Origin of the sequence: Micromonospora sp. NBC_01655 (assembly GCF_026339755.1) — a bacterium.
GTDB lineage: Bacteria > Actinomycetota > Actinomycetes > Mycobacteriales > Micromonosporaceae > Micromonospora.
The window spans coordinates 679,727-737,397 of the sequence record NZ_JAPEQF010000001.1 but is presented as its reverse complement, the minus strand read 5'-3'; the positions used below and the strand labels follow the sequence as shown (position 1 = coordinate 737,397).

43 protein-coding genes, 3 tRNA genes and 8 pseudogenes (2 of these 54 running past the window's edge) are annotated in these 57,671 nt (G+C 69.8%); 22 read left to right on the top strand and 32 right to left on the bottom strand.

Annotation, left to right across the window (positions count from 1 at the left end):
- The 4 genes and pseudogenes from OOK41_RS03575 to OOK41_RS03560 form a co-directional block, all read right to left on the bottom strand.
- Positions 1-144: the beginning of an RHS repeat-associated core domain-containing protein gene (locus OOK41_RS03575; RefSeq protein WP_266262950.1), read on the bottom strand. Its footprint begins 6,972 nt before the window's first position; the window shows 144 of its 7,116 coding nt (coding positions 1-144); the start codon lies at positions 142-144; the stop codon falls past the left edge of the window.
- Between the two features lie 311 nt (positions 145-455).
- Positions 456-3,899: a LamG domain-containing protein gene (locus tag OOK41_RS03570; protein WP_266262949.1), complete on the bottom strand. Its 3,444-nt coding sequence runs from the start codon at positions 3,897-3,899 to the stop codon at positions 456-458.
- A gap of 290 nt (positions 3,900-4,189) precedes the next feature.
- Positions 4,190-4,498 carry a hypothetical protein gene (locus tag OOK41_RS03565; protein ID WP_266268063.1) on the bottom strand — a complete coding sequence of 103 codons (309 nt, stop codon included), beginning with the start codon at positions 4,496-4,498 and terminating at the stop codon, positions 4,190-4,192.
- 518 nt (positions 4,499-5,016) lie between these two features.
- A pseudogene (locus OOK41_RS03560) lies at positions 5,017-5,178 on the bottom strand (ISL3 family transposase); the annotation flags it as partial.
- A gap of 542 nt (positions 5,179-5,720) precedes the next feature.
- Between OOK41_RS03560 and OOK41_RS03555 the strand changes: the two are divergent.
- Complete coding sequence (locus OOK41_RS03555) at positions 5,721-6,218, top strand: hypothetical protein (RefSeq protein WP_266262948.1); 498 nt, start codon at positions 5,721-5,723, stop codon at positions 6,216-6,218.
- Between the two features lie 146 nt (positions 6,219-6,364).
- Here the strand turns inward: OOK41_RS03555 and OOK41_RS03550 are convergent, their stop codons facing one another.
- A complete protein-coding gene (locus OOK41_RS03550) occupies positions 6,365-6,709 on the bottom strand; it encodes a hypothetical protein (RefSeq protein WP_266262947.1) in 345 nt (114 codons plus the stop codon).
- Between the two features lie 195 nt (positions 6,710-6,904).
- Positions 6,905-7,427, bottom strand: a pseudogene (locus tag OOK41_RS03545) (DUF6244 family protein).
- 975 nt (positions 7,428-8,402) lie between these two features.
- Between OOK41_RS03545 and OOK41_RS03540 the strand changes: the two are divergent.
- The 3 genes from OOK41_RS03540 to OOK41_RS03530 all read left to right on the top strand — a co-directional run bounded on the left by OOK41_RS03540 (position 8,403) and on the right by OOK41_RS03530 (position 10,193).
- Positions 8,403-8,774, top strand: coding sequence for a hypothetical protein (locus OOK41_RS03540; protein WP_266262946.1), 372 nt, complete (start codon positions 8,403-8,405; stop codon positions 8,772-8,774).
- 142 nt (positions 8,775-8,916) lie between these two features.
- Positions 8,917-9,090 (top strand): hypothetical protein, encoded by a 174-nt coding sequence (locus OOK41_RS03535; RefSeq protein ID WP_266262945.1) that lies wholly within the window; start codon positions 8,917-8,919, stop codon positions 9,088-9,090.
- Positions 9,087-10,193 carry a hypothetical protein gene (locus tag OOK41_RS03530; protein WP_266262944.1) on the top strand — a complete coding sequence of 369 codons (1,107 nt, stop codon included), beginning with the start codon at positions 9,087-9,089 and terminating at the stop codon, positions 10,191-10,193. Before OOK41_RS03535 ends, OOK41_RS03530 begins: the two co-directional genes overlap by 4 nt.
- On the opposite strand, the gene OOK41_RS03525 is transcribed toward OOK41_RS03530, so the two are convergent.
- The 7 genes and pseudogenes from OOK41_RS03525 to OOK41_RS03495 form a co-directional block, all read right to left on the bottom strand.
- Positions 10,115-10,327, bottom strand: coding sequence for a PfkB family carbohydrate kinase (locus tag OOK41_RS03525; protein WP_266262943.1), 213 nt, complete (start codon positions 10,325-10,327; stop codon positions 10,115-10,117). The genes OOK41_RS03530 and OOK41_RS03525 overlap by 79 nt on opposite strands.
- Positions 10,296-11,006, bottom strand: coding sequence for a PfkB family carbohydrate kinase (locus OOK41_RS03520; RefSeq protein ID WP_266262942.1), 711 nt, complete (start codon positions 11,004-11,006; stop codon positions 10,296-10,298). The genes OOK41_RS03525 and OOK41_RS03520 overlap by 32 nt, the downstream gene beginning before the upstream one ends.
- Positions 11,007-11,171: 165 nt before the next feature.
- Positions 11,172-11,639 carry a GNAT family N-acetyltransferase gene (locus OOK41_RS03515; RefSeq protein WP_266262941.1) on the bottom strand — a complete coding sequence of 156 codons (468 nt, stop codon included), beginning with the start codon at positions 11,637-11,639 and terminating at the stop codon, positions 11,172-11,174.
- Positions 11,640-11,696: 57 nt separating this feature from the next.
- Positions 11,697-12,533 (bottom strand): PfkB family carbohydrate kinase, encoded by an 837-nt coding sequence (locus OOK41_RS03510; RefSeq protein WP_266262940.1) that lies wholly within the window; start codon positions 12,531-12,533, stop codon positions 11,697-11,699.
- 343 nt (positions 12,534-12,876) lie between these two features.
- A complete protein-coding gene (locus OOK41_RS03505) occupies positions 12,877-13,632 on the bottom strand; it encodes a 2'-5' RNA ligase family protein (RefSeq protein WP_266262939.1) in 756 nt (251 codons plus the stop codon).
- Positions 13,616-13,849, bottom strand: a complete 234-nt coding sequence (locus OOK41_RS03500; protein WP_266268062.1) for a hypothetical protein — start codon at positions 13,847-13,849, stop codon at positions 13,616-13,618. Before OOK41_RS03500 ends, OOK41_RS03505 begins: the two co-directional genes overlap by 17 nt.
- A 376-nt stretch (positions 13,850-14,225) precedes the next feature.
- Positions 14,226-14,426 (bottom strand): annotated as a pseudogene (locus OOK41_RS03495) (helix-turn-helix domain-containing protein); the annotation flags it as partial.
- Positions 14,427-15,570: 1,144 nt separating this feature from the next.
- Between OOK41_RS03495 and OOK41_RS03490 the strand changes: the two are divergent.
- Complete coding sequence (locus OOK41_RS03490; protein ID WP_266262938.1) at positions 15,571-18,276, top strand: tetratricopeptide repeat protein; 2,706 nt, start codon at positions 15,571-15,573, stop codon at positions 18,274-18,276.
- A gap of 14 nt (positions 18,277-18,290) precedes the next feature.
- Here the strand turns inward: OOK41_RS03490 and OOK41_RS03485 are convergent, their stop codons facing one another.
- Entirely contained in the window at positions 18,291-19,178 is an 888-nt protein-coding gene (locus OOK41_RS03485; protein ID WP_266262937.1) for a serine/threonine-protein kinase, read from the bottom strand.
- Between OOK41_RS03485 and OOK41_RS03480 the strand changes: the two genes are divergently transcribed.
- The 4 genes from OOK41_RS03480 to OOK41_RS03465 are packed head-to-tail and all read left to right on the top strand — an operon-like array spanning position 19,156 to position 27,944.
- Entirely contained in the window at positions 19,156-20,823 is a 1,668-nt protein-coding gene (locus tag OOK41_RS03480) for a PD-(D/E)XK nuclease family protein (RefSeq protein ID WP_266262936.1), read from the top strand. The genes OOK41_RS03485 and OOK41_RS03480 overlap by 23 nt on opposite strands.
- Positions 20,820-21,860, top strand: coding sequence for a hypothetical protein (locus tag OOK41_RS03475; protein ID WP_266262935.1), 1,041 nt, complete (start codon positions 20,820-20,822; stop codon positions 21,858-21,860). The genes OOK41_RS03480 and OOK41_RS03475 overlap by 4 nt, the downstream gene beginning before the upstream one ends.
- Positions 21,853-25,251 (top strand): signal recognition particle, encoded by a 3,399-nt coding sequence (locus OOK41_RS03470; protein ID WP_266262934.1) that lies wholly within the window; start codon positions 21,853-21,855, stop codon positions 25,249-25,251. Before OOK41_RS03475 ends, OOK41_RS03470 begins: the two co-directional genes overlap by 8 nt.
- On the top strand, positions 25,239-27,944 hold the full coding sequence (locus OOK41_RS03465; protein WP_266262933.1) for a DUF3962 domain-containing protein: 2,706 nt from the start codon (positions 25,239-25,241) through the stop codon (positions 27,942-27,944). Before OOK41_RS03470 ends, OOK41_RS03465 begins: the two co-directional genes overlap by 13 nt.
- A 51-nt stretch (positions 27,945-27,995) precedes the next feature.
- Here OOK41_RS03465 and OOK41_RS03460 read toward each other — a convergent pair.
- Together OOK41_RS03460 and OOK41_RS03455 are read right to left on the bottom strand one after the other, a co-directional pair.
- Positions 27,996-28,118, bottom strand: a pseudogene (locus tag OOK41_RS03460) (kinase); the annotation flags it as partial.
- An 11-nt stretch (positions 28,119-28,129) separates the two neighbouring features.
- A pseudogene (locus tag OOK41_RS03455) lies at positions 28,130-29,305 on the bottom strand (ATP-binding cassette domain-containing protein); the annotation flags it as partial.
- Between the two features lie 110 nt (positions 29,306-29,415).
- Here OOK41_RS03455 and OOK41_RS03450 point away from each other — a divergent pair.
- Positions 29,416-29,643: a transposase family protein gene (locus OOK41_RS03450; RefSeq protein ID WP_266262932.1), complete on the top strand. Its 228-nt coding sequence runs from the start codon at positions 29,416-29,418 to the stop codon at positions 29,641-29,643.
- Positions 29,644-29,922: 279 nt separating this feature from the next.
- Positions 29,923-31,380 carry a tyrosine-type recombinase/integrase gene (locus OOK41_RS03445; protein ID WP_266262931.1) on the top strand — a complete coding sequence of 486 codons (1,458 nt, stop codon included), beginning with the start codon at positions 29,923-29,925 and terminating at the stop codon, positions 31,378-31,380.
- Between the two features lie 527 nt (positions 31,381-31,907).
- On the opposite strand, the gene OOK41_RS03440 is transcribed toward OOK41_RS03445, so the two are convergent.
- Positions 31,908-32,762 (bottom strand): hypothetical protein, encoded by an 855-nt coding sequence (locus OOK41_RS03440; protein ID WP_266262930.1) that lies wholly within the window; start codon positions 32,760-32,762, stop codon positions 31,908-31,910.
- Positions 32,763-33,110: 348 nt separating this feature from the next.
- Between OOK41_RS03440 and OOK41_RS03435 the strand changes: the two genes are divergently transcribed.
- Positions 33,111-34,892 carry a hypothetical protein gene (locus tag OOK41_RS03435; RefSeq protein WP_266262929.1) on the top strand — a complete coding sequence of 594 codons (1,782 nt, stop codon included), beginning with the start codon at positions 33,111-33,113 and terminating at the stop codon, positions 34,890-34,892.
- An 88-nt stretch (positions 34,893-34,980) separates the two neighbouring features.
- Here OOK41_RS03435 and OOK41_RS03430 read toward each other — a convergent pair.
- The 4 genes and pseudogenes from OOK41_RS03430 to OOK41_RS03415 form a co-directional block, all read right to left on the bottom strand.
- Positions 34,981-36,392, bottom strand: a pseudogene (locus OOK41_RS03430) (IS3 family transposase).
- Between the two features lie 838 nt (positions 36,393-37,230).
- Positions 37,231-37,306: transfer RNA gene (locus tag OOK41_RS03425), tRNA-Arg, on the bottom strand.
- A gap of 36 nt (positions 37,307-37,342) precedes the next feature.
- Positions 37,343-37,433 (bottom strand) — tRNA-Ser (locus OOK41_RS03420).
- A 505-nt stretch (positions 37,434-37,938) separates the two neighbouring features.
- Positions 37,939-38,493, bottom strand: a complete 555-nt coding sequence (locus OOK41_RS03415) for a hypothetical protein (protein ID WP_266262928.1) — start codon at positions 38,491-38,493, stop codon at positions 37,939-37,941.
- A 56-nt stretch (positions 38,494-38,549) separates the two neighbouring features.
- Here OOK41_RS03415 and OOK41_RS03410 point away from each other — a divergent pair, with 56 nt between their 5' ends.
- The gene (locus tag OOK41_RS03410) at positions 38,550-39,155 is read left to right on the top strand and encodes a hypothetical protein (protein ID WP_266262927.1); all 606 of its coding nucleotides are present in this window, start codon (positions 38,550-38,552) and stop codon (positions 39,153-39,155) included.
- Positions 39,156-39,317: 162 nt separating this feature from the next.
- Here the strand turns inward: OOK41_RS03410 and OOK41_RS03405 are convergent, their stop codons facing one another.
- Entirely contained in the window at positions 39,318-40,088 is a 771-nt protein-coding gene (locus tag OOK41_RS03405) for a CPBP family intramembrane glutamic endopeptidase (RefSeq protein WP_266262926.1), read from the bottom strand.
- A gap of 142 nt (positions 40,089-40,230) precedes the next feature.
- On the opposite strand from OOK41_RS03405, the gene OOK41_RS03400 reads away from it, so the two are divergent.
- On the top strand, positions 40,231-41,349 hold the full coding sequence (locus OOK41_RS03400; RefSeq protein ID WP_266262925.1) for a globin domain-containing protein: 1,119 nt from the start codon (positions 40,231-40,233) through the stop codon (positions 41,347-41,349).
- 134 nt (positions 41,350-41,483) lie between these two features.
- Here the strand turns inward: OOK41_RS03400 and OOK41_RS03395 are convergent.
- Positions 41,484-43,012 (bottom strand): annotated as a pseudogene (locus OOK41_RS03395) (peptide deformylase).
- Between the two features lie 327 nt (positions 43,013-43,339).
- On the opposite strand from OOK41_RS03395, the gene OOK41_RS03390 reads away from it, so the two are divergent.
- Positions 43,340-44,122: a ferric iron reductase gene (locus OOK41_RS03390; protein ID WP_266267723.1), complete on the top strand. Its 783-nt coding sequence runs from the start codon at positions 43,340-43,342 to the stop codon at positions 44,120-44,122.
- 38 nt (positions 44,123-44,160) lie between these two features.
- On the opposite strand, the gene OOK41_RS03385 is transcribed toward OOK41_RS03390, so the two are convergent.
- Entirely contained in the window at positions 44,161-46,011 is a 1,851-nt protein-coding gene (locus OOK41_RS03385; RefSeq protein WP_266262924.1) for a hypothetical protein, read from the bottom strand.
- 211 nt (positions 46,012-46,222) lie between these two features.
- Here OOK41_RS03385 and OOK41_RS03380 point away from each other — a divergent pair, with 211 nt between their 5' ends.
- Positions 46,223-46,933 (top strand): bifunctional 2-polyprenyl-6-hydroxyphenol methylase/3-demethylubiquinol 3-O-methyltransferase UbiG, encoded by a 711-nt coding sequence (locus tag OOK41_RS03380; RefSeq protein WP_117668267.1) that lies wholly within the window; start codon positions 46,223-46,225, stop codon positions 46,931-46,933.
- A 97-nt stretch (positions 46,934-47,030) separates the two neighbouring features.
- Here OOK41_RS03380 and OOK41_RS03375 read toward each other — a convergent pair whose 3' ends face one another.
- Positions 47,031-47,564 (bottom strand): YbhB/YbcL family Raf kinase inhibitor-like protein, encoded by a 534-nt coding sequence (locus OOK41_RS03375; protein ID WP_117668266.1) that lies wholly within the window; start codon positions 47,562-47,564, stop codon positions 47,031-47,033.
- 474 nt (positions 47,565-48,038) lie between these two features.
- Between OOK41_RS03375 and OOK41_RS31850 the strand changes: the two are divergent.
- Positions 48,039-48,284 (top strand): annotated as a pseudogene (locus OOK41_RS31850) (helix-turn-helix domain-containing protein); the annotation flags it as partial.
- A 125-nt stretch (positions 48,285-48,409) separates the two neighbouring features.
- On the opposite strand, the gene OOK41_RS03370 reads toward OOK41_RS31850, so the two are convergent.
- Positions 48,410-48,787 (bottom strand): nuclear transport factor 2 family protein, encoded by a 378-nt coding sequence (locus tag OOK41_RS03370; RefSeq protein ID WP_117668265.1) that lies wholly within the window; start codon positions 48,785-48,787, stop codon positions 48,410-48,412.
- A gap of 127 nt (positions 48,788-48,914) precedes the next feature.
- The gene (locus OOK41_RS03365; RefSeq protein WP_117668264.1) at positions 48,915-49,151 is read right to left on the bottom strand and encodes a GntR family transcriptional regulator; all 237 of its coding nucleotides are present in this window, start codon (positions 49,149-49,151) and stop codon (positions 48,915-48,917) included.
- A gap of 482 nt (positions 49,152-49,633) precedes the next feature.
- On the opposite strand from OOK41_RS03365, the gene OOK41_RS03360 reads away from it, so the two are divergent.
- Positions 49,634-49,879 (top strand): hypothetical protein, encoded by a 246-nt coding sequence (locus tag OOK41_RS03360; protein WP_117668263.1) that lies wholly within the window; start codon positions 49,634-49,636, stop codon positions 49,877-49,879.
- 369 nt (positions 49,880-50,248) lie between these two features.
- Here OOK41_RS03360 and OOK41_RS03355 read toward each other — a convergent pair.
- Positions 50,249-50,335, bottom strand: a tRNA-Ser gene (locus tag OOK41_RS03355).
- 251 nt (positions 50,336-50,586) lie between these two features.
- Between OOK41_RS03355 and OOK41_RS03350 the strand changes: the two genes are divergently transcribed.
- Entirely contained in the window at positions 50,587-51,564 is a 978-nt protein-coding gene (locus tag OOK41_RS03350) for an NAD(P)H-quinone oxidoreductase (protein WP_266262923.1), read from the top strand.
- On the opposite strand, the gene soxR is transcribed toward OOK41_RS03350, so the two are convergent.
- A complete protein-coding gene (gene soxR / locus OOK41_RS03345) occupies positions 51,551-52,036 on the bottom strand; it encodes a redox-sensitive transcriptional activator SoxR (protein WP_266262922.1) in 486 nt (161 codons plus the stop codon). The genes OOK41_RS03350 and soxR overlap by 14 nt on opposite strands.
- A 46-nt stretch (positions 52,037-52,082) precedes the next feature.
- On the opposite strand from soxR, the gene OOK41_RS03340 reads away from it, so the two are divergent.
- Together OOK41_RS03340 and OOK41_RS03335 are read left to right on the top strand one after the other, a co-directional pair.
- Positions 52,083-52,796, top strand: a complete 714-nt coding sequence (locus OOK41_RS03340; protein WP_117668260.1) for a transketolase — start codon at positions 52,083-52,085, stop codon at positions 52,794-52,796.
- 11 nt (positions 52,797-52,807) lie between these two features.
- Complete coding sequence (locus OOK41_RS03335) at positions 52,808-53,695, top strand: transketolase family protein (RefSeq protein ID WP_266267722.1); 888 nt, start codon at positions 52,808-52,810, stop codon at positions 53,693-53,695.
- Between the two features lie 6 nt (positions 53,696-53,701).
- Here the strand turns inward: OOK41_RS03335 and OOK41_RS03330 are convergent, their stop codons facing one another.
- On the bottom strand, positions 53,702-54,409 hold the full coding sequence (locus tag OOK41_RS03330) for a glycosyltransferase family 2 protein (protein WP_117668259.1): 708 nt from the start codon (positions 54,407-54,409) through the stop codon (positions 53,702-53,704).
- A gap of 123 nt (positions 54,410-54,532) precedes the next feature.
- Here OOK41_RS03330 and OOK41_RS03325 point away from each other — a divergent pair, with 123 nt between their 5' ends.
- Positions 54,533-56,716 (top strand): hypothetical protein, encoded by a 2,184-nt coding sequence (locus OOK41_RS03325; RefSeq protein WP_266262921.1) that lies wholly within the window; start codon positions 54,533-54,535, stop codon positions 56,714-56,716.
- Between the two features lie 59 nt (positions 56,717-56,775).
- On the opposite strand, the gene OOK41_RS03320 is transcribed toward OOK41_RS03325, so the two are convergent.
- Both OOK41_RS03320 and OOK41_RS03315 read right to left on the bottom strand, forming a co-directional pair.
- On the bottom strand, positions 56,776-57,366 hold the full coding sequence (locus tag OOK41_RS03320) for a hypothetical protein (protein ID WP_266262920.1): 591 nt from the start codon (positions 57,364-57,366) through the stop codon (positions 56,776-56,778).
- A gap of 61 nt (positions 57,367-57,427) precedes the next feature.
- On the bottom strand, positions 57,428-57,671 hold the 3' end of the coding sequence (locus tag OOK41_RS03315) for a sensor histidine kinase KdpD (RefSeq protein WP_266262919.1). The gene runs 1,334 nt beyond the window's last position; only the last 244 of its 1,578 coding nucleotides appear in the window; its start codon lies beyond the right edge, outside the window; its stop codon occupies positions 57,428-57,430.

Here is a 57,671-nt window from a genome sequence, read left to right as displayed (position 1 = left end):
TGCCGGGACCTGCCCGCCGAGGGTGGTGGCGAGGATGGCGAGCACACTCAACGCGGCGGTCAGCGGGCGACGGGGCAGCAGTGGAGGGATGTGTGGTCGGTGCCGGGCCGCGCGCTTGGGCCGGCTAGGTTTGACGGTGCCCATCGTGTCCTCTCGCCTAACGGGATCTGAACGCCGAGCTGGTGTGCACGGCATGTGGGAATGGGATGCCACGAGCAGAAACCACCTGTCTGCTCGTACGGCGCAAGGGCCACCTGCAGTAGTCGATGGTTGCCGGCGGCTTTCGCCCAAGGGCGGGACTGATCTGGAGGCGGTTGCTCTGGATAAAGGCAGGCTGTCGAGGCCGCCGGTGCGGACTGCGGTGTTAGCAGAGGGGTCACCCCGCCCGACCGCCGTCGTGCTCATGGCACCGTTGCAGTCGGGCGGTTCGTGGTGATCTGTCGAGGCTGGGCGGGTCAGCCCTCGCTCATGTCGGTCAAAATGTCGCCTTCTGAGAGCAGCCCTTGCCAGGCACGCACTCGGTCGACAGTTCCACCCGTGACGAAGAAGGAACTCTTCGCCCTACCGACGTGGAAGACCGACGCGCTGTTCCAGGTGACGGTGTCGGCCCGCGTGCCCTGCAGGACGCCGTTGACGTACAACTTCAGTTCCCGCGCCGAGGCGTCGTACCTGGCCGCCAGGTGCGTCCACGTATCCAGTTGCGCTGGGTTGACGGACATAACGTACTGCCAGGTGGCGGTACCGGTGTCGACCGACGGGACGGTGATGCACCACTTGTCGGTGGGTTCGTCGTACATCAGGTAGAACCCGGACCGGGTGGTGCCGTCCTGTGACAGGACCGTCTGGTGATCGGCCGTGGTTACCTTGACCCACGCGGCCACGGTGAACGACTGGTCGGTGCGCAGGACAGATCCGGCGGTGTCCGCGGAGCCGGGGCTGCCGTTGACCAACAGGCCCGTCGAGCCGTTGTAGCCGCCCTCGTAAGCCCAGTCAGCGGCAGGGGCGTCAGCGAGGGTGAGCGGTCGCTGGTATCCCGACGCGTCGCCCTCCTGGCGGGGCGCCTCGGTGTCGATGTCCTCCATGTCCCACGCCCCGACCTTGACAGGAGCGACCACAGGCACCAAGTCGAGGTCCGGGTCGATGACACGGTCCCATACCGAGACCTCGCTGATCGCGCCGTTCCAGTGCGCCACGTCGGTGCCGTTCCAGCGTTCCCGGCCAATGGTGATCGTGCCGCCAGCGTTGAAGGTCCGGGGAACAGTTCCGCTACTGACCTTCGTGCCGTTGACGTAGAGCAGTAGTTGGCCGCCAGCCGCGTCGTACACGCCCGCCACGTGGGTCCACACCCCCGTGACCGCCACCGGCCCGAAGATGTTCGTGAAGGCGGTGGCCCCGAGGTTTTCCTCCATGACGCCGAACGTCCAACGGTTGTCGCCCCACTTGCGGAGCATGAACGAGTCCGTCGCGCTCGCGGGGGAACCCGCGATCTCCATCAGCCCGTCAGCATCGGGTCTCACCCACGCCGCGATGGAGTAACTCCTGGACGTGTCCAGTCCGACGTTGGCGCTGGCATAGTCGTTCACACCGTCGAACTTGACCGCCCAGTCCTTGCCGCCGGTCTTGTGGGTGCCGGAGATCCGGGAGTCGGTCCAAGTGGGGCCGTTGTTCAGAGTTGCGGCGACGCCGCCGCCGACCGGTGCCGAGACCAGCGAGGTTCCTGTGCCCTCGTCCATCATCCACTGGGCCTTCGGGTAGGACGCGATGTTGACGAGAAAGTTGTAGTCGAGCGCACCACTCGGGTTACCGGCCTGGTCACGACTCATCACGGTCAACACGTTGTTACCGACGAACTCCGGAGTGATCCAGACCGTCGCCGAACCACCCAGGACAGGGGCCCTCACCGTGGACTCGGCCCCACCGTTGAGCCGGTATACGTAGTCGTAGACGCCGGTGGACCCGTTCGGCGAGAACGTGAAGCGCCCCGAGTATCCGATTCCCCCCTGAGCATCCACGTTCGTTCCCAAGGGCGGGGAAGCCGGATACAGGCCATCGGCGGTCGTCACGGCCGGGACTGTCTCCGGTGACGAGGTGTCGATGTCGAACTCACACCAGGGCGACGGACCCGACGCCCCACCAAGCGTGTCCTTGGTCTGCACCTGCCACCGGTAGCGATCCCCGTCCGCCGTGCTGACGGTGAACTGCACCTCCGCCTTACCCCCGGGCGCGACACCTGAATCGGTCTTCGGCCAACCCGTCGCCGCCGCCCACGTACTGGTCGCGGCGTTCCACTTCTGTACGGTGAAGACCCCCGAGAGACTCTTGCCGTTGCTGCCATCCGGATCGGTCACCGTGGCCTTCAGCCAGGGAGACGCAGCGTTGATCACAGGACGGGAGGTTCCCGTGACGCACGCCCGCGCCGGAGCGGTGTACCCGGCGTGAGTGCTCATCTGCGCGGCTGTCGGCGTGTTCGGATTGGTGTTGTACTCCACCGTCAACTTCGTCATCGCCGGGTCGAACTTCTTCCACCAGTTACTGGTGCTCTCCGAGGTGCCGTCGGACTGGCGGGTGGACAACGCCAGGGTGTAGTTGTCCTGGCCGCTGGCCGCGGCGACGTCGTCCTTCAGGTTGCTGCTGGCGAACTCCATGGGCAGGTCCGGCTGCGGATCGTTGGGGCAGCTCGGCGCAGCCGGGGGTTTGTGGGCGTGTCCCGACCGCTGCTCCAACCACAGCGCCAGGTTCGGCCCGTCCCACGTCTGCTTGCCCGAGGTCGACAGGTCAGCCGACCGCCACAGGTTGACCGGCGTGTTGGCGCAATCCCATGAATGGGTCATCTCGGTCAGAAACTTCGCCGAGCGGATCACCTTGCCGTACAGACTCGTCAGGTTGAACCGGAAGAAGGAGCGGAAGGTCCCCGCACCGGTTGGCTCCTTGCCCACCCTGGCGACACCATCGTCCCGGGTCAGGTTCTCCGACCCCGTGTAGCCCCACTTCGCTTTGTTGATCGTCGTCCACGGATCGATGACGACCGGGTAGACGGTCTCCGGCCCGCGCAGGAGGTCCAGATCCGGCCGGATCACCAGATCCGTGCCTTCGATGCCGGTGGGCAACTCCGCCTGCTCCGCCAGGTCCGGCGCAACGCGAACCACGTTGCGTTGCTGCTGCGCCGCCGCAGCCTTCGCGGCCCGCGTCGTCGACCCGCCATTCGTGGACGAGTCCCACATAAGAGCATTGCCACCCGACAGGACCGGCAGCCCAGCGCCGTCGACCACCTCGAACCCGCCGCCGGTCCGATCGCGCGCAGTCAAACCCGGCGTGCTCAACGGCATACGAAGCTCCTGGAGCTGCGGATTGGCCGCCGCCATCGCCGACTTGACCACTACAGCCCACGTGAATCCGTCCGCCAGCGCCCTCACACGAAGGTCGACCTCCGGCCACACCGACTCGTACACGGCGGTGTCCCCCTCCAACCGGGGAGCGGGCAGCTGGCCCGGCCAGCCGAGATTCACCTCGCTGCCACCGACGAAGGGCAGTCGTACCGCCGGGACGCTGCCCCCAGTCGAGAAGGCGACGTTCGCCAGCGTCGCCACGGGGGCCACGCCCCGGTCGGCCGTCATCCGGAGAGTCGTGTCGATCTGCCGCCACGCGCCGTCGCTCCCGCGAGTCCAGCGCGGAGTCGCGTGAGACTCCAACAGCAGTGAACCCTCCGGCGTCGCCAACACCCGCGACAGCTCCGACCTCGAGTCCGCCACCTCCACAGGCGAGCCCGAACGTTTTGCCGCCGCCAGCGCCACCGTCTCCGCGGAGGCGATCGCCGTAGCCGCATCCGGTGCCACCGCCAAGGCCGACGCCGGGACCTGAACACCCACCGCTGCGCTGCCGGTGACAGCGACGGCTGTCAACCCCCACACCGCTCTGCGGACACGCGTCATCGACCAACGACGTCGCACGTCGCCCTCCCCCGTGGTTGAAGTTGACTGAAGTTAAGGCCCCGCACGCTGAGCGTCAATACCCCTACAGGGCGTGACGCCGCGTAGCGCGAGCGAGATTCATGAGTGCGTAGAAGCCTAAACAGAATTACTCACAGTGATGGCCGATCAGGCACCCCCTGCCCGACGGATCGAGACCCCAGCAACTGGTCGCCGTCCGCCAGACCTCCCCCGCAAGAGCCCCCACAGGTGTCAACGCCGCTTCAAACCCAGGCTCTGGCACACATTCTGTGGATGATCTTGGTGGTGGTGTCATGGCGTGGCGAGGACTCGTTTTCGTAGGTCGAGGTTCGCGCGGCCGTACATCTGTCGCTTGATTGTCTTGATGCGGGGTGTCCGGCGTGTCTGGCGCGGTCGATCCAGGTGTCGAGGTGTTGTCCGGCGCCCTGGTGGCGGACCAGTGCGGTGAACCCGCGGGCGAGGTCGGTGAGGGTGTCGAGGTCCGGGCAGCGGCTGCGGGCGTCGGCGAGGTTGGCGCGGTCGTCGGCGGTGAGTTTGTGCCCGGGACGCATGATCCAGGCGGTGATCCGTCGGGGCCGATGGCACTCGGGTTGCTACGGGGGTTGGTCGGGTGCGGGCGGTGGTGAGCCAGTCCCGCAGGACCCGCAGGCTGCCCTGGTAGCCGCAGGTCAGGATCTCGGCGTGCAGGTCGGCGGTCCGGTAGACGCCGGCGGTGAGGCGTTGCCGCAGGTGGGGGTGGAACGGGGGCGAGGACGCTGGGTAGGCTCCTGGCGTTCGGTCCGATCAGTTCCTCGGCGGTGCGGCTCGGGCGTACTTGCGGGCTGTTCTGACGTTCATGTCGAGCCGGCGGGCGGTCGCTGCGATCGACAGTCCCTGGGCGCGCAGGGGCGTGGACAGCCGCGTGGCGTTGGCGGGTGTTCGCCGCGCTTCGTCCTGTTGTTGCCGGCTCGGTCGTGACCGCCGGCGACAGGGCCGACGGCGGATCGGTGTGGTCTCGCAGACAACAGCGGTGCCGGCCCACGACCTTCTCGATGGCGTCGCTGAGGTTCTTCAGCAGGTGCCACCGGTCGGCGACCTGAATCGCGTGGGGCGTGCCTCGGCGGGTGCTGTCGGCGTAGCTGCCGCCACAGTCCCCGCACACGATCCGGACGCCGGGATGCCGGCGCAACCAGGCGGCGAGGGTGTCGGCGGTGCGGTCGGGCAGGATGTCGATCGGCCGGCGGGCGTGCATGTCGAGCAGCACGGTGGCGTATCGGTGCCCGCGGCGTCGGGCGAAGTCGTCCACGCCCAGCACCGCCGGCCTCGCCCGGGGCGGGTCGGGTATCCGGCGGATCATCCGGATCAACGTCATCCGGGACGGCGCAACCGCCAACCGATGTGCCAGCCGTGAGCCCGGTCGACCGCCCAACGCCAGCGCGACCGCTTCCAGGTCCCTGGCCGCCAGGACCGTGTGACGGCCGTATCGCCGGGTCAGACCCGGTATCTGCTCGACGAAGGTCTGCCGGGCGCGACCGGTGTTGGCGCAGGCAAAGCGGCGAACCAGTCGACTAACCTGGGTGCGGGACACCGTGGGCCAGCGGCTCGGGATAGTCTGCGCCGACAACCGCAAGGAAAGTGACGCGCATGACGAGGAGAACGCCGATCGACGGCGCAGGCCACGCTACGAGACTCGGCACACTCGTCCTGGCGGCCCTGTTGGCAGCCGGATGCTCGCACCCTACGGACACCGTCGAATCGCGGGCCACCACCCAGCCTTCGCCCAGCCTCAGTACCGTGGCGATGCGACTCGACAAGCCAGAGAAGCTGCTCGGGAGTTGGAACGAATCGGTCGACCGGCGACTGACCGGGCTGGCCGAGACGAACATGGGTTACTTCAAGGGTTTCGTCCAAGGGGAGCCGACCAGCGCGGTAGGCACCGCCTATGTGGCGGTGAAGGAGCAGTACTCGCCCGAACACGGGGTCTACCGCGACGACGATCGCTTCATCCTCCTCAGCGGGGTGTCCGGCACCGTCACCGCCCCGGACGCGGTGTTGGACGCGGTGTTCGCCGGACTGACGGCTGTCAGCGATGTGAAGCCGGTCCCGTCAGGACCGCTCGGCGGGACAGCCCGCTGCGGCACCGGGCAAGGCAAGGGCCTGCGCGTCGGCGTCTGCGCCTGGGCCTCCCCGCACACTCTCGGCATGATCCACCTCGGTGGCCTCACTGAAGCTGACGACCCAGGTCAGATGTTCAGGCAGATCCGCTCACAGACCGAACACCCGGCAAGATAGAGCCCGCCGGTCAGGCGGCGGTCCGGCCGGCTGACAGTTCTTGTGCATCAAGGACACGGCTCTGCCGGGTAGGCGGGTCCTCGCGGTTCCGGAGCCGCCGATGAGTAGCTGGCCTATGGTGCCGTCGGGTGGGTCACCGCCGCGAGCTATCTTAGCTGGTGGATCGGCCAGTCGTCGAACTGCCTCTGGAGAGCGGCCAGGTCACCGCGCCATTCCCGCAGGTTCAGCACCACACGCTGGGTCTGCTGGCTGGCCACCTTTCCCGACACCTCCGTCCAGATGCCGCGCACGGCCTTGGCCGGAGTCGGTGAGTAGCAGTCGAAGACGTGGCCTTCAATCAGATAGTCGGGGTCCTTGTCCGGTCTTCCGACGTCGCCGGTGATCAGCCGCGCTTCGGCGATCTGCCGCTTCGTCGGGTTCTGGTGGACCCGGTAGCCCTTGACGGCGACCGTGTCGGCGCACGCGTTGTCCAACTCCAGTGAACGCTGCACCCTGTCGTCCTCCAGCAGTGGGATTCTCGTTCGCGGTTCGGTCGGTGATCCATCGAGGACGCCGGTGGGTTGCCTCGTCCACGGGGGTGAGGCAGCGCTCATCGGAGGCGCCACCACCGAGGACGGGAGCATGGGAGGTCGGGGCACCGGTGGCGGACGGGATCGGGCTGGTCGGTACCTGACCGCCAGCCCCGGTCAGTTTCCCGAGGACCCGAGCTGTCGCGCCTCGGCGATCGCCGCGTCGACGTGCTGCCGGGCTGTGCCGGTGCGCTGGACCACCAGTAACCTACTTGATGCTCTCCAGGGCCTGCAGCAGCGGGCCGGGCCGCCCACCCTGCCGGATCATGGCGACGAGTTGCTGCGCCTCACCGACCTGCGTGATGGTGCCGGCCGTTGCGTCGCGGGCGCTGTCCACTGCGGCCTGAACGGGCGTCAGCCCGGAAATCGTCTCCTGCGGGGTGGCTTCGTGAGGGACGGCCGCGGTGGCCTTCGCCGCCTCACCGATCGAACCGAAAAGGATGCCCAGGCCGCCCTGGATTCCCTTGATCGCGCTGCCCACCCGGGTCATTCCCGCTGCCACAGCGGCGAAGCCGGCCCCCGCAGCACGCAGCGCCACCTCGTCCGCCTGGCCGCTGGCAGCAACCAGCAGGCCCTGTACGCGCTCGACGCCCGTCATCAGCGCACGCAGTTCACCGGTGATCTTCTCGATGTGCGACACGTAGCCGGCTTTTCGATCGAAGACAGTGTGTTCGACCGCTGAAAATACCGGGGCATCCTTGCGGCCACCAGCCGTCATCGATGACAGGGCGCAAGCCCCCGCAGGCTAATCTGAGCCGTGACTTCGAGAGCCAACTCGGACCAGGCCAAGACCTCGCCGTAGCGAACGGCAGGCGACATGCTGGCACGGCAGAACTCCCGACTGGCGGACTGGCGGGTGCTCCACGGGTGCTCGCATGTTCCCAGCGTGGACGGATTCACGGCGCGGATCCTGGATTTTCGACCTCGACCATCCGCTCGGTCACCACGGCTTGCTACTTAGGCACGGCGCGGAACAGCGCAAACGCGGCGGACAGCACGGCAGGAAGCTGGACTACAGGACTCGACTCGACTACTTGGCGAGGCCGGAGGAGTTTCGTCCACTTCTGGTAACTTTTAATCCGCCGGATTGCAGCAATCCCACCCACGGACACCCAATCTAGCTGGGAAGACTCTCGCCTCTACGTCCACTTTGGACCCAAGCAGCTCGGTGAGTGCTCGCCCGTTCGTGAGCAAAATCTTTCGGGGGCATCTTGGCCCGGGACCTTCTGATCCGCAGGAAGCTGGCATTGTCTCCCCGACAAATAGCACTTTGCAGCAAGCAGAGTCGGTCCGCAACCTCCCTAGTCCAACCCCGTCCAGCTACGTCCTTGCTGGTCCAGGCGCTGCAGGCGAGGGCCATCGCTAGCCGTCGATTAGTGCGAGGGCTCGCGGTAGCTGATGAAATCCGGCTGCGTCCCGGTAAATCCACGCCCGTCCCCCGTCGCCCGAGCAGCCACCGAGCAGCCACGGATCAACCGCTGCCCCGGCCGACGTCAGCCAGCCGGCGCTGGGTGTCCGATCGATCGGCGCGTAGATCGACCGCCTCGGCCAGAAGTCGCCTTACACCGCGCGACGGGTCTAGACACGCAGTGTGGTGGTCCGGTTGGCTCTACACGTGACTCAGGTGATGGTCCGGCACGCCAGCCTCTGGCAAGACGCGGTTCGACTGCTGTTGTTGATCGACGCAGCCGCGAAACCCGTGGGCGAGGACAGCGAGGCACCACCGAGTGCCGTAGGCATCGTTCGGACACAGGTGCGGTTGCAGAAGCTGGACTTCTGGGTCCGTTACCCGGACTACCTCGCGAACGAGCTTCTGAACGAGTACGAGTCCCACCCGGACTCACCAGGACTTGTCGACGAGGCGGAGCGCATCCTGTCGTCGCAAGAGCCCGACCTTCGCCGTTTTCCCATGTTGCGGCACCGCTTCGGCGCCTTCGAGCAGCTGGACAATGCCCTGTCGGTCCTCGTCGAGGGGTCTGGCTCGTAAGCACGACCGGCTCGGCGAACGCAGAGTCCTTCAGCACAACTATTACCTGCTCGAAAAGGGGCAGACGACCGCGGTTGACCTTCTGAGGGAAGCACCCGCGCTCGGCTGGTACGGCGATCGGACCCGAACCGTGGTGGCCCTCGTGGACAGCTTGGGTGGCAGCCACATCAAGGCTCGCCAGTACCTGCAGCGCGAATACGCCGACACCCCCATCGGCTCCTACATCCCGGCGATCACGGAACAGGCCCGCCGCCGGTTGGCCGAAGTCCGGGTGACCGTCCCGGCTCCCTCTGCCGCAGAGGAGCTGGTTCGGTGACGGCCACTGTGAGCCCGGCGGCGGTGCAGACCTGGACGCCACCCAGCCCCGGCGAGCTGCTAGCGACCGCTGCGACGAAATCATCGGCGACGGTGGCCGATATAGAGACCGTGCTGCGGGAAGTCGGTATCACCCTGCCCAGCCCGATCCCGCCGCATCGGCGCGTTAAGGTGCTGCGGCTGCGCGTCGATGGCGTGAAGAAGACCGGCGAGCAAATCAACATCGATCAGCGCTTGGATGCCGGCGTCTGGGCGATCATGCACCCGAGCAACTCCGCCGGGAAGACAAGCCTGCTTGAGTTCTTGGTATGGGCGCTGCGGGGTCGACCACGCGATCTGCCTAACCACGTCAAGGCCTGGGTCCGGCGCATCGCCGTCGACGTCACCGTTAGCGGCCAGCACGTCCGTGTGGTGATCAACCAGGATGTGTCGAGCGGGCGTCCGCATGTGACCGCTGTGCTGTTGTCGGCCGGTACCGAGGGCCAGCTGCTCAGCGCGGCCGACGGTGAGCTGCGGATGCTGGTCAGCGCCGACGGCGAGGAGCCGGTGGAGCAGCTCATCGGGGCCTTCATGCGGGAGTCGCTTGGCTTGGATTCCACGGAGCTCTGGAACAGGAGCGGGGGGCTAGACGGCGAGGGTGCCGCTCAGGTGCACGGTTGGCCGGCGTACTTTGGCGCCTTCTACCTGAACCCGGGCGGGGACAAGCTCCTGCTCGGGGACGTGCCAGGACCGCTGCCGGCGAAGTTGCTGGAGCTGTTCATCGACCTTACGAAACGCCGGGCCTCCGGTATAGGGCGACACGGCCACGCGAGACCAACCCGCGCCACACTGCCGAGCGCGCCCACGCTGCCGATCTCGTCACCACTCCGACCAGCCAGCGCCATCCCCAGCAGGTCAGCCTGCGAAGGCCCCGAAGAAGACTCCCAACCCATCCGTCCGACTCCGGCCGGGCCGCTGCGGCGCATCCGCGTAAGCCAAGCAGTGGGTCGTTGCGATCGGTCAGCTGTCCCTCCTCATACGCGGCGCTACTGCCCCCCCGATTCGCACCAGGCGTGTTGCGGCGGCAACCCCTCGGCGATTGCGTGGGGTAACGGGACCTTGTGAGCGAGTCCAGCGGCGAGGGTACAGAGGAGGGCGTCACCCGCCCCATTGGTGTTGATGGCGGTGACGTGCTGTGCGGGTACGAGTGCAGTGTGGTCGGTATCGCTAGAGGCGGCACCGCGAGCGCCAGCGGTCACCACCGCTGCCCTTGGGCCTAGCTTCCGGAGTTCCTGGGCAGCGACCAACGGATCGGTGTGGTGGCGGGCCCAGTATCGCCGCCGCCTCGGGCTCATTCGAGACAAGCAGGTCGAGCGCGGCGAGCGGAGTCGACCCGAGCGTGGGATGTGGCACGAGGTTACCGATGAGCGTCTCGGCGCGGTGGTGCCGAAAGACGGCGTCAAGGGCTTCCGGCTGGAGATCGAGCTGGGTCACCACGATCGGGGTCCGCGCCTGCTGAAGCCCGCTGCACACCTGCTCTCCGGTGAGCTCGGTCTCCGAAGTGCGCGCGAGGACGATGTAATTCTCGCCGTCAGGGGTGACTTCGATGATCGCGATTCCTGTCGCGGGAGACGGCATGAGCCGAAAGAAGGGCACATCGACGGCCGCGTCGGTGAGGGCTCGGCTGAGGAAGGTGCCCCACTCGTCGGCGCCCGCGTTGCTGATCAGGCTGGTGCGGGCACCCGTTTGGCGGGCGGCCAAGGCCTGGTTGAGGCTCTTGCCACCGGGCGTGGTCGTCGCGGGCGACGAGGCGAACGTCGTCCGGCCAAGGACGGGCCGCTGGGGGATCCGAACAGTAAGGTCGATGTTGGCGCGCCCGACGAAGGCGACATGCGGCGGCTGCAGCGGACGGGACTGATCGAGCGGCTGGTGGTTCATCCGGTCGTGGCCAGCTGATCGAGGAGATGCCGCACTTCCGGCTAGCCGCAGAAGGGTTCGAGTTGCCGGGCCAGGGCAGTGAGGTCGCGGCGGACCCGCGCCCCCCGCGTCCCCCGCAACCATCATGGTCAGCGACGCTACCGCCACCAGGTCACCTGGCATCTGTCACCGGAAGAGCTGGCCCTCAAGCCGGTAGAAGATCTTGTCGCCGCGCTGCGCGACACCGAGCTTCTCGTAGAAACGCTGCGCCTGCACGTTGTCCCGATCGGTGGTCCACTCGATCCGGCTGCAGAAGTTCGTGGCCGCCACCTCGACGAGGCGGTCCATGAGGAGCTTCCCGACGCCGCGCCCCCTAGCCGTCTCCGCCACGTACAGCTCCTTCAAGTAGAGCGAGCGGGTCAGGCCGACGGCCGGCCACAGGAAGGAATACGTCGCGAGCCCGACGAGTGCCTGCGCGTCCCAGGCGAGCACGGCATGGGCCAGGGGCGGGTCACCGAAGAGCGCCTCGTTGATCTGACGGATCCGCACGTCACGGGGCTCAACCTGGGTCTCACCGTAGAACGTGTCCAACTCTTCAAGAAGCGCGGCGATCACGTCGACATGGACGGGTTCGGCGGCTACGACTGGAGTCACGACGTGCGTCCTTCCTGTCGGTCTCGACCTTGAGCGATCGGGACGCTTCGTGTGTTGCTACTCCTGTACGCCGCTGCGCACGAGGGTTGTCGCGGCGGCAACGCCGTCGGCGACTGCGTGGAAGAGCGGGAGGTTGTGAGCGAGCTGCGCGGTGAGAGTGCCGAGGAAGGCGTCGCCCGCTCCGCTGGTGTTGATCACGTTGACGTGTTGTGCGGGCACGAGCGCGGTGTCGTCGGCGTCGCTGTAGGCGGCACCGCGCGGGCCAGCGGTCACCACGGCTGTTCTGGGGCCCAGCTCGCGCAGTTCCCGTGCGGCGACCGTCGGGTCGTCGTGGTGGCGGCCGAGTATCGCCGCTGCTTCGGCTTCGTTCGAGACGAACAGGTCCAGTGGGGCCAGCGCGGCCGATCCAAGCGTGGAATGCGGTACCAGGTTGCCGATGAGCGTCTCGGCGCGATGGTGCCGGAAGACGGCGTCGACAGCGTCGGGTTGGAGATCAAGTTGGGCCACCACGACCGAGGCGCGTAGCCCTGCAAGCCTGGTGCGTACCTGTTCGCCGGTGAGTTCGGTTTCCAGGGCATGCGCGAGGATGATGCGGTTCTCCCCGTCAGGGTCGACTTCGATGACCGCGATTCCGGTCGACGCCGACGGCACGAGGTGGAAGCAGGACACGTCAACAGCCGCGTCGGTGAGGGCCCGGTACAGGAAGGCGCCCCAGTGGTCGTCGCCGGCGTTGCCGATCAGGCTGGTGTGCACGCCCGCCCGGCTGGCGGCCAGGGCCTGGTTGAGACTCTTGCCGCCGGCAGTGGTCGTCGCCGGCGACGAGGCGAACGTCGTGCGGCCGGGAACCGGCGGTCCGGGAATCCGCACAGTGATGTCGATGTTGGCGCGGCCCACGACGGCGACACGAGGTGGCCCCGGCATCTGCGCCGGACCGGGCGAGTGGTTCATCCGGCCGTGGCCAGTTGGTCAAGCAGATGCCGCACATCCCGCTGGCCACGGAAAGGTTCGAGTTGCCGGGTCAGGGCGGCAACGTCTCGGCAAACCCGCGCCGAGTCGGTGGTGGTCCCCACCGTCAACGCTTCAGCGGCTACGGCGGCGGCATCGCCGGGCTCCGAGGCCGAGGTACGCGTGCGCCGTGCGGGAGAGGTACACGCCCCGCTCGCGCCGGCAGCGCTCCGAACACTCGTTGACGGCCGCCGTGAAACTGCCGATGGCCTTGTCGGGCTGCTGGAGGCGGTCACCGCAGTTGGGCGGGCATGGGAGGTTCGGGGAGTCGTGATCCGGCGGGCTGCTCGTCGCCCCCGAGCGTGCCCGTGGCCAGTACATCCCACGCGTAGCTGCGGGGTTCTCGGCGTAACTCGACAAGCTCGACGCTGTGAATGGCTGTCGTCACGGATGCGGCGGAGCGGAGGCTGGCCACCGCGTCGATGACCGGTGCCGCGTCGGTCGGCGTGTTGTTGTAGGCGATGCTGACGTGGGGGACGAACTCGGTGGCACGCGCGGGAACCGCACGCTCGCCCCTGACCTCCGCGAGCACCTGCCGCAAGGCCTGGCGAACGCTCCGCACTGGAGGATGGGGGCCCGCACTGAATCGAACAGCTCCCGCTGATCCGGCCAGGGGCCCCACCCGCAGTGAGATCGGGGGGATGACCGCGAGCCGCCGCTGCGCGGCTGCCACGATCTGGTCGAGCTGCGCGGCAGGCACTTCATCTGTGAAGCCAACCTTCTGAACGGTAAGATGCAGCCCTTTCAGGGGGACCATGTCCAGGGTAGGGATATGGCCAAGTGCGGCCTGGCATCCCGTTGCGATCCTGCGTAATGCTTCGCTTTCGCCGAGACACATCATCCAATGGTAGGAACGTCTGCCCGGCGTCCAACCTGTCCGTTCCCAATGATTGACCAGATAATCGAGCGCGCGGTAGCGCGCCCAGTCCTCGTCGACGTAGTCGTACCGTCCATGCCCTTCCCAGGATTCGCTAGAAGGGGTTGTCATTGTCCGACTTCCGCTCACACAACCACTGACGCACCTCATCGGCGAAGGCAGCTACGGGCGCATAGTCCGAGTATCCCTGGAGCCCTGCGACGAAGGATCGCAGTCGCTGCTCGATCGACTCGATGCGGTTGCCTTCCCCAGCGGCCATTGCCGCGCGTGCCAGCGCTAGGGCCTGGTCCAGGTCTTTTGTCGGCGTGTCGATCAGGGCGGATGCCATGTCCAGGCGGCTGCTGCTGCCTCGGACGCGCACGGCCCATCAGCATCGGCTGAACACGCCGCCGCTCTTGGACCAAGATCGGCGCGAGGACCCGCGGCCCTCGCAGCTCATACGAATCGACCGCCTCCGCGACGAACGCCTCCATGGCACCGAGGAACGACTCGTCGAGCACGTACGTATGCTGGTCGCGGACCCGCGCCTGCGCCTCCGCGACAGGCTCGACCACCTCTTCGCGGTGCCCCACCACCACAGGCCCCGAGGCCGGGCCAAGCGATGCCAATGCTCCCCAGCGGGCGTGCCGAGCCGCTTCCGCCTTCTCCTTCTGATGCCGGGCCTCAAGGGACCGGTACTCGTCGTAACCGGTGAGCAGTTCGCCGCCGGTCTGAAGAAGCGACTCGCACTGCGCCCAGAAGACTCGGTCCACCACCTGCTGGCCACTCTCGACGTTGGCCACCGTGCTCCGCGTACTGTGCACCAGCCGCGCGTCATCGTCCTGAGTCAGTCCACGCTTCCTGCGCCAGATCCCGAGCCTCCGCCCGAGTGCCCGCTTCACGTCACTGAGTCCCTGCGGATCCATGAGGACGTCCCCCCACGTCATCGGAGGGGCTGATCACCATTCGCTACTGACCCCTCACGGCACGCTGACAGTAGACGATTGCGGCACCAAGGGGCCATCCCCACCCGAGGGCGCCACCGCACACGGCCCACAAAGTCGGGCGACAACCAGAACCCGCCAGGTTCGACGTCGAACTCAAAGGGATTCTGCGTGCCGGAATGTGGGACACCAGCAGCGGTAGACCCAACCATGATCAAAACCCACTCGGACAGACCAGCCGCCCGCCGGACAGGGCCGGACGTGAGGGATGCTCGTCGCACGAGCACCCACCGAGCACCCAACCGACCACAAGGGACAGAAAAGCAAAGGGGCCTGACTGCCATTCAGGCAGGTCAGACCCCTTTTGATCTTGTGCGCCCGAAGGGACTCGAACCCCTAACCTTCTGATCCGTAGCCCGAAGGGAACGCGCCCACTTCTTCACTGTTGACTTCGTTCAAGAGCTATCCGACGGCAATCACTTCAGTCCGGCCGCATCCCGCCGCGTCCATGCAGGTCCGGGGCCTGCGAGCGATACGCTTTGAAACTGGACCGATAGTTTGACCACCCCGGGAGCAGCCCGAAATCCGGCCGCGTCCCGGAGCGTTCGCGTCAGTTCCTCGACGTCCGAGCACCCACGGAGCACCCTGTCAAGCCCCGGGTTTGACACCCGGTGCTCCTGTGGCGGGGCCACCCTCCCCCGCTCGCTATCCCTGCCGTCAGGACCGCCGGCTGAGGTGGCGCCGTCGCCTCGCGAGACTGCGCGGCGTCTCGGGCTTCGGCGCCTTGGGAGCGATAGGCGGCTTGCTCGCTCCGCGTCGCTTGCGCGGCGGATAGGTACGCCCCGGCCCGCCACCCGACATCGGGCGGACAGGATCGCCGGACCGAACGGCACCGCACACAGACTTTTCCAAGATTCACTCCTCCGACATGAGCAACTGCGCCAAGGATCCCCTCAGACGGGGTTCCCTGCTTGTGGTGATCTTTGCCGACAAAAGTCTGCCACAGCGACCGCCCCGGACGAATCGGAGCGTGAGCGCAGCGTGAGCAGTAGGCCAGAGGGGATGAGAAGCTTCCCTGGCGCAGTGACGTGAGTGCCTGCTCGCAATGAACCGGTGGGAGGGAAACATGCAGTTCGAGCTCTTGGGCGACTTTCACGCCTTCGAGGGCGACCGACGCATTCAGATCAGGTCCATGCAGGTCCGTGCCCTCCTGGCAACCCTTCTGCTCGCGCCCGGGCAACGCGCATCGCACGAGTACATCGCGGACCGCCTCTGGCCAAAGGGCGACTACAACCCGACCAGGGTGCGGTCGTGCTGCCGAAAGCTGCGCAGTTACTTCCCGGACGTCATGCCTGACAGCAATGAGCGGCGCTATTGCAGCATCCGTGTCGACCGGACTGTTGTTGACTACTTCCGATTCGAGGACAAGCTCGAGCTGGCCCGACTTCGGCAAGGCGCGGACCGGATCGGCACCTTGCGCGACGCCCTCGCCGAATGGCGAGGCGAGCCCCTGGGCGAGATCACTGGCGCGGACCTGAGCGACGAGAGGCAGCGCCTCGATCAGAGCCGCCTGCGAGCCACCTTCCTCCTCCTTGATGAGCTGTTGAAGGTCGATCCGTCGGGCTTCAGCCGTGAGCTGCGGCCAGCACTGCGTCGGTGGCCGGCGGATCAACCGCTTCTCAGTCTCGAACTGCGGTTCCTTGCCAGCACAGACGGCCCGTCGCGGGTCCGCCAGCGATACCAGGAGTGGACGAGACTGCACGGTGCCCCGGACGCCAAGCTGGAGAGGTACGTCGACCAGCTGACCCGCCGTTCCGTCACCAAGCCGGCGCAACCTGGCGTACCGCGTCAGCTTCCGGCCCACCGGGCACCCCTTGCGGGACGGCAGGCGGAACTCAGCGCCTTGTCGGAGGCGTTGCTGGCGGACGCTCCGGCAAACACCCGACTGGCTGTGGTCACCGGGATGGCCGGCGTTGGGAAGACGCAGCTCGCGCAACACTGGGCGGCTTCGGTGGAAGCCGACTTCCCAGACGGCACGCTCTACGTGGATCTCAACGGCTACACGGCCAACGGGTCTCCGGAGCAGCCGGCCCAGATCCTGGCCCGGATCCTCAACGACCTCGACGTCGGGCCCCGCACGCCGACCATCGACGGGATGAGCACGGCATACCGCACGGAACTCGCGCGCCGCAGGACCATCGTGCTGCTCGACAACGCCCGTGACGTCCATCAGGTGCGGCCGCTGCTGCCCGGCACCGGCTCGTCCGTAGCCATCGTGACGAGCCGGGACCGTCTCATGCAGATGATCGTCCGCGAGCATGCCCATGAGGTCAGGCTCCGCCCGCTCGGCCACGAGGACGCGGTCGCCCTGCTGACCGGCATCCTCGGTGCGGCGCGGATGCGGGCCGGTGCCGAACACGTCAGCGAGATCGTCGAGCTGTGCAGCGGGCTACCGCTCGCGCTCTCGGTCGTCGCGGCCAAGGCCCGCTCGAGACCGCCGGAGGCCCTCGGGGAGATCACCACAGCCCTGCGGGAAGAGCGGACGCGCCTGGACTCGCTCGGCCACCGTTCCGCCGAGCTGAACGTGCGGGCGGCCCTGAGCAGCTCCTACGGCACGCTCAGCTCACCGGCGGCCCAGCTCTTCGCACGGCTCGCGATCCACCCCGGTCCCACCATCAGCCGTCGGGCGGTCGACTGCCTCGCCGAAGACACGCCGGCCGGTGCGGTCGACGAGTTGATCGAGGCCAGCCTGCTCGATGAACCGGCGGTCGACCGGTTTGCCTTCCATGATCTCGTACGGATCTTCGCCGCCGACCGAGCCGCCGCCATGCGACCAGAGGACCAGGACCGCGTCAACCGCCGAGTCTCGGATTTCCTCCTACGCAACACCTGGGCCTGCGACGGGGTGCTCGCCCCGGATCGCGGGCTGCCCATCGCCGGTCCGGACGACATCGACGTCGTCGCGCCGGCCTCCCCACAGGAGGCGATGGCTTGGCTGCACGCGGAGTACGCCACCGTCACGGCAGCGATCAGGCGGGCCCACGCCCGGCAGGATGACCGGTACACGTGGCTGCTGAGCATGTCCCTGGTGACCTACCAGTGGCGCACCCACCGGTACGCCGATGCTGAGCGCTACCTGTCGTACGCGGCGGTCGCCGCCGGCCGCGTCGCCGGCCCTGCCGACCAGGCCATGGTGTACCGGATGCTGGCCGGCTCCCGCCGTGGGCTCGGCGACCTGGAACACGCGAAGGCTGACCTGCGGCGAGCGATCTCGCTGAGTGAGGCAGCGGGCCACCCGCTCAGCGTCGCTCACAGCCGGCACTCGCTCGGACTGCTGCATCGGGAGAGCGGCGAACCGCAGACGGCCACCGAGTTGTTCGAGTCGGCGCTGTCCGCGTATCGCCGGCTCGGCGACGTCCTCGGCGAAGCCGGCGCCCTCCGGGGACTCGGCACGGTGCGGTTCGACCTCGGCGACCACGAGGGCGCGCTGCGGCGCGGCCAAGAGGCGCTCCGGCTCTTCCTGGCGACCGCCGACATCAACAGCCAGGCGAGCACCTTCATGGATCTCGGACGCGCGCACACCGCCCGCCGGGACGGGCACAGCGCGCTGGAAAGCTTTGCGTCGGCCGCCGGCCGGTACGCCCAGTTGACGTATCCCCGCCGGGAAGCAACGGCGCTTCTGGAGATGTCCGAGGTGCTGAACACGTTGAACCGTGTCCCGGAGGCCCGCAGCGCCCTTCGGGAAGCGGCCGACCTCCTTCGAGATCTGGATCCGGCGGCCGCCGACGAGGCGGAGTCCCGGCTCACCGCGCTCTCGGAGTCGCCGCGGTGACGCGGGGACGGCGCTCAGCGCGTATCCGGCGGCACGCGGTACCAGGCGGCGGGGTCGGGCCGGGGCGCTTTCGGGTGCAGCGGGGTGCCGGAGGTGGGAAGCAACGGCCGCAGCGTGGCCAGGATGTCGGACACCGACTTGGGACGGTCTGCCGGATCGAAGGCGACCATGGCCGTGCCCAGCGTCCGAAGCACGGCCGGCATCCCGGTCAACGAGCCCGGCGGGAACTGTTCGGTCTGCTTCTCCGGCCGCCCGCTGTGCTCCTGATAGGGCAACCGCAACGCGCTCATTTCGAACAGCATCGCGCCGAGGCTGTAGACGTCGACCTGGGGCTGGTGGTGCTGCCGGTGATACTGCTCCGGCGCGGTGTAGCCCAGCGTACCGCAACCGGTGTACTCGTCGTCCTCACAGGTCGAGACGATGCCGAAGTCGAACAGCCAGATCCGCCCGTCGCGGGCGACCATGATGTTGTCGGGCTTTATGTCGTGGTGCACGATCCCCCGGCCGTGAACCTCGGAAAGGATCTCGCAGAGCTGCGCGAGCACCGAGACCGCGGTTTCCGTGTAGAGCGGTCGACTCCGCTCGATCAGCTCGCGCAGCAGGATTCCGTCGACGAAATCCATCGCCAGGTATGCCCTGCCCTCATGCGACCCGCGTCGGATGTGGGCCGGCACCCCTGGAATGCCACGCAACGTATCGCCGAGGCTGCCCTCGTCGACGATCCGCTCGCCATCCAGCGCGAAGGTGGCGGTTGACTCGAACCTGCGGGGCGGCTGGAGCTTAATTGCCACCTCTCGCTCGCGTTCCATGTCCCAAGCCCGGTAGACCTCGGCCGAACCACCCTCGCCCGCCAGACGGACGACGCGGAATCGATTGTCGATGACAACGCCACCCCGAAGCACTGACACCCCTGTGAGGAATGAGAACGACATGAGTCACGTGCAGATGTCGGGAATTCCGACCGCCGCGACCGCCGGCATCAAGGTATCGCTGGGCATGTTGGCCTCCAGTGCCCACCGATGTCCCGCCCATGATGCCATGGCGGCACGCCGAGGCCGGTCAGCCGCCGGATCGGCGAGGCGCAAGGTCGAGGCGCTGGAGAGCTTCACCCAGGGACCGTTCATGGCGATCCTCGACCTGGTCGAGGGCGAGGGAGTCGACGTCGACGAGGCGTTCCGGGAGCTGGACCGGCGAATTGCCGCAGGGCGGACCCGCCCCGTCCACGAGGGCGTCCGCGCGTGGACGACCCACGCGGTCTGCGCCTACCTGCGGGCCTTCGGCCGAACGGACGACGCCACCGTCCCGGTGCTGCAGAAGTGGGAGTACCGACGGCACCTGTCACGGCCCGACGATCGCGGTGCCACCGACTACGCGATCACGGCATGGGGGCGCTGCTACACCTCAGCCGATGGGCGGACGCGGGAGCTGCGCCTCATCAAGAATCGCCTGGGGGCCGGAAAGCGGACGATTGCCGAGATATCCGTGGCGGCGCTGGTCGTCGCCGCCGGTGCACCCGGCCCACCTCCGGAGCGCGTCCGCATTCTGCAGATCGCACTTGTCGACGGCACGGTGGAGACGCTTTTCGACGACAACGTCGAGTCGGCTCTCAGCCTCTACCGGGCCCATGGAAAGGCCACGTTGGGTGAGCTGGTAGACAACGTCGAGTACCGACCCGGAGGCACCTGTGCCGGCTGCGCGCTCGCGCCCCGCTGCCCGGCACTGCCCCGGGCGCCGGGCCTGCTGGGGATCACGGATCGAAGCCGGCCGCGCCGCACGTGGTCGGCCACCAACGCCCGCCAGTACCGGGACTGCCCGGCCCGGGAGTACCTGCGGCGGCAGTGGCTGCCGATCAACACCGACATCGAGTACGGCCCGGCGGCCGAACGCGGCCGCGCGGTGCACGCGTACCTCGAACGCCGGCACGCCGCTCTGCCCACCGTGCCTTGCACCGCCGACGTCCCGCCCGCCTGGGAGAACGACGGCCGTCGGCTGCCGGAAGAGGATCTGGTACTGGGCCGCAAGCTCATCCGGCACCACGCGGAAGTCTGCCCACTTCAGCATGTGCACGACTCCTCAGACGTACGCGTCGAACCCGACCTGGTGTTCGACGACGCCGACGCCGACCTCGTCGTCCTCGTGAAGCCCGACCTGCTCTACAGGGAGCACGGCGCCTGGGTGTGGCGTGAGACGAAGACCGTCGGCAGCGACCGCCGACGGATCCGCGACCCGCTGGTGGAATACCCGCAGCTGGCCCTGGCCGTAACGCTCATCGGCGCCGGACGGCTGGGTGGTGGCCATGGCCGGGTCGAGTTGGAGACGCTGCGTCCCGGCGGACCGGACCTGGTCATCATCGACCCGTTCACCGCCGAGGTCCGCGCGGCCGCGGGCCGCGCCCTCACGGATCACGTCCGCGCCTGGCACGCCGACGACCGGTTCCTGCCCTCGCCCGGCCCACAGTGCGCGCGATGCGAGGTCGGCCGCTGGTGCCCGTCCGGCCCAGGCACGCCAGCCGGGGCGAGGCCGATCACGCCGGGAGGGGCCCGGTGATCCCTTCGGACCTGCACGGGCGCGCTGATCTCACGAGTCTGCCGCAGCTCGCGCGCGGCCTCATCGACCTGGGCGACGCCGCCCGGCAGGGCTCGCTGAACCTTCCCTATCCACCGTCGATACAGCGCGTGCTGGACCGGAACGTGCTCGCCTGCCTGCGTGAGGGGCGCATGCCACCGTCCAGCGTCCCCGAACTCGTCGCCTGGTGCACTGCTCCCCTGAGTGCCCGCTGGCCGTCGTCCGCCCTGCCGGGGTTCCTCAGTGCCGAGGTGACCCTGCTCGATCCGCGGCGACGCCTTCCGACCCGCTCGTGCGCCGAACTCGCCGCGTACGGGTCGGACGACTCCGCCGAGCAGAGTGTCGTGCTCAAGCTGGAGGAACTCGCGCAGGCCGCCTCCATGCCGGCGCTGTTCGCGCAGTGCCGGGACTTCCTGATCGACCGGGTCGCCGTCACCAATGACGACGCGCGGGGCGCGTCCTGGAAGCCCCGGATCTGGAAGCTCGTGCAGCATCTCTACCGACCTCCGGCACCAGCCCACGCCCATAACGGCCTGACCACCTGCCCGGCGTGCGGTCTTCTCGCCACGGTGGAGCACGGACGCATCGCCTGGTGCGAGGGTGAGGTCTGCGAACGGGGGCCGGCACCGGGCCCGGGCTACAGGGCGGGCAAGGTGCGGGTGCTCGATTCCTCGCTGCGCCTGTTCCTGTCGCTGCCGGGACGGACGGAGCGGGTGGTCATGCGGCGGCTCGCGGAGCGCGGCGTGACCGGAACGCTCCTTTCCGGCGGGCTCGGCGCGTACCAGCTCAGCAAGCCAGTCCTCGGCCGGAGCACCGTGCAGGTGTTCGACAGGGTGGAGCCACTGCTGCTGGCCGCCCGGCTGAGCGGAAGCTCCGATCTGCTGGCTGTCATCCCCGATCACCTGGCGCGGGCGCGCCCCGCGCTCCTGAAGTCGGTGCGTCACGCGCTGCCCCCGGAGCTCGACGTCGTGGTGACCACACAAACTGCCGCAACGGAAGGAGCACCGCAGCATGCGTAGCACGGCGCAAGGCTTCGCCCCGGTCATCCAGGCACTGCGCCAGGCAGGCGAGCTGCGGTCGAGAGAGTTGCTCAGGCTCTGCGAGGTGGAGCTGGGGCTTCGTCTTCAGCGGCACCTGGCCCCGGAATCCCCCGCCACGGACGCCTGGGTGCTGTTCAGCGGATACCCCTTCGCCCACGCCCGGGGCCTGGTCGCGGATCAACAAGGTGAGCAGATGCTCCGCGTTGCCCGCTACAGCCTCTGGACACTTCGCCGCAAGACCGCCTGGGAGGAGGCACTGCGCTCGTACCACCGAACCGATCCCTCCCTACGCGGCTACGACGTGCCGGACATGTCGCGCCCGGCGACCGAGCGACTGCCCGCCTTCGCGCCGGACCGCTGGGACACCTACGACCTCCTGCTGAGGTGTGCGCCACCGTTCACCCGCACGGAGGTGCCTGTGGCGGGGGACGGCCCGCACCAGTTCCCCGTCGGCCGCCACATGGTGACCGTCCAGCTGTCCGGAGCGGGGGACATGCCGGCGCCGACAGCGCACGACCTCGGCCTCCTTCCGGCAGGTGGTGGTGCGCCGGTCCGCCTGCGCTGGCGGGACCTGCTGGAGACCGCAGCGGAGATGGACGGAGTCCTGTTTCAGAACTGGGTGGACAGGCTGTCGCGTACGCACCTGTTCACGAGTTCCGGTGGAGCGTTCGCGCCGGACGAGGAGTTCTCCGTCGCCGGGGTCCAGCACCTGCTCGGCATCGTCGGTGCCGGAAAGAGCACGCTGCGCGATGTGATCACCGTGTACCTCGTGAACCGGCACGGCTTCTGCGTCACGGTGCTGGTGGGTGACGTGGCCGAGTCACTCAAGCTGGTGAGCCTCTACAACACCTATCTGACGGCGGGTCGCACCGCCGCCCCGATCATCGGCGCGTCTGGTCGGGAGCGGCACGCGCAGCGGCTGCACCGCCGGCTGGCCAGCCGGGGAGAGCACAGCATCCTGAGTCACACCGACCCGAGCTTCAACTATCTGAGCACGTCCTGTGCGATCAACGCACTGCTCCCCGAGGATGACGACGTGCTCCCCTACGGTGCCGCGCCGTGCGCCAGGCTCCAGGGGCGGTCCCGACGGGGGCGACGCGAAGAGGAGAGCGGCCGGTCCGGAAAGAGGCATGCCTGCCCGTACTGGTCGGGCTGCCCCCGCCACCATGGCGCCCGGGAACTCGTGGACGCCCACGTCTGGGTCGCCACGCCGCCGAGCCTGATCGACGCTGCGGTGCCCCGCGTGCAGAACGCCGAGCACCTGCACTACCTCGAGTTAGCCTGCCGACGCAGTGACCTCGTCATCGTGGACGAGGCGGACCGGGTCCAGATGCAGCTGGACCGGATGTTCGCGCCGGCCACGAAACTGGTCGCCGGACTCGGTAACCGTTCCCTGCTCGACGAGCTCAACGCTCACAAGATCCGTGAGCTGGCCGACGGGGAGCGTCTGCAACTTTCGAACCGCGACGTCGAGGTCTGGAACGCCGCCGTCAACACGATCACGGCAGCGACGGATCGCCTGTACGCGATGCTGGTTGGTGACCACGCACTGCGCACCTGGGTACGGATCGGATACTTCAACGCCTGGACACTCCAGCTCCAACTCCTCGACGAACGCTATCCGGACGCTGACGAGCCGGACCGCATGGAGCTTGAGCAGCAGCTCGACGAGTTTCGGGACAACCCGCTCGGGGACCGGCGCCCGGAGTTGCGCAGAGGCTTGGTCGACCTGGTCACCGAGCTGCTGCACACGAGCTACCAGGAACACACCCGCCTGCGGCTCGTCGCGTTCGTGGTCGACCTGTTCAACCTGCCGCCATTCCTCGCCGACAAGCAGTGCGTCCTTGAGAAGGCGTCTGAAGCGCCGCGCCGGAAGGGGGCGAAGCCGCCGCAGAGCCCGGACGACTGGTTGTCCGAATGGGCACGCCGCTTCGAATTCACGCTGCTGCTCGCCGCGCTGGAATCGAAGCTGTCACTGATGAACGCCATGTGGCCTCGCGTCGAGGCGACCCTGAAGCTCGGCTTCAACGAGATGTATCGCAGCCCCTTGTCCTACGGGCCGGTCATCCCGGAAGCGCCCATGGGCAACGTCCTCGGCTTCCAGTTCCTGGTCCACGGCCCAGACTCGGGCGGTGTCCGCAGCGGCGAGCTCCGGTACTTCCGGTGCAACGGCATTGGCCGGGAACTGCTGCACGCGATGCCCGACATCCCAGTGGCCGACGGCAGGCCGCCGACGAACGTACTGCTCATGTCCGGCAGTAGCTGGGCCGGGAAGTCCAGTCGTTACCACCTCCGGTTTCCGGTCGGCGTGCTCCTCAAGCCGGACCCCGACGAGTTCGAGGCCGTGGTGGCCGGCACGGAGATGCGGCTTGAGCTGCTCGGGGAGGACGCTCCGCAGCTCCGCGTGTCCGGCGCGAGGCCGGAGGCGCGAACACAGATCCTCACTCAGATGGCGCTCCGGCTCGGTGAGACGCAAGACGGGGAAGCCAGCCTGCTGCAGAAGGAGTTGCTGAGGCTACCGGAGGCTCGCCGTCACCTGCTGCTCCTGGTGGGCAGTTACGACGAGGCCGGGGCCGTCGCCGACACGCTGCACACGCTCGGAAACCGGTGGCGCGGCCGGGTGCTGCGCTTGGTGGCCGACGACTTCGATGAAGAGTTCGCCACGGACCCCTCCGGCGACGACGACCAACACGCCGGGATTCTGCGCCGTGGCGACGTGGACACCCTCAGAAACACGTCCGCGGAGGTCCTCGTCGCACCGTTGCTCGCCGTCGAGCGGGGACACAACATCCTGAACAGCGACGGCCAGGCCGCGATCGGCACCGTCTACTTCCTCGCGCGGCCGAATCCGCGTCCGGACGACATCGGCCTCGCGGTCCACGCCGTCAACGACTGGATGATCAGGTCGATCGAATCCGGCGAGTTCGACGACTGGGTACGCAGCGCCGCCACGCTTAGCGCCGGGGCGCGGGAGGTACGCCGGCAGGCAAGGCAGACGTGGTACCAGGTGCTACGTCGTTCCCTGGCGTGGAGCCGGCTCAAGGAGGACCGGCCGGCGGTCACCTGGGACATGCTCGTACTGATCTGGCAGGTCATCGGCCGCCTCGTCCGCGGCGGTGTGCACGCCCGAGTGGTCTTCGTCGACGCCGCGTTCATGCCGAACCTGGGGGATGGGACAAAGCTGCCGGACACCGCCGAAACCAGCCTCTTGTACAGCATCGCCGAGGTGTTGGCGCCGTACTTCCTCCCGGACAGCGAGGTGTCGCCGCGCGACCGGGACATCGTCCAGTCGCTGTACCGGCCTCTCTGGGACGCCCTTGACCGGTTCCTCCCGCCAACTCAGGAGAAGGACGAAACGTGTACACGCTGATTCGCCCCACCGCCTACGAGCCCGATCCCGCTGCCGGCCCCTGGATGGAGCAGTACCACGTCATCCGGTTCGACGAGCGCTGGCGCACCGGCCTCGAAGAGGTGTACCGCCTCGGCTGGAAGAGCAGGCAGAACCCTGTCGGACTGCCGTTGCGCCAGCTCAACGGGCTGTTCCGCGCGGTGGCCCCGGGCGTGACGGCGACCGGGCGGGGTGCTGGAAGCGACGCCACGGTACCGTGGATCTACGCGCGCGAGCCGGTGCCCGCCGACGTGATCCGGCCCGTGATCTCCTCCTGGGTCACAGGCTTTCCGATCCCCGATGAGCACCAGCAGCACCTGGCCTGCGTCGTGGAGACGGCCCACGAGAGCACCCCCGATTGGGGCGTGGCGCAGGTCGACCTGACCACCGTCCAGCCCTCACCGGAAGGCACGGCGGAGCCCTCACGTCAGTTGTACGCCCTGGTGCCGGAGATCCTGGCCGCCCGGCTCGCGGCACGCCCGCTGCGCCTGCCCGGCGTCGGGTGTGACCTGTGGTTCCGGGTGGTCGACCGGGAGCAGGGGGCCGAGTTGGTGTCGTGGCCACCGCAGGAATTCGTTACGAACCGTCGCACCTGGTTCTACTCGGCGGTCCTGACCATCACGGTGCAGACCGTGCCGTTCGTGCCGACGTACCGGGTGCACGTGTCGTCCGGGATTCGCCGTTGGACGACCTCCGGCACGGATCTGTCGCGCAACCAGACGGCTCGCGTCCTCCTCGATGTTCCGCTTCCCTGGTCCGACCTCACCGAGGAACGGACGTCTCGGCTGATCGCCAACCGCGTGGGGTGGAGCCGGGACCGGCGGCGCATCGACTGGCGGGACCACAGCGTGGCAGGTCTTCTGCCCGACCTTGACATCGTCCGGACCTATCCGAGGGCGGACGAGGTCATCGCGCACGCCCCGACCTGGATAAAGGGCTGCGGCGGGATCTCGGCGGGGATCGTGCACCAGAACCGGTACGGGACCCACGGGGTTGAGACCGGGCTACTCTCCGGCGAGCGGTCACTCATCGACGGGTGGGTCGAGGAAGGGCTTCGGCCGCTGTTCCGCCGGGCACCCGAACTGCACAGGGTCCGCGAGGCCAACAAGCCGGCCCTGATCTCCAAGCCTGCCGCGAAGACCAATCCGGCCGGTCACGCCGAGGCGGTGCGGAAAGCCGTCGCTGCCCGCCGCGAGGCGCTGAAGACAAGCCTCGCCGGTGAGCCCCTAGGTGTGGATCTCCTCTGGCAGTTCCCGGAGACCCGGGACGCGCTCCTGTCCGCACTCGCCGAGCTGCTCGGATTTCCGACCGACGTTGCCGGCACCGAGCCGGACCAGGAGTGGCGGTATGAGGGCCTACGGGTGCGCGTGCGTACCGCTGAGCTGGGGGCGCTCGGGGCGCCGCTCGACGTCTCCCGGCGGGCGGGTGTGACGCGGTCCGGTGCCTTGGACGAGGCGCTTCGCGCGCGCCGGGTCGCTGTCGCGGCGCGGCTGCGCCAACGGTCCGGGCCACCGGGGCTCGCCGTCGTCGAGATCGGTGGGGAGCAGCGGTTCACCGCTCAGGACAACGACCCCAAGTTCGCGGTCCGCCTGGGCCTTGCCGACACCGGCCGACTCAGCCAGTTCATCACCGTGCCGACCGACGCCACGGCTGACGTCAGCATGCGGGCGCGTGCCGCATGGCTGGACGGCCTGCGGCAGCTCGGCGCGACGACCATCCCCAGCCCTCGGGTCAGCGACGGGGTGCCGCAGGACCTCCAGTACCTGGCGCTGTGGGTGGTGCGCCGACGCGCCAACGGGCCGACCAGGCGGGCGGGGCAGAAGCTGGTAGCGCTGCTAATCCGGCCGCACGACGACCACCACCGTGTCTGCGGGTGGGACGACGTAAGCCGGGAATGGGTACCCTACCCCGTGCTGCTGCTACGACTCGCTCAGCGGGTGGAGTCAGTCGAAGTTCGGGACACGGAGAGCGACGAACGCGCCAAGCCGCAGGCACCCTCCCCGGACGAGCAACGCGAGGACATCGAGCGGCAGATCCGTTCAGTCCTCTACCAGGCTCGCCACCGACCGACGCTACTGCTGGCGAACGCGGGCAACCTCCGCAGCGCCTGGCGGTGGCTCCGCAACCCCTCGCTCACCGTCGACAGGATCGGCTTCGCCGCCGACGGACCACAACGGCTGGCCGCCTATGGTCCCGATCTCCGCTTCGTCCTTACCCGCGACGGCGCGGGACGGGAGGAGACGCCCCAGTGGTACGCGCCGGCGGCGGACGACGCGGTGGCCGGCCTGGCCAGCGGACTCTGGGCTGCGGAGGACGCGGCGGCCGGGAACCGGGTCTTCGTCAGCATCACCGACAAGCCGGCGAGCGCGGGGAAGGTTCATAAGGGACTGATGAAGCTCGGCCCGCACCCGTCATGGCCAAAGGGTCCATCTGTGGTCGGGCGGAACCCTCAGTACCTCGAACTCGTCGTCCTCGGCTGCCTCTCAGAGAAGGTGCTGGCCGACGCCGGCGTCGTGGACGGCAAGCCGGACTCGCCCGCGACCTGGGCGGCCCTCACCCACCAGCTCCGCTTCCACGACGACTACCCGCCGCTGGCGCGGCCCCTTCCACTGCACCTGGCGAAGCTTGCCGAGGAGTACGTCCTACCGGTCATGCCCGAGGCGCCAAAGGACTGAGACTCACCGATCGCGGCGCGCCGCGGCACCTCACTGTGCGGGGAGGTGCCGCGCCGCACCGCGTCCGAAGCGGCGGCGTACCTCGCGGGCGGTCGTGGTCTTCCCGCTGCCGGAGTTTCCCCGAATGATCACCAACGTTGGGGGCACGAGCTTCGTGGGGTTCGACGTCGTCATGGCGTGCTCTTTCAGGCGGTCGCGGTCTGTCGGGGCACCGTCGCGCCGGGTGCGGTGGTGTCGTAGCCGGCGGCTTGGAGGGTGAACAGCTCGGCGTACCGTCCGTGGGCGGTCATGAGCTGGTCGTGGGTGCCGGCTTCGACGAGGCGGCCGTGGTGCAGGACGTAGATGCGGTCGGCGTGGCGGACGTTGGCCAGCCGGTGGGTGATCAGGATGGTGATGCTCCGCCCTTGCCGGTCGCGGATGGCCTGGAAGAGGGCGTCCTCGGCGCGGGGGTCGAGGGCGGATGACGGTTCGTCCATGATGAGCACGTCGGCGTCGCGCAGGAACCCGCGGGCGGCGGTGATGCGTTGCCACTGCCCGCCGGAGAGGTCCTGGCCGCCGGCGAAGGTGCGGTCGAGCAGCGTCTCATACCCGTGGGGCAGCTCGGTGATCATGTCGTAGGCGACGGCCCGGGCGGTAGCGGCGGCCTCGGTGCGGGTTTGCTCGGCGTCGGTGGTGATGTCGCCGATGGCGATGTTCGTGGCGGCGGTGAACGGCCACCTGTGGTACTCCTGGGTCACCACCCCGATCCGGGCTCGTAGCGCATCGGTGCCCCAGTCGTCGGCCGTGCGGCCGTTGTAGCGGATGGTGCCGCCGGTGGGGGCGCGCAGGCTGGCGATCATGGTGGAGAGGGTGGACTTGCCGGAGCCGTTCTCCCCGACGAACGCCACCGTCTGCCCCGCCTCGATGGTCAGGGTGACCTGGTCGACGGCCGCCGTGTCACGGTCGGGGTAGCGCAGGCTCACCGCGTCGACTGTGATCTCCTCCAGCCGGTCCGGTGCCGGCGTGCCGACGGCGGGGCCGGTCCGGGTCGGCAGGTAGTCGGCCGCGCGGGTCATGAAGCCGGTGTAGTCGCGGAAGTGCTGCCCCTCGGTGTAGACCCGGTCGACCTGTAAGGTGACCACCGCAAGGGACCGTTGCGCGGGCTGCACGGCAATGACGCAGGTCGCGGCGGCGGCGAGGGGGATCTGCCCATCGACGAGCAGCAGACCGAGCAGGACGTAGACCGCAGCGGTCGCCACGCCGCCGATCATCGCACCGACGGTGGTGGTCGTGGTGACCCGCCGCGCCAGGGCGAGTTGGATGCCGGTCTCGACGGCCATGACCCGGTCGTACTGGTCGAGCAGGAAATTCCGTAGGCCATGACCGGTTCAGATGATCATCAGGGTGTCGAAGCCTTGATCGTCCGAAGTGAGTCATGCCCGCCCTGCCATCATCGCTGATCTCGTCCTTGTCCTGCGCACCGGCTGCCACGGTGCCCGAAACCGCTGCTGGGCGGGCCGCAGCGCTGGCCGACCTGCCGGATCCCCGCGCACGCCGCGGCGTGCGGCACCGGTTGGTGGTCGTGGTGACTGCGGCGGTGTGCGCCGTGGTGGCCGGTTACCGCTCCTACACCGCGATCGCCGAGTGGGTCGCCGACGTTCCGGCCGCGACCGCGCTGGCGTTGGGTATCGCCCCGGACCGCGTCCGTCGGAGACGATGATCCGCCGGCTGTTGCAGGCCATGTGCCACCCACTGCCGCGTACAGGCGCCTATAGCTGGGTCGCACCGGGTCGCCGTCCGTCCTTACGAGATGCCCTCGCGACCAGAAGAGCGCTCGCGCGCTCCTGCCTCGACCGCGTTTGAGTCCCCGGACCCGATCTCCGCCGAGGCAGAACTGTGTCCAATATCAAAACTATCGGCACGGATCCTCAATGTTAGCGGCAATCAGATGCTCACGGGGGTGCTCATTCGTCAGTAGGTGTGACACACGATCGAAGGGATGAATGTCATGAAGAGCCACGGTGTGACTGTGAAGCGGTGCGGTTGCCTTCACCCAGAGACCAACCGCCCTCTGGGCAAGGCGTGCCTGAAACTGTCGCAGCCCGGTCACGGGAGCTGGTACTTTCACTGCTCCACGCGCAACCTACTGGGCCAGGTCGAACGCGTCCGACGGGGTGGTTACGCGTCCGAGGAGGCGGCCCGCCGGGCACGCGACGAACTGCTGGCCTTGTCGCGAGAGGAACAGGCCGGCCAGTCGTGGACCGTCACCCGGTGGCTGCGGTACTGGCTCTCGACCCGCAAGCGAATCCGCCCCACGACGAAGATGCACTACACGCGCGACATCGAGAACTTCCTGATCCCCCACATCGGACATCTGATCCTCGGTGAGCTGAACCCGCGGCAACTCAACGCCGCGTTCGCGCAAATCGCCCTCACCCATAACCGGGCCGGACAGCCGCAGACAGCCAGCACGTTGCAGCACATCCACGCCACGCTGCGCGCGGCCCTGACCGGCGCCTACCGCGAGGGCCTCATCAAGGACAACCCGGCCGAGAGGATGGAGCTACCCCCGCGGGAACGCCCCCAGCCCGAGGTGTGGACCGAAGCCCGCATCGCCGAGTGGAAGGCCACCGGCGAGCGACCGACGGTCGCCGTGTGGACGGCAGCGCAGCTCGCCAGCTTCCTCGACTACGTCCGCGACGACACCCTGTACCCGCTGTGGTGGCTGATCGCGCTACTCGGACTACGACGCGGTGAGGCCGCCGGACTCCGATGGGCCGACGTCGACCTGCACGAGGGACAACTGTCCGTGGTCCGGCAACGCACGACCGCCGGCTACGACGTACACGAGGGCCCACCCAAGTCCGCGGCAAGCCGCCGCACACTCGCCCTCGACAAACACACCGTGCGCGTGCTGAGGCAACAACGCGAACGGCAGCAGCAACGTCGGACCAGACGCGTCGGCGCGGGCATGGTGTGCCACGACAGCGGCTACGTGTTCACCAGCCCCGACGGACTACCACTACACCCCGGCTACCTCACCCAACGCCTGCGCCTCCTGGTCAACCGCGCCGGACTCCCACCGATCCGGCTGCACGACCTGCGGCACGGCGCCGCCTCCCTCGCGCACTCCGCCGGCGTCGACATCAAAACCATCCAACACCAACTCGGTCACGCCAGCATCCGCCTCACCGCCGACACCTACACCACCATCCTTCCGCCAACCGCCCACGAGGCAGCCGAAGCCACCGCCTCCTACCTCATCGCTGCCGCCAAACCCGGCGCGGAAATCAAGCGGCAGATCGAACGCACCCGCGACACCCACCACGGGGAGGCGAAGACCCCGCCACGCCACGAATCGGACAGCGACAGGATGAAGGCCTGCCGACAGCGGAAGATCAAGCAACGGCGCAAAGCATCGCGGAGCCGCACCTACCGCAAGGCGAAGCCCAACTAATACCCGCGTGAACGCAACACCGATGACGAGACGCGGGCGAGTTCGGCACCTGCCCAACGCCCGGCGAGCGGCGGCAACCGGATCCAACAGCCGGTCAAGGTTGCAGCCGTTCGCCGGGCGTTGGCTTGGCCGTGCTCGTACCGGCGGTAGCCAACGACCTGTCGCGACCTGAGGAAGATTGATCACTCCTGCGCCGGGCGGCGGTGCGCCCACCGCCGGGGCATCGACGGAGGCTGCTCGGTGGCCCGCCTGGTCCTCGTCTCCAGCGCACAGCTTGCCCACGATCTCGATGGCGTCCTTGCGCCGTTCCGATCCGCTCAGCACGCCGAAGATGGTCGCGATGGAAAGAGGCAAGTTGAGAAGGTGCCGAACCGTTCGATACACAAGGTAGGCCACCCCCAGAGTCACAAGGGCGGCCGGGGGCAATTGACTGAGCAGATCCATAAGCCAGGCTGGCACGTATGGCCCCAAACGAGACATGGGAGCAGGGATCTACACGGCCGCTAGCTCCCGAAAGATGACGACCTTTACTGCTGGCCACGCCACAGGTCGCCGCCCGTGCGGGGCCAACCCGGGACGGCCCCGTCGAGGACCGATCCATCGATCAGGCGGATCTCGGCGGGCAGGTCGCCGTCGCCCTTGACCAATGGGAAGTCACGCAGCGTGTCCTGGATGACTGCGGTGACCGGCGGGATCCAGTAGTCGAGGTTGTGTGCGAGCAGCCGGATTGGCTCGTCTCGGCGGAACGCCGCGAGGCCGGAGCCCGAGTCGAGATGCCGCCAGACGGTGCTTGCCCACGCCTGTGACAGTCGCCGCTCGAAGTCATCTGACAGGTACTTGCCGATGTCAACGAATTCCATGCCGAAGGGCCACTGGCCGCGGCCGAGCAGCGGCAGGCCAAATCGCTCGCAGGTGCGGCGGTCCAGCAAGTGGTATAGGGGCGCGTACTCGTAGTACCGGGATGTCGTCCGGGGCACGAAGATGATGTTGACGTCGCCGCGATCGGCGATTCTGGCGAGGTCGGGCGTGAGATCCTCCTCTTCGTCGAAGAATCGGCGCCGAAACTGAGCGGCTTCCCACAGCTGGTTCCACTCATGAACAGCCAGGCTGCGCCTGAGCAACTGGTCATCGCGCACCTGCGGCCGGGGCAGGGTGATCGTCACATACTCCGGTGGCTGTGGCACGGTAGGGCGCACGATAGCCCGCTTGGTGAAGCCGGCCGACATGTTCCACAGCCGAGGGAACTCCTCGGCTGTGGCTTCGTCGCCGGAGACGAAGACCGTCTCGCGCTCCCACGACTCGATCTCCGCCGGCGTGGGCTCGCGATCGCCGTCGTCAGCAGCGTCGGTCGCGGGGATGTCAGGGTTGGGCAGCGTTTCCATCACACCTACCCCACGTCAGTTGGCCGTCGATCCGTTCCGTTCACGTGCAGCGCCTTCGGGCACAGAGCTCACGAGCCCAGACACCGGTATGGCCGTCTGGCGCTAGCGGTTCCGCGTAAGCCCGACCAAGTCAACCTTCACCGCCGCCCGCAGCTCCCAGCTTGACATCCAGTGCCCATCCGATAACGCTGTGCCGTGCGTGGACAGCCTCGCACTCCGATGCGTCCGCATGCCAACACACCCCCGTCCGCCGGGGTTACATGGATCGCGCCTCAAACTCGCGGAAATCATGTTGTCGCACCTGCCTTGGCCCCACAGCTGCTTTGGGGTTTCAGGGATACTGTTCGGATGAGTTCGGATCAGGTCACCGTCTCGGAAGCCGATGCGGAGGCCCCGCAGGACGAGGTTCTTGCACGGTTCTACCCCCAACTGTCGGCCGTTCCAGGTGCTGATGCTGAGGCAGTTGCACTTGGCGAACGCTACTGGGCCCTTAGCGGCTTCGATAAGACCTTTGATCCGCCCTCGGCTCTGTGGGCAGAGAAGACGACGGCGCTGTGTGCCGAGTACGGTGTTCCCAACAGTCGGATGTACGTGCATGCCGCAGCCGGGGTGCGAGCGGTCCTGCCCGCGATTCGTTGCCCATCATGCGATCAGCCGCTCTCGCTGAGATCTCGGCAGAACCTGGTAAAGCTGCTTGCCGGCGACGCTCCTGAACGATGCGTCGACTGCGACCAAGAACTGATCAAGGCTGTCGGGCGAGAGACCACGCCTGCGGCGACGCAGAAGCGCCAGTCTGCGCGCCAGGCCACCCGACGGCACGGGCAAGCGATACAGGTACAACGGCAGTGGACGGCCGCGCAGGCCGCCTACCTTGCCCAACGGTGTGCCGTCGACGTGGCTTCGGCACCCGACTGGCATGCAGTGCCGAACACCTCCCTACGTACCGAAGCGGCTGCGCTGGCGGCGCTTCGGCATGCGCCGAGCGTTACCCCGATTCCACCGATGGCCGCCTGGCCGGTACCGCTGGCCCCCCTCGATGATCTGACACCCGAGCTGCTCCGTGACTGCGATAATGCTGGATTCTTCGCGATCCACCCAGACTCTCCGTTGGCAGCGTTCGTGTGGACTCCGACCTTCGAAGAGGCCGTCGCCGAAGCTGACGGTGATCTGTCGAACCTCTCGCAGCCGACCTGGAGCCGTTACTACCTGTCTCTGATCTGCCGGTACGTGCCAGGCGGCCCGTCAGTCGGCACCACCGCAAAGAACCTCGACAAGCATCTACTCGGCCAGCTCAACCCGGCACGGCTGACCCTCGACCGGCGCACCGAACTGCTGGAACTCGTCCAAGACCTGATCGCCTGGGAAACCCGCCGCTACTTCGACTTCCAGCTCGAAGAACACAACCTGCCGCCCATCCCAGAAAACCACGAAGCACGCTTCGATGAAGTCGCCCGACGCCTTGCCGCAGTGCGGTCGCTGGCCGAGTGCTATCACATCGCCTGGACGATGGCCCGCGCCGCCGCCGCAACCGCCCAAGCTAAGCAGTTCGCGCCCAAAGCGAACATGACCACGCACGCCGTGAACCTGTTCGAGGACAAGGCAAGCCAGGCGATCGCGAACCCGGCTCTGTACTTCAAGCCCTACCGCGAAGACACGCGCGTCCCCTTGTCGGCACTGACCAGGACCGTGCTTATCAGCCTGCTGCATGCCGAGCCCATGTCGACAACCCTGGCCGACACGAACTCGATCATCTCCACGATGACTGCCGAGGCCGACCTGACTGACGATGACGACGGACCGTACACGGAATACGCCCGCACCATCTCGCGGCTCGATCCCGAGTACGACCTACACGCCATCTACGCCGTTCTCTGCCGCGAAAGCAGCAACGACGATCCCATCATCGCTGCTGCGGCCACCACCCTCGTCCTGGTTGTAGAAGACATGCGCATCGTCGCCAGAGACCTACGCCTATCACTCGCGGCGGCTGTCAGCTCCTGCAGGCTGCTGACCACTCGCACGCTCGTACCGGATCCTCAGGGCGAAAGCGACGTCACCACCAGCCAGCCTGTGGGGCTATACCTGGCACGCCTTATGCACCAGGCTGCCGTGGCCTTCGGGCGCGAATAGCCGAGCCCCCGGCACCCGGCCGAGGGCTTCGTGCTGGTTCGTGCCATCAGCCGGCCGGAACGTGTCAAGGGATTGAGGCCAACGGGAGTTAGGCAGCTTGTGGCACGGCTTTCGTTTGCTGGTCGGGATTGTTGATCCAGACCTGTTCGGGCAGGTCGAGGATCTTGGGTAGGGGCTGGGTGGTGCCGAACCGTTGCGGGTGCGCCCTCCGGGCTGCGGCGAGGGTGGTTTGGCGGTTGGCGCGGACGGTGTGGTGACGGTCGTGGTGGACGTCGGCGGGGGTGTGTAGGCCGATTCCGGTGTGTCGGTGGGCGTGGTTGTACCAGGTCACGAAGTCGTTCATGAACGCTCGGGCGTGAGCGAGGGACGCGAACCGGTCCGGGAAGACCGGCGCGTACTTCAACGTCTTGAACCAGGCCTCGCTGTACGGGTTGTCGTTGGACACCTTCGGCCGGGAGTGCGAGCGGGTGACGTCGAGGTCTTCGAGTAGGTCTGCGACCGATTTCGACGTCATCGACGTGCCGCGGTCGGCGTGCACGACGTGCGGGACGCCGTGGACGTCGAACACCTCGCGCATCATCGACTCGGCAAGGGGGCCGGACTCGCGGGCGTGCACACGGGCACCGACGATGTACCGGGAGTAGATGTCGATCATCACGTAGGCGTCGAAGTAGACGCCCTTGACCGGTCCGGCCAGTTTCGTGATGTCCCAGGTGTAGACCCGCTGCGGGCCGTCGGCGACCAGTTCGGGACGAGCGCGGGCTGGGTGCCGGGCCAGCCGGCGACGCTCGCGAACCTGCGCGTGCTCGCGCAGGACCCGATACATGGTGGCGATCGAGGCGACGTACACGCCCTGGTCCAGCAGCGCCGCGTAGATCTGGGCCGGGGCCGCGTCGACGAACTCCGGACTGTTTACCAGCCGCAGGACCTGCTCGCGTTCGGCCGGGGTGAGCGCGTTCGCCGGCGCTCGCCGCACCGGCGGCGCCGGTGTCGGCCGCCGCCGGTCGCGCTCAGCGCTGGAGCGGGCGATCCCGGTCAGCCGCTTCGCGTCCCGCGTCGTGACCTTCGCGCTGGTCAGCTCGTGGTAGGCGGCCATCAGCGTCTGCCGAGCCCGAACACGTCCGGATCGTCCGGCTCGCTCCTGGAGATGTCCTCCAAGAGCTCGCGCGCTTTTCCCATGATCGTCAACGCCGTCTCGGTCCGCGCCAGCTTCGCCTGCGCCAACTCCAGCTCACGGCGCAACCGGGCGATCTCGGCCTGCTCGGCGCTGGGCCGCCCGACCGTCTCCCCAGCCGGCTTGCCCTGCAACAGACCCGCGTCCCGAGCCCGGCGCCACTCCGACATCAACGACGAGTACAAACCCTCACGCCGCAGGAAAGCACCGCCCTCACCAGCCGCGACGGCCTGCTCATACCCGGCCAGTAACTCCAGCTTCTGCCCCGGCGTGAACGACCGGCGTGCCCGCGGCCCGCCCGAACGCGGACCCTTCTTCCGACTCATGACCCCATCCTGGGCCACCACGAAATCAACAGCAGTACTCAACGCATCTCGATCCTGAACTCGCCCTGTCCGGCGGACATGCTATGAACCGCTGGCCTCAACTCACCCTGACAGACAGGGGCCGGTAACCTGTTGAGTACCACCCTCACCTAGCACCGACACCTCCTTCTTGATCCGCCATGGGCACGTGTATGTCCCGCTCGCACTCGACTCGGTGGAGGTCGCGACGTAGACGTCGGCGTCCCAACGACCTGCTCCGCCCACCACCTCCCCTCGTCGGCCGGGTCACCGGCACCGCCGAAACGCTGGGTGTTCCGGTGCGCACGAGGTGTTCGGCCGCTGGATCCGCCAACCCGTCGTCACGTCCTGGGCGCGGTCATCAAGAACCTTTACGAGAACGAGGGTGGCTCACGACGGCCGCCCGGCCGACAGGTCGGACGGCGCGCAACCAGCACCGCCAACGTTCGTGGTAAGGCAGGAGATGCCCCGCCGTGTCGTCTCGGTCAGACCTGTCTTTGGGTGTGAAGCATCTGACGGGTAATCAGACGGATTTGGCCGCAGGGCTTCCTCCGGTGCACACCAAGCCAAGGCCGCTACCTGCGGAAACACGCCCACCTCCTTCTGGGCTTCCCATTTTCGCATCCAAGAATCCCATCCAGTGGGATCGTGATGCTCCGTGGCTGGTCGGCTGTCGAGAAGCCACCCGAGGTGCGCGACAGCGAGGAAAGGCCCCACCTGACCTGCGCAAACGTGGGTCAGATGGGGCTGCGGCTGCATCCCACACGTGACCCAAACGAAAGCAGGGAATATAGCCGACTGGCTATATTCCCTGCTTAAGTGGTGCGCCCGAAGGGACTCGAACCCCTAACCTTCTGATCCGTAGTCAGATGCTCTATCCATTGAGCTACGGGCGCTCACCGCTCGGCCAGTCTACACACCCGGCTTTCGCGCGGAGACTCCGGGATTCGAACCCGGGAGGGGCTTTAAGACCCCAACCGCATTAGCAGTGCGGCGCCATAGACCAGACTAGGCGAAGTCTCCCTGGTGGCCCGCAGACCACCGGGCCCGAGAATACAGGCCCGCACCCGCCTGGAGCAAAGCGACTATCGGAACGGGGGCCGCCGCACCTGGAAGGACCGCCCGGACCTCGTGGCCGGTCGCTTCCCACCCGGGAACTTTCCTGGTGTGCGGCACCCGAATCAGGGCTACGCTCCATCGGCATGGAGGAGCAGCCGCCGAGCGACCCGCCCCGCCGCGAGCCAGGTGAGGGAGCGCACCGACGCCGTCCTCCGCGCGCGACCTTCACGCCGCCCGTCTCTCCCGGTCCCGCCGCGGCCCCCGCCGACGCCCCACCTCCGGGCACGACTAGGTCACAGCCGCGCCGGGCCCGGGCGGCGGCCCCCACCGTACTCTTCCAACCGCCCGATCCCGACCGGCCGGCACCGCCGCTGCCGGCCCCCAGGTCCACCGCAGGCCGGCCGGCACCGGCCGCCGCCGGAGCTGCAGGGCTGCCTCAGCCGCTGGCGGGTACGGCCAGCCGAGGTGATCAGGCGCACAGCGGCGCCGACGACCCGCCGCCCTCGGATTCGGCCGGACCGGTCGCTCCGCGCAACGCCCCTGCCGGGGCTCCTGAGACGGACGTCACCGCCACCGGCTCGGCCGCCGGGGCGCGGGCAGCCCGGAAGGCCCCCGCGCGGAAGGCAACCGCGGCCAAGGAGGCCGCCGGGGCGACCCCGGCCGAGGGGAACACCGACCCGACCCCGGCCGGAAGGACCGCCGCGTCGAAGAGTGCCACCGCGTCGAGGCGGACGACCGCCGAGCCCGGGAAGATCGCTGAGCAGGGAGAGACCACCGAGCCCGAGGAAGCCACCGAGCCCGGACAGACCTCCGCCCCGAGGAAGGCCGCTGCCCCGAGAAAGGCAACCGCCCCGAGGAAGGCAGCCGCCCCGAAGGCGACCACCGGGGTCGCCCAGCCGAAGAAGGCCGCCACCACCCGGAGGAAGGCCACCCCGGTGGAGCCAGCCGCCCCGGAGGCGGCCACCCCCGCGCCGGCCGCCCCGGAGGCAGCTATCCCCGAGAGGACCAGCGCCAAAAGGACCACCGCCGAGAGGATCACTACCGAGACGGTCGCGCCCGCCGAGGCAGTCGCGCCTGCGGGTGCTCGACCACCCGGGCTTCGCCCCGGAGCTGCTGGCCCTGGCGGCGGTGCGGGCGCTGGGGCCGGCGGCGCACGACTGGGCCGTGTCGCTCCGGGACACCTACCCCGACGCGACGCCGGACGGGCTGGCCCGGCTCGCGACCCGGCGGTTCGTCCGGCTGGCCACGGCGGGCGGGGCGACGGCGGCGCTCGCGGGCCTGTTCGCGCCGGTCGCGGAGCTGGCGGCGGTGCTCTGGACGCAGGCCGGCCTGGTGCTGCACCTGGCGGCGGCGTACGGCCGGGATCCGGCCGACCCGGAACGGGCGGTGGAGCTGCTGGTGCTGACCCGGGTGCATCCGGACGCGGAGAGCGCCCGGGTCGCGTTGGCGGCGGCGGAGGAGGCGGTGACCGGCCCGGTCGAGCAGCCGTGGCCCCGGGTGGCGGAGGCGGCCTGGCGGTTGGCCGCCCCACTGGCCGCACAGGCCGGGGGGTGGCTGGGGCTACGGCTGGCGTCCAGGCTGGTGCCGGGCGCCGCGGTGCTGGCCGCTGCGGTGGGCGACTCGTCCGCCGCCGAGCGGTTGGCCGCCCGGGCGGTCACCGCCTACCGGCCACCGCACGCCCGCTGACGGCAGCCCCTACGGGATGGGCGGAGCGGAGCGGGGTTGATCGACCCGGGGTGCGGCATGTCGCGGTCTTCCGAGGACGGGAAGCGCCAGTGTGCCGCACATCGCGCCGCCCCACCCCCGGCCCGACCCGCCACGCGGGGGCCGGGTTGCGGGGCGGGCTCGTCAGAGCCAGTCGAACCAGGACCTCGGCAGGAGGGCGTAGCCGACGAAGGCGACCACGTCGAGCAGGGTGTGCGCGACGATCAGCGGCATCACCCGCTTGGTACGCAGGTAGAAGTAGGAGAACAGGACGCCCATCACGGCGTTGCCGACGAACGCGCCGAAGCCCTGGTAGAGGTGGTAGGAGCCGCGCAGGACGGCACTCGCGGCGAGCACCGCGCCGAGCCGCCACCGGAGCTGGCGCAGCCGGGTGACCAGGTAGCCGACCACGATCACCTCCTCCAGCACGGCGTTCTGCACGGCGGCGAGGATCAGCACCGGGACCGCCCACCAGACCTCCGGCAGGCCGGCCGGGACCAGGGTGGCGTTGACGCCGAGCTGCGCGGCGGCCCAGAACAGCGCCAGGCCGGGCAGGCCGACGAGCGCCGCCAGGCCGGCGCCCCGGGCCAGGTCGGAGCCGGGTCGGCGCAGGTCCACCCCGAGGGTACGGACGGGGTCGCCGGGGTCCCGCGCCAGCAGGTGTACGGCGAGCAGCACCGGCAGCAGCGCGAAGACGATGCCGAGCAACTGGTACGTCAGGTCGAGCCAGGAGCGGGCCGAGTGGGAGGTGTTCAGCGCGGCGGTCTGCTTCGACAGCGGCCCGGCGGCGGTCAGCTTCGCGATGATCGACACGAACGCGTAGACCGCCGACTGCCCGAGCGAGAGCCCGAGCACCAGCAACGTCTCCGTGCCGAGGACCCGGCGGGACGCCGGGCGGTTGAGCTCAACGGTCACCGCACCACTGTGCCCGACCGGAGGGCCCGCCGGACACGGGCCGAAGGGTCGGCATGAGGCGATCGCACATTCTGTGCGACCGGTGCGCACGCTCCGTGGACATTCTATGGGGGCCCGATCCGCCGTCAGGAGGAGGAGCGCCTTGGACAACGTCGCGCGGCTGCTGAAGGAGAGCTGGACCCTGGTCGAGGGGGACCGGGACCGGTTGAGCGGTCATTTCTACGCCCGGCTCTTCCTCCTCGACCCCGCGCTGCGCCCGCTCTTCCCGGCGGAGATGACCGGCCAGGGCGATCGCATCCTGGACGCGATCGTCACAGCGACCCAGGTGGTGGACGACCCGGAGAGCTTCGACGAGTACCTGCGCTCGTTGGGTCGGGACCACCGGAAGTACCACGTCGAGTCGGCGCACTACGAGACCATGGGCGTCGCCCTGCTGGACGCGCTGCGCAGCACCGCCGGGGACGGCTGGAACCTGGAGTACGACCAGGCGTGGCGGGACGCGTACGCGGCGATCGTCGAGAAGATGCTGGCCGGGGCGGCGGCGGACGAGAACCCGCCGTACTGGCACGCCGAGGTGCTGACCCACGAGCGGCACGGCCCGGACACGGCCGTGCTGACCGTCCGCGCCCTCCAGCATCCGCTGCCCTGGCGGGCCGGCCAGTACGTCAGCGTCGAGGTCCCCCGGCACCTGCCCAGGGTGTGGCGGACGTACTCGGTGGCGAACGCCCCGAACGACGACAACGTCCTGGAGTTCCACGTCCGGACACCGCCGGGGGCGGGCTGGGTGTCCGGGGCGCTGGTGCGCCGCACGAGGCCGGGGGACCTGCTCCGCGTCGCCGCGCCGATGGGGTCGATGATCCTGGACCGCTCCTCGGAGCGGGACATCCTGTGCGTCGCCGGCGGGGTCGGGTTGGCCCCGGTCAAGGCGCTGGTCGAGGAGCTGACCGGCTGGAACCGGACCCGCTGGGTGCACGTCTTCTACGGTGCCCGGCACGCCGGCGACCTGTACGCGCTGGACGGGCTGCGGGAGCTGGTGACCGTCCACCCCTGGCTCTCGGTCACCCCGGCGTGCAGCGCCGAGCCGGACTTCGACGGGGAGCGGGGCGACATCTCCGAGGTGGTGGCCCGGTACGGCCCGTGGACCGCCCACGACTGCTACGTCTCCGGCTCGGCCCGGATGGTCCGGGCGACCCTGCGGGCGCTCGCCGGGGACGACGTGCCGCCGCCGAACATCCGGTACGACACCTTCGGCGAGCTGTAGCGCAGCGGCCGTGCGGCGTCCGGCGAGCGCGCCGGGGCGCCCGGACGAGGACTTTCCTCCCCCCGAAAAGAGGACCGGGTCGCGTGCCCCCGCCCCCTGGGGCACGCGACCCGGTCCGCCCCCTCGCTCGTCGCTCAGTACCGCCAGGGGTTGCCGGTCTCGCGGTACTCCTCCACCGGCACCAGCGGCACGCCGGGGGGCATCCGGTCGACGTACAGCCGGCCCTCCAGGTGGTCGATCTCGTGCGCCACGAGCCGGGCCATGGCGAACTCGAACGAGGTGATGGTCCGGCTGCCGTCGCACTGCGCGTGCTCCACGTCGATCCGCAGCGGCCGGGGCACCAGCCCTCGGTGGTCGAAGAAGGAGAGGCAGCCCTCGTACTGCTCGTCGGTGTCCGGGGACGAGTCGACCACCCGGGGATTGAGCAGGATCACCGGTTCGGCGGACCGGGCGGGCGGGCGGACCACGGCGGCGGCCCAGGCGAGGCCGAGCTGGGGGCGGCGATGCCGACGCCCTTGCTGAACGGATGCAGCTCGTCGAGGCGGACCAGCGCCGAGCTGAGCCGGTCGACCACGTCGCGGGCGGTCGCCTCGTCGGCCGGCAGGCCGAACTGGCGGCTGGGCTGACGCAGCAGGTCCGCGCCGCGCTGCACGATGCCGAGCCCGCGCATCCGGTCGCTGGCCCGGACCCGGCCGCCGCCGACCGGCCCGCCCGGGTCGGACTCGGGTGGGCGGCTGCGGAACCGCCACTGCAACCGGTACCGGGCGTTGAGCGGTGGGTCCTCGGTGGCCCAGTCGAAGATCGCCCGGCCGCCGCGCTCGTGCCGGCTGATCGGGCGGCGCAGTGGACCCTCCTCGGCCGATAGCGAGGTCTCCACCCCCCAGACCTGGGGGTCCAGGTCCGTGGGCAGGTCCAGCCGGACCGCCAGGCGCCGGGTCGGCAGGCGTACGGCTCGTTGGAACCAGGGGCCCCACTTCTCCCGGCCGACGCGGTACGCGTACTCGATGGTCACCCGGTCGCCGGGGTAGAGCGGGAACCGGCCCTCGTCGTTCTCGAAGAGCAGCCAGATCTCCTTGAACGCGTCCCGGTCGTGCTTGGCCCGCCAGTGCATCGGCTCGGGCTCCCCGCCGTCGTACCGGTACGACAGCAGTTGCAGCTCGGCGAAGGTGAGCGGGTGTTCCCGGTGGTGCCGGTTCGACCGGCCGGGGTCGTTGGGGTACCGGTCGACGGCGACCCGGACCAGGTAGCGGGTCACCGGTTCGGTGCCGGCGTTGTACAGCTCCCGGCGGATGACGCACCGGTAGCCCTCGTCGGTGTGGGTGAGGGTGGCCAGCTCACGCTCCACGATCAGCCCGGTGCCGGGAGGCATCCACTGGCCGGGGGCGGGGTGGTCCCGGTGCGACGGGGTGGGGCGGCCGTGCCGCAGTTCGTCGTACTCCCGGAAGCGCTGCCAGATCGCGCCGCTGGCCTCCAGGACGGCCTCGGCCCGGCGGGCGAAGTCCTCGGTCGGCCGGTGCCGGCGCCCCTCGACGTGACTGATGTAGGACGGGTCGAAGCCCATCAGCGTGGCCAGTTGCTTCTTGGACAGCCCCCGCTCGGTCCGCTGCCGGGCGAGTTCGGCCGCGAACGAGTCGGCGGCCCGCTCGATGGGAGAGGTCGTCATCAGCTTCCTCAACGCCGGGGAGTATCAGTTTCACTTTCCGTACGTGAACGTGCACAGAAGTGGCACCTTGCCGACATTCGGCTTGACAAGTCACGCATGGGCGTCAATGCTCTCGCGGCCGGACCGGGCTCCGCCCGGCCGACGTTTCCGCTGCTCCCCGCCGGGTAGTACGCCGACACAGCCCTGCGAGCCGGGAGCCCGACGGAGTGACGGGCGCCTCCCGACCGCCGCCGGTCGAGACCTTCCCCACCCCCCGTTGCAATGGTTAGGCTAGCCTTAGTCCACGGCACGGAGCGTCGATCGGGGGGAGATGCGGTGACAGCGGTGATGCCCACGCGGGAGACCGCCACGCCGCTCGCCCCGGTGACCGCGACCCTGCACGCCATGTTCGGCACCGACGACCTGCCCGGGCTCGCGCCGGGCCTGCTGGTGACCGACGACCGGTGCGGCTGGGCACCGGCCACCACCCTGGTCGACGGGACCCGGCTGCCCGAGCTGCTGCACGCCGCCACCCTGCGCTGGGGCGGCACCCCGCACGCCTGCGCCGCGCTGGCCTGGAAGTCGTACAGCTACTGGGCGGCCCTGCCGGCCGTGCTCGGCTGGGCGGCGGCCCGCCGGGTGCCGCTGCTCGACCCGGCCGACGTGCTGATCCACTTCGAGGACCACCGCCCGCTGGTCACCCTCGGGCTGCGCCGGTCCACCGCCGTCGCGGTGCTCCCCGGCGACCCGCTGGCCCTGGCGGGGCTCCCGGAGGTCCGGGTGGTCGCCGACGAGGCCGCGCTACTGGCCGAACTGCGCGCCTCGCTGCTCGACGCCCACCTCGCCCCGCTGATCGCCGCCATCCAGGCGGAGGTCCGCATCGGCGCCCGTACGCTGCTCGGCTCCGTCGCCTCCGGCATCGCGCACGGCGTGCTGCGGGCCGCCGACGTGCTGCCCGGCCCGGCGACCCGACACGTCGAGACGCTGCTGCGCGCCCTCGACCTGGCGGACCTGGTCGAACTGGTACCCGGCCCGACCGGCGAGCCGACGGTCCAGCGCCGCACCTGCTGCCTGGCCTTCACCCTGCCCCGGCCGAAGGTCTGCCAGGGCTGCTGCCTCCGCTCCGCCTGAGCGCGCCGGGCCTGCCTGGTTGCCCCTGGGCAGCACGGCTAGTCCGTCAGCGGGCGGACGTCCCAGACCCAGACCCCGCCGGTGTACGTGGGGTGGATACCGGTCAGCTCGGTCATCCCCCGCCGCAGCGCGTCGGCGTGCTCGTGCGGGCCGAGCAGCACCACCCCGGCCCGCCAGTACCGCAGGTCCTCCAGCGCGGACGCCCGGGTCGGCGCGGTGACGGACGGGACCTGGCCGGTGCGCCGGATGGTGCTGAAGAAGCTGCTGGTGGGGCGGGGCGGGGCGGTGAACAGCGCGATCCGCCCCTGCGGCGCCCGGGGCCGGGTGTCCGGCCCGAGGAAGTAGCCCCGGGCCAGCGGCAGGTCCAGGCGGGTCTCCGCCGACCAGCGCAGCGGGTCGGGATAGTCGGTGTCCGGCAGCGGCAGGGTCACCACGCTGCGCCCGCCGGCCACGTACGGGCGCCAGGCGCCGGAGGTGACGAACTCGGGCACCGGGTCGAGCCGTACCGAGGGCAGCGGGGTCGGAAACGCGGGCAGCAGCGCCATGGTCAGCACGGTGGCGGTGGCGAACCGGATCTGCGGGCGGGCGGCCGGGTGCTCCCGGGCGAGCCGGCGGGCCCGTTCCGCGCCGAGCGCGAGCAGCACCCCGACGACCGGGACGGTCGCCAGCGCCCACCGGGTGGGCACCACCGAGTGCAGGATCGGCAGGTTCTCCAGGGCGGCCCAGGGCCCGGGAATCCCGGTCGCCCGGCCCTCGAACTGGACCTCCCGGCCGAGGGAGAGCACCGCGAAGAGCAGGCCGACCGCGGCGAGGCCGAGCACCACGGGGCTGCGCCGCAGCCACCACACCAGGGCACCGACCAGGACGACCAGCGGCCAGCCGAAGAAGCCGTTCTCCTCGGTGGGGTTCTTGACCAGCCGGAGGTTGGTCCGGGGGTCGCCGGCGATCGACTCCCGGCCGAACGCGGTGAACGAGGCGAGGTCGGTGCGGTAGCCGCGGATCAGCTCGGACAGCCCCTCGTACGCGCCGGGGCCGAAGAACTGCACGTACAGCGGGTACGCCAGCAGCACCGCGGCGAGGGCGGCGGCGACCGCCAGCCCGGCGAGGAACGGCCGGGCCCGCCGGCGCAGGTCCGCCCGGCCCAGGGCCAGCGCGACGACCACCACGCCGAGCCCGATGGCGGTCATCAGCAGGATCTCCAGGTTGATGAAGGCCTGCCAGACGATCACCAGCCCGAGCAGCACGCCGTTGCGCAGCCACCGGCCGCCGTCGGGCAGCCGCAGCGTGCGCCAGACGATCAGTGGCACCACGAACTGGCTGACGATGTTGGGGTGGGCGTTGGCGTGCGAGACCATCGCCGGGGCGAACGCGCAGAACCCGGCCCCGAGCCAGGCCGGCCCCCGGGAGCCGACCAGCACCCGGGAGAGGACGAAGTACCAGGCGGTCGCGGTAGCGATCATGCCGCCCGTGAGGAACACCAGGAAAGCGGTACGCGGCCCGAGCAGGACGGTGACCGGCGTCATTGGCAGGGAAATGGATAATACGGACGTGTTGGCCATGAGATTGACGCCGTCCGGCACATTCATCCGATCCGAGCCGAACGGATATGCAAAATCGGTCAGTACGCGCGCGCCATGCGCCATCATCCACTCGAAGAGCGCCTGGTCGGACCGGTTGTCCCGGACACCGTGCGCCGGGTTCAGCCAGAACCGGCCGGTCACCCAGAGGGCGATCAGCGCGAAGCCGAGCACGGCGAGGACGTCCGTCCAGCGTCCCCGCCAGGACGCCGCACCCGCGCCCAGCCCCTCGTCGGGCGTGTCCGTCGCCGGGGGCTGCGCCGCTCGACCCCCAGGCTCACCATCGGGGCGGCCCGTTTCAGGAGTAGTCATAACAATTCGTAGAGTAGTCAGGGTATGGCACTGACGTGACATGTTTCTGGGGACTGGCGTACTATGTGCCGGGTTCGCCGACCGCCGATCTCGTGCCCACCCCCGACCGCAATTCGGCCACCACGGTGCCCCGATTTCCCCACCGTCCGCTTCGGATGGTTCACTCTGTCGGTCCCGGGGCAGGTCGAGTCACACCGTGAGGAATCGACGCATGGCAGAAATCACTGGGGATCAGCGTGTCCAGTCCGAGGTGCTCGAAGGCCTCGCGACAGCGGTCAACCACCGCAGGTGGTTCGTCGAACTGGCCGTCCCGCACCTCGGTGACAACCCGATCGAGATCGGCAGCGGGCTGGGTGACTACGCCCTGGCGTGGGCGGACCACTTCCCCCGGTTCACCGCCACCGAGGCCGACCCGGACCGGCTGGTCGCCCTGAAGGAACGTCTCGCTGCGCAGCCGAACATCGAGGTCCGGCAGATGCTGCTGCCGCACTCCGAGCGCGGCGACTACAGCGCCGCCGTGTCGTACAACGTGCTGGAGCACATCGAGGACCACGTGGGCGCGCTGGCCAGCATGCGCGACCTGGTCCGGCCGGGCGGCGCCGTGGTGATCATCGTGCCGGCGTTCCAGTTCGCGATGAGCCCGGCCGACATCGCCACCGGCCACGTCCGCCGGTACACGAAGAAGACCCTGGCCGCCGCGATGACCGAGGCCGGCCTGACCGTGGAGAAGATCCACTACGCGAACGCCCTCGGCCTGATCGGGTACTTCATGGCAACCAAGGTCTTCCGGCTGATGCCGAAGGAGGGCCCGATGGTGAAGGTCTACGACACCCTCGTCCTCCCCGCCACCAAGGCCGCGGAGCAGAAGCTCCGCCCCCCGTTCGGCCAGTCCGTCTTCGCCGTCGCCCGCGTCCCCGCCTGACCCCAGCCGTCCCCCGCGATCTTGCACCTTCGGCCCGGGCAATCCGGGCATGAGCCGCGCGACGCAGGCCGCAGGTGCAAGATCGCGGGGCGGATGTTCAGTCCTTGACCTGGTACGTGGGGCGGATGACCGCGCGGGCCAGGGTGTGGAAGGCCAGGTTGAAGCCGACGTAGGCGGGGGTGGCGTCCCGGCCGACGCCGAGGCGCTCGACGTCGACGGCGTGCACGGCGAAGACGTACCGGTGCGGGCGGTCGCCGGCCGGCGGGGCCGCGCCGCCGAAACCGGTCGCGCCGTAGTCGCTGCGGACGCTGAACGCGCCGCCCAGGCCGCCCTCCTCGGCACCCCGGGGCAGTTCGGTCACGGCGGCGGGGACGTCGACCAGCACCCAGTGCCAGAAACCGCTGCCGGTCGGCGCGTCCGGGTCGAAGCAGGTCACCACGAAGCTCTTCGTCTCGGCGGGGAAGCCGGACCAGGCGAGCTGCGGCGAGACGTTCCCCCCGCCGACGCTGCCGTGGGCGTGCCGGGCGTCCATCGGCTCGCCGTTGTGCACGTCGTCGCTGGTCAGCGTGAACGACGCAACGGTCGGCAGCAGCTCGTACGGGTCCGGGGCGATCGGTCGTTCCAGGGTCATCGGGACGGGTCCTTCCGGTGGGCGCGGTTTCCTGCCGCCCTTCTTACCCCGCCACGACCCGTCAATCGACCACCGGCACGTCGGATCAGCGCGAAGGACCTCCGGATAGGGGCCGGCCGCCCGGGGAACCGGCGATACTGGGGAAGGTCGGGACGCTCGCCTGCTTCGACCGGCGTCGTCGTGGCCGGTGCCGCCTCACGGGCGATGTACAACCAGTAGTCGGACCCGGTGGAACGACCGCAGGCCCCCATCTGCTCTGCGACGGACACGTGGTCGTCCGTCAAGTCCTGAGGTGCTCCGGCCGGTCATCGGCCGAAGTAGCGGTGTCGTCCGACATTAATCAGCCACCTTCGAGGTGTGACGTCGAGAACTGGCTCGTGCAGCCCGCTAGTGCTCTGACCGGGAAGGTTCGCCGGGTTGGTGGTCGCGACGGTTGGATGTGCGGTGACGTCCGATCCGATCGCTGGAGGCGCGGTGGCTGAGCCTGTCCGTACGCAGACTGACCGACCAGGAGGGGCAGAAGCTGCAGCAGATCGTGCGCCGGGGTAGCACGAGTTCGGTGCGCTACCGGCGCGCGATGTGATCCACCGCTTCAACGAGATCGGCCTGACCTGCCTGGACCCTCAGTGGGCAGGAGGCCGTCCCCGCCTACTCAGTCGTGACGACGAGGACTTCGTCATCCGGACGGCCACCACTCGCCCCAGCAAGCTCGGCCAGCCTTCACCCGCTAAGGGCATCCGCTGGGGCGGACGCCCCCTCAACACCGCAGCCTGACCAACCGCGAACCGCAGCTCCCGAACGCCGAAGGGGCAAGTTCAGGAGAAGGACAGCGACAGAAGGATGACTCAGGAGACGAACGGCTTGATCTCCCCCGCGAACACGATGACCTGGTCGATGAGGCTCCGTCGCAGATGGACGACGTCCGTTCCCGCCAGGCGGGGGCCTCCATCAGGCGTGGTGAAGAGCCACTGGTACCGGGCCCATTCGTCAGGCATGTCCACCGCTGAGCAGCGCACCATCGTGCCGGTTCCCGCCGGGTGGCGCCGGATGTCCAGCACGAACCGCTCGACCGCCGCGATTCCTTCGCTGCGACCCAACGGTCCCCAGAAGACCACGTCTGAGGTCAGGGCCTGGGAGAGCAGGGCAGTCACAGAGCTGTCGTCCGAGGCGTTGAACGCGGAGATGAACGTGTCGATCGCGGACCGTGCGGTCTCTTCCTGCATGCCCTAGTAATACCAGCCGTTTCGCGTGCGCTCGTCCCACGAGCCGCCTTCCGATCACGGTGAACCATCCCGGTCACAGCACTAGGCGTGCGCCTTCGAGGCTACCGGCTCTCCGGGGCAGTCCGGGCTAGGGCCTCTTCTCGGCAACGAACGTCCCCCGTCCGGTGAAGGTCACGACGAGACCCCGATCCCGGAGCAGCCGCACCGCCGAGCGGACGGTGCCGCGAGCCACGCCGTACTCCTGCTGCAAGGTGGCCTCGCTTGGCAGCGGCTGGCGCGGCTTCAGCTTGCCTTCCTCGATCTGCTTGGCGAGAAGGTCTGCGAGCTGGACGTAGAACGGGATCGGAGACATCTCGTCAACCATGGTTGGACCCTATGGATGCGCAGCCTGGGCAGGAGGTCAGGTACAGGCAGCCGGCCCTAGGCAGGTCGGGCAGGCTGCACAGGCTATACAGGCAGAACGGGTTGGACTACCCTCGGTAGGTGTCTGTAAACCCGCAGTCCGGGGAGTAGCGCTGTGCCTAGGTTCAAGTGGTTCCAACGTCCTGAGCAGCCCGTTGACAACGTGAACGGGGAGCCGACCCCGCAGCAGAGCGAGCCTCAGCCGCCACCTGAGCCGCAGAGATACACCGCGCGTTCCCGCCAGGCCCCCAAGGACCACAACCAGGTGAAGGCCTGTCATGCACGTTGAGCGCCGGTCGGAGCCACCCTTCTCCGTCATCATGGCCGGCTACGTGATCGACTTTCATCACCGCAACGTGTGCACCAAGTGCGGCGACGACGGATGTCCACGGATCGTGGAGGCTCGCAAGACGCTTGAGGCCTGGCGGGACCGGAAGCCGCGACGTGAAGGCAGGTGATGTCCTACACATCACCCGGGCGGCCAGTGTCCAGTTCGTCACCCCGATCTTCTTCCGCCTCATCCGCGTCATGAACCTGCCGACGTACCACGGGTGGGCCTGGATCGAGGGCTACCAGTTAGACGAGCGGGGCGAGGCGATCGCCCAGCGTGAACTCTTCGTGCAGCCGGCCGGGCTTCGGAAGCTCTCCGCTCCCTCCCCGGGAGGCTCGATTGCCCTCTCGTGGGCGTAGGGAGCCTGCCGCCCTGCGGGGGTACTCCCAGGACCAGGAGGTGTAAGGGATCCGTGTCACCGCCCGGGTCCTGACCGGCTCCTGGCAGGACCGCGACGGCGCCAAGGCACCTGCTCGCCGCATACGAGGCCACTCCCATCCGGCACGTCTTCGCCGACTCCCCCGCCCGCAGCACTGAATCGATGGAGCGTTGGGCGCCCCGGAACCGGACCCCGGAGGCTGACCCGCCGCCGCTTCTTTGCCGCCGATTTGCCGCAACGAGTGAGACCGGACGGACCGGGTGAGAACCAGCGGGACTCTGCCAATGGTTACAGCCACGCCCCTGACTGGCGTTTTCGCTGGTCAGGAGCGTGGCACTGCCCAGGGAAGCGGAGGGTGTGGGATTCGAACCCACGAAGACATCGCTGCCTTACCGGTTTTCAAGACCAGCGCCATCGGCCACTAGGCGAACCCTCCCGGAACGCGCCTGGCAGGACGCGACCGCTGCCTAGTCTGCCAGAAGCCGGCCGGCGGATAAGCCGCTGTCCCACCGTGGCTGAACCGGCGACCGGATGCGGGACACTCCCGCCCTCGTGCTGACCAGCAAATCTTGGCCGCTATCAGCTCCACAGTGGCCGAACTGCCGGCCCACCGGCCCCCCGGCAGGGGACGGTGGACAATATCCGGTCCGCGCGTGGACGGAGATCCGGGTCGGGTAAGACTGGACCATGCACGCGATCACGATCCCGGAGCCCGGCGGACCCGACGGACTCGTCTGGACGGAGGTGCCCGATCCCGAGCCCGGCCCCGGCGAGGTGGTCGTGCACGTGCGGGCCAGCGCGGTGAACCGGGCCGACCTGCTGCAACGGCAGGGGCACTATCCGCCGCCGCCGGGCGCGCCCGCGTACCCCGGGTTGGAGTGCTCGGGGGTGGTCGGCGCGGTCGGCGCCGGCGTGACCGGCTGGGAGATCGGCCAGGAGGTCTGCGCGCTGCTGGCCGGCGGCGGGTACGCCGAACGGGTGGCCGTGCCCGCCGGGCAGTTGCTGCCGGTGCCGGCGGGCGTCGACCTCGTCGACGCGGCGGCGCTGCCGGAGGTGGCCTGCACGGTCTGGTCGAACGTGGTCCAGCTCGCCGGGCTGACCACGGGCGAGACGCTGCTGGTGCACGGCGGGGGCAGCGGGATCGGCACGTTCGCCGTCCAGCTCGGCGTGGCGCTCGGCGCGACGGTCGTGGTGACCGCTCGGCCGGCCAAGCACGAGCGGCTGCGCGAGCTGGGCGCCGCGCACGCGATCGACTACCGGGAGCAGGACTTCGTCGAGGAGGTCCGGCGGGTCACCGACGGCCGGGGCGCGGACGTCGTCCTCGACATCATGGGCGCTTCCTACCTGGCCCGGAACGTGGCCGCGCTGGCCACCGGCGGCCGGCTCGTGGTGATCGGCATGCAGGGCGGCCGGAAGGCGGAGCTGGACCTCGGCGCGCTGCTGGCGAAGCGGGCCTCGGTGGCGGCCACCGCGCTGCGGTCCCGGCCGCTGGCGGAGAAGGCGGCGATCGTCGCGGGCGTGCGGGAGCAGGTCTGGCCGCTGGTGGCCGCCGGGGCGGTCCGCCCGGTCGTCGACCGGCGGCTGCCGATGCCCGAGGCCGCCGAGGCGCACCGGCTGGTCGAGTCCAACGACCACGTCGGCAAGGTGCTGCTCATCCTCGGGTGACCCCGGCTCCGCACCCGGCGGGCGGGGACTGCTCGGCGGGAGGCAGCATGAGCCGGGCACCGGGACCCTCGCCCGACAGCCTGTCCCCGGGGTTGTAGAGGGTGCAGCGCTGCAACGACAGGCAGCCGCAGCCGATGCAGCCGTCCAGGTCGTCGCGGAGCCTGGCCATCAGCCGGATCTTCTCGCTCAGCCGGGCCCGCCACGCGGTCGACAGCTCCGCCCAGTCGTCGGCCGTCGGGGTGCGGGAGGCGGGCAGCGAGTCCAGCGCGTCGCGGATCTCCTCCAGCGAGATGCCGACCTGCTGGGAGATCCGGACGAACGCCACCCGGCGCAGTTCGGTGCGGGCGTACCGGCGCTGGTTGCCGCCGGTGCGGTCGGCCCGGATCAGGCCGAGGCGCTCGTAGTAGCGAAGCGCCGAGGGCGCGACGCCGCTGCGCGCGGCGAGCTGGCCGATGGTCAGGGAATCCCGCATCACGTCGCCTTGAGTTGAAGTGGACTTCAACTTGCAGGCTAGCGGCATGACCATCATGACCGCCACCACGCGGGCCGCCGAAGCCGGCCCGCCCGCCCCGCTCGGGCCCCTGCTGGAGCGGGTCCGCGCAGGTCGGGAGTTCGGCCCGAACGTGTACTCGACCCTCGACGTCCTCCGGGTGCTCTACGACCGGGTGCTGCGGATCACCCCGGCGACCGTCGACGACCCGGACCGGGACCGGTTCCTGCTCTCCAAGGGGCATGCCGTCGCCGGCTACTACGCCGTGCTGGCCGCGAAGGGCTTCGTGCCCGCCGACTGGCTCGACGACCAGGGCGGCCCGGACAGCCGGCTCGGCGACCACCCGGACCGGCTGCTGGTCCCCGGGGTGGAGATCGGCTCCGGCTCGCTCGGCCACGGCCTCGGCCTGGGCGCGGGCACCGCGCTCGGGCTGCGGGCCCAGGGCCTGACGACCCCCCGGGTGTACGTCCTGCTCGGCGACGCCGAGCTGGACGAGGGGTCCAACCACGAGGCGATCGCGTACGCGGGCGCGGTCCGGCTGGCGAACCTGACCGCCGTGGTGATCGACAACGACTCGGCCAGCCACGGCTGGTGCGGTGGGATCGCTACCCGGTTCACCGTCAACGGGTGGACCGCCGCGACCGTGGACGGGCGCGACCACGACGCCCTGTACGCCGCCCTCACCGGGCAGGACGGGAACCGACCGCACGTGGTCGTCGCGGTTGTCCGGGAGGGGGAATGACCATGACGACGATGCGGGAGGCGTTCGTCGACGCCACCACGGCGCTGCTGGGCGAGCAGCCGCGCACCGCGCTGGTGCTCGCCGACATCTCGGCCGCGGCGTTCGCCCCGGCCGCCGGACGGCACCCCGACCGGGTGCTCAACGTGGGCATCCGGGAGCAGTTGATGATGGGGGTGGCCGGCGGGCTCGCGCTGACCGGGCTGCGACCGATCGTGCACAGCTACGCCCCGTTCCTCGTCGAGCGGGCGTACGAGCAGATCAAGCTGGACCTGGACCACCAGGGCGTGAGCGCGGTGCTGGTCGGCATCGGCGCCTCGTACGACCGGGCCGCCGCCGGGCGGACCCACCTGTCCCCGGCCGACGTCGCGTTGATCGACACCCTGGCCGGCTGGACCGTGCACGTGCCCGGACACGCCGGCGAGGTGCCCGCCCTGCTGCGCGCGACGGTGGCCGGGGACGGTCCGGCGTACCTGCGGCTGTCGACGCTGGGCAACGACCGGCCGCGCGGCACGGACGGTTCGCTGGCCGTGCTGCGGGACGCGGGGCCGGGTGCGCCGCTGCTGGTGGCGGTCGGGCCGGTGCTGGACGCGGCGGTGGCGGCGGTGGCCGGCCTGGGGGTGACGGTCGCGTACACCCACCGGCCTCGACCGTTCGACGCGGCCGGGCTGCGGGCCCTCGCGGGGACCGAGGTGATCCTGGTGGAGCCCTACCTGGCCGGGACGTCCGCCCGGCTGGTCGGCGACGCGCTGGCGGACCGGCCGCACCGGCTGCTCGCGCTCGGCGTGGGCCGGGAGGAACTGCGGCGGTACGGCTCCGCGGCCGACCACACCCGCTGGCACGGGCTGGACGCGGCGGGCCTGCGCCGGTCGGTCAGCGACTTCCTCGCTGCGGGGCGCTGAGCGGGGTCAGCGCTGCCCGGTGTCGACGGGACGGCGGCGGGTGCGCTCCCGGCCGAGGATCCAGATCGCCTCGACGCCGTCCTTCCAGGTGATCTTCTTGCCCTCCTCGCGGCCCCGCGCCCGGTAGCTGATCGGCACCTCGTACGGGCGGATGCGCCGGCGCAGCAGCTTGCCGGTCACCTCGGCCTCCATGCCGAAGCCCCGGGAGCGGACGTCGAGGGAGCGGTAGAGGGCGACCGGCATCAGCTTGAAGCAGGTCTCCAGGTCGCCGATGTACGAGTTGAACAGCACGTTGGCCGCCATGGTGACGCCCTTGTTGCCCATCACGTACCAGAAGCTGTACGCGCTGTGGCTGCCGAAGGTGCGGTTGCCGTAGACCACTGCGGCGCGGCCGTCGAGCACCGGGTCGAGCAGCTTGGGAATGTCCTGCGGGTCGTACTCCAGGTCGGCGTCGAGGATGACCATGTACTCGCCGTCGGCGTTGTCGACCGCCGTCCTGATGGCCGCGCCCTTGCCCGCGTTACGCTGGTGGGTGATCACCCGCAGCCGCGCGTCGTCGGCGCGGCCGAGGATCTCGCCGGTGCCGTCGCGGCTGCCGTCGTCGACCACGACCAGCTCGATCTCGCACGGGTAGTCGACCGCCAGCGCCTGCTTGAGGGCATCCGCGATGCGTTCTTCCTCGTTGTAGACCGGCATGAGGATCGAGAGCTTCACGGGAATCTCCACGGTGGCGGCGACACGTCGGCCCTAGCCTAGCCTGGCAGGTCAGCGCGGCGGTGTTCACCACCGCCGGGCGTCGGGGTCCGCGGATCCAGCCTGATGGTGTTTACTCGCGCCATGTCGGCAGCCGGCTTCCTGCTCGTGGCGGCCCCACTCGCCGCCGTCCTGTCACTCACCGTGGCGCTGCGTCCGCGCGGGACCGACGTGGTCGCCCCGTTGCGCCTGGCGGTGGTCCGGGCCGCCGTGGTCACCGGCGCGTTCGCGGTGCTGGCGGTGGAGCTGCTCGGCGCGCTGCGCCTGCTGACCCTGCCCGCCTTCGCGGTCGCCTGGCTGCTCTTCCTCGCCGTCGCCGCCGGGGCCGCCGGCTGGCGACGCCGCCGCGACGGCGCGCGGGGGGACCTGGCCGCCGCCGCCCGCGCCGGCCTCGCCGGGCTGGCCCGCCGGTGGCGTACGGCGGGGCGCGCCGAGCGGCTGCTGGCCGGCACGGTCGGCGGACTGGTCCTGGTGGAGCTGCTGATCGCGCTGCTGGCCGAGCCCAACAACTTCGACTCGCAGACCTACCACCTGCCGAAGGTGGAGCACTGGGTGGCCCAGCGCGGCCTGGAGTTCTGGCCCACCGCGATCCACCGGCAGGTGACCATCCCGCCCGGCGCGGAGTACCTGCTGCTGCACCTGCGGCTGTTCACCGGCGGTGACGCGCTGCACAACCTGGTCCAGTGGGCCGCCGGGGTGGGCTGCCTGCTGGTCGCCGCCCAGATCGCCGCCCAGCTCGGCGGGGGGCGGCGAGCCCAACTGCTCACCGCGTTCGTGCTGGCCACCACCCCCATGGTGGCGCTCCAGGCCACCAGCACCCAGACCGACCTGGTCTGCGCCGCCTGGGTGGCCTGCGTGGCGACCCTGGCGCTGGACGGGCTGCGCCGGCGGGCCGGGGCCGGCTCGCTGCTGCTGCTCGGCGCGGCGACCGGGCTGACCGCGGTGACGAAGACCAGCGGGCTGGTCGGGGTCGGCCCGCTGCTGCTGCTCTGGGGCATCGGCCAGCTCCGGCTGGCGTACGGCCCGGGGCGGGCAGCCGGCGGCGCCCCGGGCCGGCCGGTGCTGATCGGCGTCGGGGCGGCCGGCGGTGCGGGGACGGGCGAGGGTGGGGGCCACCCGGCGGCCACGACCGGGGCGTCCGGGCCGGCGTCGCGCGGTGGCGTCGCGGGCCGCCCGGCGCAACCGTCCCGGGCGGCCGGGGTGGCCCGGACCGTGGCCGGATCACTGCTGGTGCTGCTGGTCGCCCTGGTCGTGGTCGGGCCGTTCCTGGCCCGGGTGCAGGCCGAGTTCGGTCACCCGCTGGGGCCGCCCCGGCTGCGCGAGTCGATCCCGATGGAGCGACACGACCCGGCGTCGGTCCTGGTGAACGCGCTGCGCATCGGGCACACCGCGCTGGACACGCCGCTCGCTCCGGTCCGCGCCGGCACGGCCGAGGCGATCATGGCGGGGGCCCGCGCGATCGGGGTGGACCCGCAGGACCGGGCCATCACCTTCGGCCGGGAGGTCTTCCCGGTGCCGGCGTGGTACCCGGACGAGGACCGGGTGGCGTTCCCGCTGGCCGGCGCGCTCGCGCTGGTCGGGGCGGTGCTGGCGCTGGCCCGGCCGGCCCGGGTCGCCCCGGCCACGGCCGGCGCGCTGCGGGCGTACGCCGTCGTGGTGGTGGCCGCCGTTCTGCTGCACACGGCGATGATCAAGTGGCAGCCGTGGGGGAACCGGCTGCTGCTGTACGCCCTGGTCCTGGCGGCCCCGCTGGCCGGCCTGTGGCTGGACGCGCTGTTCCGCCGACGGCTCGCGCCGGCCCGCCGGCGGTCGGTGGCCGCCGGCCTGGCGGTCACGGTGCTGGCCGCCTCCGCGCTGGCCGGGGTCCTCGCCCTGTCGTACGGCTTCCCGCGCCGGCTGGTCGGCGCCGGGTCGGTGTTCACCACCTCGGAGTGGGACACCCGCTTCCTGCGCCGGCCGCAGTGGGCGGACGAGTTCCGCGGGGCCGCCGACGCGGTACGGGCCTCCGGGGCCCGGCGGATCGGGCTGGTGCAGCAGAACGACAACTGGGAGTACCCGTGGTGGCTGCTGCTGCGCGACGCCGACGGCCACCCGCCCGAGCTGGTGGCGCTGGAGTCGGTGCTGCCGGACCGCCCGCCGGCCGACCCGGCGTCGACGGACGCGATCGTCTGCACCGGCAGCCGAACGGTGTGCGGGAAGCGCGTGCCGCCCGGCTGGAAGCTGACCTGGTTGGGCTACGTCGGCTACGCCCTCCCGCCCGGCCGCTGAGCCCCTTCGTGACGCTGAGCCCCTGATGCTGTCCGTCTATCTGATGCTGCTGAGCCTTCTCACCTGATCAGGACGAGGCGGGCGGTGGCGGTGTCGCCGGCCCGGGCGCCGGCCACGCCGACCGTGACGCCAGGCCGGACCGCCTCGGGCTGGATCGTCGTCCGCCGCTCGACCACCCGCAGGTCGTCGCCGAAGGTCCAGGTCATCGTGAAGCCGTCGGTGGACCGCACGGTCATCTTCGCGCCGTCGACCGCGGTCACCTCGCCGCGCTGCACCGCGACCGTCCGCGTGCCGCCGTCCTTCGTCCGGACCACGACCTCGCCGTGCAGGGTGTTCTTCCGCAGCAGCACCCGGGCCTGCCGGCGCTTGCGCCACTCCTCGGCCCGCTCGCCGCGCCGGCCCTTCTCTCCGGCCTCGGGGGAGGAGGACGCGGCCGACGGCGACGGGGCGGCGACGGGTGCGAGGTCCAGGTCCCCGGGGTCGACGCCCAGCGCGGCGAGGGCCTGGCCCTCCGCGCCCATCGCCGCGGCCACGTCGACGGTGACCTCCCTGGCCGCGTCCTGCGTCACCTGGGCCGGTCCGCAGCCCGCGACGCCCAACGCCACGGCCGCGAGCAGCGCGGTGGTGGCGGCGAATCCCTGACGTGCCATTGTTCCGGTCTCCCTCTCGTCGGTGTGGGCATCAGCCTCCCCCGCCCCGGATCAGGCCGGGTCAGCGTGCTGTTCGGATCAGGTAAGGGTCGGCCGGCAGCCACACGGCGAACGCCGCCCCGCCCTCGGCGGCGTGCCCGACGGCGATCTCCCCGCCCAGCCGGCGGACCAGTCCGGCGGCGAGCGCCAGCCCGAGGCCGCTGCCGACCTTGCGCACCCCCCGGTAGCGCTCGTGCAGCGCGCCGCGTTCGAAGGCCACGGCGAGGTCGTCGTCGGTGAAGCCCGGCCCGCCGTCGCGCACCTCC

What these genes read in the sequence shown, in the direction of transcription:
- soxR (WP_266262922.1), bottom strand. Translation starts at nt 52,036, where the DNA reads ATGCGGGATTCCCTGACCATCGGCCAGCTCGCCGCGCGCAGCGGCGTC.
- OOK41_RS03435 (WP_266262929.1), top strand. Translation starts at nt 33,111, where the DNA reads ATGAGTTCGGATCAGGTCACCGTCTCGGAAGCCGATGCGGAGGCCCCG.
- OOK41_RS03325 (WP_266262921.1), top strand. Translation starts at nt 54,533, where the DNA reads ATGTCGGCAGCCGGCTTCCTGCTCGTGGCGGCCCCACTCGCCGCCGTC.
- OOK41_RS03340 (WP_117668260.1), top strand. Translation starts at nt 52,083, where the DNA reads ATGACCATCATGACCGCCACCACGCGGGCCGCCGAAGCCGGCCCGCCC.
- OOK41_RS03505 (WP_266262939.1), bottom strand. Translation starts at nt 13,632, where the DNA reads ATGACAACCCCTTCTAGCGAATCCTGGGAAGGGCATGGACGGTACGAC.
- OOK41_RS03440 (WP_266262930.1), bottom strand. Translation starts at nt 32,762, where the DNA reads ATGGAAACGCTGCCCAACCCTGACATCCCCGCGACCGACGCTGCTGAC.
- OOK41_RS03520 (WP_266262942.1), bottom strand. Translation starts at nt 11,006, where the DNA reads ATGAACCACCAGCCGCTCGATCAGTCCCGTCCGCTGCAGCCGCCGCAT.
- OOK41_RS03500 (WP_266268062.1), bottom strand. Translation starts at nt 13,849, where the DNA reads ATGGCATCCGCCCTGATCGACACGCCGACAAAAGACCTGGACCAGGCC.
- OOK41_RS03320 (WP_266262920.1), bottom strand. Translation starts at nt 57,366, where the DNA reads ATGGCACGTCAGGGATTCGCCGCCACCACCGCGCTGCTCGCGGCCGTG.
- OOK41_RS03385 (WP_266262924.1), bottom strand. Translation starts at nt 46,011, where the DNA reads ATGACTACTCCTGAAACGGGCCGCCCCGATGGTGAGCCTGGGGGTCGA.
- OOK41_RS03480 (WP_266262936.1), top strand. Translation starts at nt 19,156, where the DNA reads ATGACAACGCCACCCCGAAGCACTGACACCCCTGTGAGGAATGAGAAC.
- OOK41_RS03335 (WP_266267722.1), top strand. Translation starts at nt 52,808, where the DNA reads ATGCGGGAGGCGTTCGTCGACGCCACCACGGCGCTGCTGGGCGAGCAG.
- OOK41_RS03350 (WP_266262923.1), top strand. Translation starts at nt 50,587, where the DNA reads ATGCACGCGATCACGATCCCGGAGCCCGGCGGACCCGACGGACTCGTC.
- OOK41_RS03390 (WP_266267723.1), top strand. Translation starts at nt 43,340, where the DNA reads ATGCCCACGCGGGAGACCGCCACGCCGCTCGCCCCGGTGACCGCGACC.
- OOK41_RS03365 (WP_117668264.1), bottom strand. Translation starts at nt 49,151, where the DNA reads ATGGTTGACGAGATGTCTCCGATCCCGTTCTACGTCCAGCTCGCAGAC.
- OOK41_RS03445 (WP_266262931.1), top strand. Translation starts at nt 29,923, where the DNA reads ATGAATGTCATGAAGAGCCACGGTGTGACTGTGAAGCGGTGCGGTTGC.
- OOK41_RS03490 (WP_266262938.1), top strand. Translation starts at nt 15,571, where the DNA reads ATGCAGTTCGAGCTCTTGGGCGACTTTCACGCCTTCGAGGGCGACCGA.
- OOK41_RS03470 (WP_266262934.1), top strand. Translation starts at nt 21,853, where the DNA reads ATGCGTAGCACGGCGCAAGGCTTCGCCCCGGTCATCCAGGCACTGCGC.
- OOK41_RS03375 (WP_117668266.1), bottom strand. Translation starts at nt 47,564, where the DNA reads ATGACCCTGGAACGACCGATCGCCCCGGACCCGTACGAGCTGCTGCCG.
- OOK41_RS03380 (WP_117668267.1), top strand. Translation starts at nt 46,223, where the DNA reads ATGGCAGAAATCACTGGGGATCAGCGTGTCCAGTCCGAGGTGCTCGAA.
- OOK41_RS03370 (WP_117668265.1), bottom strand. Translation starts at nt 48,787, where the DNA reads ATGCAGGAAGAGACCGCACGGTCCGCGATCGACACGTTCATCTCCGCG.
- OOK41_RS03565 (WP_266268063.1), bottom strand. Translation starts at nt 4,498, where the DNA reads ATGCGTCCCGGGCACAAACTCACCGCCGACGACCGCGCCAACCTCGCC.